55 protein-coding genes, 1 tRNA gene and 1 pseudogene (1 of these 57 cut by a window edge) are annotated in these 55,655 nt (G+C 71.6%); 33 read left to right on the top strand and 24 right to left on the bottom strand.

Annotated elements, in window-relative coordinates; genetic code table 11:
* Positions 1-302: 302 nt before the first annotated feature.
* Positions 303-689, bottom strand: a pseudogene (locus tag ACQP10_RS04350) (DUF2637 domain-containing protein); the annotation flags it as partial.
* 476 nt (positions 690-1,165) lie between these two features.
* Between ACQP10_RS04350 and cysS the strand changes: the two are divergent.
* The 4 genes from cysS (at position 1,166) to ACQP10_RS04370 (ending at position 4,973) form a co-directional block, all read left to right on the top strand.
* Positions 1,166-2,566, top strand: coding sequence for a cysteine--tRNA ligase (gene cysS / locus ACQP10_RS04355; RefSeq protein ID WP_346017654.1), 1,401 nt, complete (start codon positions 1,166-1,168; stop codon positions 2,564-2,566).
* 23 nt (positions 2,567-2,589) lie between these two features.
* Entirely contained in the window at positions 2,590-3,558 is a 969-nt protein-coding gene (rlmB, locus tag ACQP10_RS04360) for a 23S rRNA (guanosine(2251)-2'-O)-methyltransferase RlmB (RefSeq protein ID WP_346017653.1), read from the top strand.
* A gap of 335 nt (positions 3,559-3,893) precedes the next feature.
* Positions 3,894-4,772, top strand: a complete 879-nt coding sequence (locus tag ACQP10_RS04365) for a DMT family transporter (protein WP_433540933.1) — start codon at positions 3,894-3,896, stop codon at positions 4,770-4,772.
* 128 nt (positions 4,773-4,900) lie between these two features.
* A tRNA-Thr gene (locus tag ACQP10_RS04370) sits at positions 4,901-4,973 on the top strand.
* A gap of 61 nt (positions 4,974-5,034) precedes the next feature.
* Here ACQP10_RS04370 and ACQP10_RS04375 read toward each other — a convergent pair.
* Both ACQP10_RS04375 and ACQP10_RS04380 read right to left on the bottom strand, forming a co-directional pair.
* A complete protein-coding gene (locus tag ACQP10_RS04375; RefSeq protein ID WP_433540934.1) occupies positions 5,035-5,607 on the bottom strand; it encodes a site-specific integrase in 573 nt (190 codons plus the stop codon).
* Positions 5,608-5,619: 12 nt separating this feature from the next.
* Positions 5,620-6,063 (bottom strand): hypothetical protein, encoded by a 444-nt coding sequence (locus ACQP10_RS04380; protein ID WP_433540935.1) that lies wholly within the window; start codon positions 6,061-6,063, stop codon positions 5,620-5,622.
* On the opposite strand from ACQP10_RS04380, the gene ACQP10_RS04385 reads away from it, so the two are divergent.
* Positions 6,064-6,375, top strand: coding sequence for an NUDIX domain-containing protein (locus tag ACQP10_RS04385; RefSeq protein WP_433541876.1), 312 nt, complete (start codon positions 6,064-6,066; stop codon positions 6,373-6,375). It begins immediately after the preceding gene.
* A 103-nt stretch (positions 6,376-6,478) separates the two neighbouring features.
* Here ACQP10_RS04385 and ACQP10_RS04390 read toward each other — a convergent pair whose 3' ends face one another.
* Positions 6,479-7,513, bottom strand: a complete 1,035-nt coding sequence (locus ACQP10_RS04390; protein ID WP_433540936.1) for a hypothetical protein — start codon at positions 7,511-7,513, stop codon at positions 6,479-6,481.
* Positions 7,514-7,915: 402 nt separating this feature from the next.
* Here ACQP10_RS04390 and ACQP10_RS04395 point away from each other — a divergent pair, with 402 nt between their 5' ends.
* Entirely contained in the window at positions 7,916-8,164 is a 249-nt protein-coding gene (locus ACQP10_RS04395; protein WP_433540937.1) for a DUF6221 family protein, read from the top strand.
* 569 nt (positions 8,165-8,733) lie between these two features.
* Here ACQP10_RS04395 and ACQP10_RS04400 read toward each other — a convergent pair.
* Positions 8,734-9,279 (bottom strand): SMI1/KNR4 family protein, encoded by a 546-nt coding sequence (locus ACQP10_RS04400; protein ID WP_433540938.1) that lies wholly within the window; start codon positions 9,277-9,279, stop codon positions 8,734-8,736.
* Between the two features lie 330 nt (positions 9,280-9,609).
* Here ACQP10_RS04400 and ACQP10_RS04405 point away from each other — a divergent pair, with 330 nt between their 5' ends.
* Together ACQP10_RS04405 and ACQP10_RS04410 are read left to right on the top strand one after the other, a co-directional pair.
* A complete protein-coding gene (locus tag ACQP10_RS04405; protein WP_433540939.1) occupies positions 9,610-10,161 on the top strand; it encodes a hypothetical protein in 552 nt (183 codons plus the stop codon).
* Positions 10,162-10,583: 422 nt separating this feature from the next.
* Positions 10,584-11,363, top strand: a complete 780-nt coding sequence (locus ACQP10_RS04410; protein ID WP_346017651.1) for a carbon-nitrogen hydrolase family protein — start codon at positions 10,584-10,586, stop codon at positions 11,361-11,363.
* Positions 11,364-11,439: 76 nt separating this feature from the next.
* Here the strand turns inward: ACQP10_RS04410 and ACQP10_RS04415 are convergent, their stop codons facing one another.
* From ACQP10_RS04415 to ACQP10_RS04425, 3 genes are all read right to left on the bottom strand, one after another.
* The gene (locus ACQP10_RS04415; RefSeq protein ID WP_346017650.1) at positions 11,440-11,625 is read right to left on the bottom strand and encodes a tyrosine-type recombinase/integrase; all 186 of its coding nucleotides are present in this window, start codon (positions 11,623-11,625) and stop codon (positions 11,440-11,442) included.
* A 125-nt stretch (positions 11,626-11,750) separates the two neighbouring features.
* Positions 11,751-12,170 carry a replication initiator gene (locus tag ACQP10_RS04420; protein WP_433541877.1) on the bottom strand — a complete coding sequence of 140 codons (420 nt, stop codon included), beginning with the start codon at positions 12,168-12,170 and terminating at the stop codon, positions 11,751-11,753.
* A 570-nt stretch (positions 12,171-12,740) separates the two neighbouring features.
* Positions 12,741-13,202: an SAM-dependent methyltransferase gene (locus ACQP10_RS04425; protein WP_346017649.1), complete on the bottom strand. Its 462-nt coding sequence runs from the start codon at positions 13,200-13,202 to the stop codon at positions 12,741-12,743.
* Positions 13,203-13,341: 139 nt separating this feature from the next.
* Between ACQP10_RS04425 and ACQP10_RS04430 the strand changes: the two genes are divergently transcribed.
* Complete coding sequence (locus ACQP10_RS04430) at positions 13,342-16,074, top strand: ATP-binding protein (protein ID WP_399499073.1); 2,733 nt, start codon at positions 13,342-13,344, stop codon at positions 16,072-16,074.
* Here the strand turns inward: ACQP10_RS04430 and ACQP10_RS04435 are convergent.
* Genes ACQP10_RS04435 through ACQP10_RS04445 form a run of 3 tightly spaced genes read right to left on the bottom strand, consistent with a single transcriptional unit; the run spans position 16,005 to position 18,721 of the window.
* Entirely contained in the window at positions 16,005-17,048 is a 1,044-nt protein-coding gene (locus ACQP10_RS04435; RefSeq protein WP_346017647.1) for an MBL fold metallo-hydrolase, read from the bottom strand. The two genes, ACQP10_RS04430 and ACQP10_RS04435, sit on opposite strands and share 70 nt — an antisense overlap.
* On the bottom strand, positions 17,049-17,471 hold the full coding sequence (locus ACQP10_RS04440; RefSeq protein WP_346017646.1) for an SRPBCC family protein: 423 nt from the start codon (positions 17,469-17,471) through the stop codon (positions 17,049-17,051).
* Entirely contained in the window at positions 17,468-18,721 is a 1,254-nt protein-coding gene (locus ACQP10_RS04445; protein ID WP_399499074.1) for a M24 family metallopeptidase, read from the bottom strand. Before ACQP10_RS04445 ends, ACQP10_RS04440 begins: the two co-directional genes overlap by 4 nt.
* 372 nt (positions 18,722-19,093) lie before the next feature.
* Here ACQP10_RS04445 and ACQP10_RS04450 point away from each other — a divergent pair, with 372 nt between their 5' ends.
* Positions 19,094-19,522, top strand: a complete 429-nt coding sequence (locus ACQP10_RS04450) for a CPCC family cysteine-rich protein (RefSeq protein ID WP_433541878.1) — start codon at positions 19,094-19,096, stop codon at positions 19,520-19,522.
* Between the two features lie 330 nt (positions 19,523-19,852).
* Here the strand turns inward: ACQP10_RS04450 and ACQP10_RS04455 are convergent, their stop codons facing one another.
* Complete coding sequence (locus tag ACQP10_RS04455) at positions 19,853-20,203, bottom strand: hypothetical protein (RefSeq protein WP_346017644.1); 351 nt, start codon at positions 20,201-20,203, stop codon at positions 19,853-19,855.
* Positions 20,200-20,418 carry a hypothetical protein gene (locus ACQP10_RS04460; RefSeq protein WP_346017643.1) on the bottom strand — a complete coding sequence of 73 codons (219 nt, stop codon included), beginning with the start codon at positions 20,416-20,418 and terminating at the stop codon, positions 20,200-20,202. The genes ACQP10_RS04455 and ACQP10_RS04460 overlap by 4 nt, the downstream gene beginning before the upstream one ends.
* Before the next feature lie 150 nt (positions 20,419-20,568).
* Between ACQP10_RS04460 and ACQP10_RS04465 the strand changes: the two genes are divergently transcribed.
* Complete coding sequence (locus ACQP10_RS04465) at positions 20,569-21,309, top strand: helix-turn-helix transcriptional regulator (RefSeq protein ID WP_346017642.1); 741 nt, start codon at positions 20,569-20,571, stop codon at positions 21,307-21,309.
* Positions 21,310-22,112: 803 nt separating this feature from the next.
* Positions 22,113-22,628, top strand: coding sequence for a hypothetical protein (locus ACQP10_RS04470; protein ID WP_346017641.1), 516 nt, complete (start codon positions 22,113-22,115; stop codon positions 22,626-22,628).
* 611 nt (positions 22,629-23,239) lie between these two features.
* Here the strand turns inward: ACQP10_RS04470 and ACQP10_RS04475 are convergent.
* Positions 23,240-23,857: a superoxide dismutase gene (locus ACQP10_RS04475; RefSeq protein ID WP_399499079.1), complete on the bottom strand. Its 618-nt coding sequence runs from the start codon at positions 23,855-23,857 to the stop codon at positions 23,240-23,242.
* Positions 23,858-24,241: 384 nt separating this feature from the next.
* Here ACQP10_RS04475 and ACQP10_RS04480 point away from each other — a divergent pair, with 384 nt between their 5' ends.
* Positions 24,242-24,841, top strand: coding sequence for an SMI1/KNR4 family protein (locus ACQP10_RS04480; RefSeq protein ID WP_389991057.1), 600 nt, complete (start codon positions 24,242-24,244; stop codon positions 24,839-24,841).
* A gap of 80 nt (positions 24,842-24,921) precedes the next feature.
* Here ACQP10_RS04480 and ACQP10_RS04485 read toward each other — a convergent pair whose 3' ends face one another.
* Both ACQP10_RS04485 and ACQP10_RS04490 read right to left on the bottom strand, forming a co-directional pair.
* Positions 24,922-26,256 (bottom strand): hypothetical protein, encoded by a 1,335-nt coding sequence (locus tag ACQP10_RS04485; RefSeq protein WP_433540940.1) that lies wholly within the window; start codon positions 26,254-26,256, stop codon positions 24,922-24,924.
* Positions 26,257-26,333: 77 nt separating this feature from the next.
* Positions 26,334-27,206, bottom strand: a complete 873-nt coding sequence (locus ACQP10_RS04490; RefSeq protein ID WP_346017636.1) for an SDR family oxidoreductase — start codon at positions 27,204-27,206, stop codon at positions 26,334-26,336.
* A 128-nt stretch (positions 27,207-27,334) separates the two neighbouring features.
* Between ACQP10_RS04490 and ACQP10_RS04495 the strand changes: the two genes are divergently transcribed.
* On the top strand, positions 27,335-27,976 hold the full coding sequence (locus tag ACQP10_RS04495; RefSeq protein WP_399499082.1) for a TetR/AcrR family transcriptional regulator: 642 nt from the start codon (positions 27,335-27,337) through the stop codon (positions 27,974-27,976).
* A 161-nt stretch (positions 27,977-28,137) separates the two neighbouring features.
* Positions 28,138-28,794: a maleylpyruvate isomerase N-terminal domain-containing protein gene (locus ACQP10_RS04500; protein ID WP_392572429.1), complete on the top strand. Its 657-nt coding sequence runs from the start codon at positions 28,138-28,140 to the stop codon at positions 28,792-28,794.
* Between the two features lie 245 nt (positions 28,795-29,039).
* Here ACQP10_RS04500 and ACQP10_RS04505 read toward each other — a convergent pair whose 3' ends face one another.
* Positions 29,040-30,017: a DsbA family protein gene (locus tag ACQP10_RS04505; RefSeq protein WP_346017633.1), complete on the bottom strand. Its 978-nt coding sequence runs from the start codon at positions 30,015-30,017 to the stop codon at positions 29,040-29,042.
* A gap of 58 nt (positions 30,018-30,075) precedes the next feature.
* Between ACQP10_RS04505 and ACQP10_RS04510 the strand changes: the two genes are divergently transcribed.
* Entirely contained in the window at positions 30,076-30,633 is a 558-nt protein-coding gene (locus ACQP10_RS04510; RefSeq protein ID WP_346017632.1) for a TetR/AcrR family transcriptional regulator, read from the top strand.
* A gap of 151 nt (positions 30,634-30,784) precedes the next feature.
* On the opposite strand, the gene ACQP10_RS04515 is transcribed toward ACQP10_RS04510, so the two are convergent.
* On the bottom strand, positions 30,785-31,159 hold the full coding sequence (locus ACQP10_RS04515; RefSeq protein WP_346017631.1) for a YybH family protein: 375 nt from the start codon (positions 31,157-31,159) through the stop codon (positions 30,785-30,787).
* 67 nt (positions 31,160-31,226) lie between these two features.
* Here ACQP10_RS04515 and ACQP10_RS04520 point away from each other — a divergent pair, with 67 nt between their 5' ends.
* From ACQP10_RS04520 to ACQP10_RS04530, 3 genes are all read left to right on the top strand, one after another.
* The gene (locus ACQP10_RS04520) at positions 31,227-31,832 is read left to right on the top strand and encodes a CGNR zinc finger domain-containing protein (RefSeq protein ID WP_433540941.1); all 606 of its coding nucleotides are present in this window, start codon (positions 31,227-31,229) and stop codon (positions 31,830-31,832) included.
* Between the two features lie 161 nt (positions 31,833-31,993).
* On the top strand, positions 31,994-35,365 hold the full coding sequence (locus ACQP10_RS04525) for a BTAD domain-containing putative transcriptional regulator (protein WP_433540942.1): 3,372 nt from the start codon (positions 31,994-31,996) through the stop codon (positions 35,363-35,365).
* A gap of 77 nt (positions 35,366-35,442) precedes the next feature.
* Complete coding sequence (locus ACQP10_RS04530) at positions 35,443-36,609, top strand: FAD-dependent monooxygenase (RefSeq protein WP_433540943.1); 1,167 nt, start codon at positions 35,443-35,445, stop codon at positions 36,607-36,609.
* A gap of 93 nt (positions 36,610-36,702) precedes the next feature.
* Here ACQP10_RS04530 and ACQP10_RS04535 read toward each other — a convergent pair whose 3' ends face one another.
* Positions 36,703-37,974: a carboxylate-amine ligase gene (locus ACQP10_RS04535; RefSeq protein ID WP_433540944.1), complete on the bottom strand. Its 1,272-nt coding sequence runs from the start codon at positions 37,972-37,974 to the stop codon at positions 36,703-36,705.
* Between the two features lie 430 nt (positions 37,975-38,404).
* Between ACQP10_RS04535 and ACQP10_RS04540 the strand changes: the two genes are divergently transcribed.
* Entirely contained in the window at positions 38,405-38,800 is a 396-nt protein-coding gene (locus ACQP10_RS04540) for an STAS domain-containing protein (protein ID WP_346017626.1), read from the top strand.
* Between the two features lie 15 nt (positions 38,801-38,815).
* On the opposite strand, the gene ACQP10_RS04545 is transcribed toward ACQP10_RS04540, so the two are convergent.
* Positions 38,816-39,556: a hypothetical protein gene (locus ACQP10_RS04545; RefSeq protein ID WP_433540945.1), complete on the bottom strand. Its 741-nt coding sequence runs from the start codon at positions 39,554-39,556 to the stop codon at positions 38,816-38,818.
* Positions 39,557-39,754: 198 nt separating this feature from the next.
* Positions 39,755-40,429, bottom strand: coding sequence for a hypothetical protein (locus ACQP10_RS04550; RefSeq protein WP_346017624.1), 675 nt, complete (start codon positions 40,427-40,429; stop codon positions 39,755-39,757).
* Positions 40,430-40,800: 371 nt separating this feature from the next.
* On the opposite strand from ACQP10_RS04550, the gene ACQP10_RS04555 reads away from it, so the two are divergent.
* From ACQP10_RS04555 to ACQP10_RS04595, 9 genes are all read left to right on the top strand, one after another.
* Complete coding sequence (locus ACQP10_RS04555; RefSeq protein WP_346017623.1) at positions 40,801-42,627, top strand: glycosyltransferase family 2 protein; 1,827 nt, start codon at positions 40,801-40,803, stop codon at positions 42,625-42,627.
* 70 nt (positions 42,628-42,697) lie between these two features.
* Positions 42,698-43,750, top strand: coding sequence for an energy-coupling factor ABC transporter permease (locus tag ACQP10_RS04560; protein ID WP_179819748.1), 1,053 nt, complete (start codon positions 42,698-42,700; stop codon positions 43,748-43,750).
* The gene (cbiQ, locus tag ACQP10_RS04565) at positions 43,750-44,514 is read left to right on the top strand and encodes a cobalt ECF transporter T component CbiQ (RefSeq protein WP_346017621.1); all 765 of its coding nucleotides are present in this window, start codon (positions 43,750-43,752) and stop codon (positions 44,512-44,514) included. The genes ACQP10_RS04560 and cbiQ overlap by 1 nt, the downstream gene beginning before the upstream one ends.
* Entirely contained in the window at positions 44,511-45,320 is an 810-nt protein-coding gene (locus ACQP10_RS04570) for an energy-coupling factor ABC transporter ATP-binding protein (RefSeq protein ID WP_346017620.1), read from the top strand. The genes cbiQ and ACQP10_RS04570 overlap by 4 nt, the downstream gene beginning before the upstream one ends.
* Before the next feature lie 113 nt (positions 45,321-45,433).
* A complete protein-coding gene (locus ACQP10_RS04575; RefSeq protein WP_179819746.1) occupies positions 45,434-45,781 on the top strand; it encodes an STAS domain-containing protein in 348 nt (115 codons plus the stop codon).
* Between the two features lie 37 nt (positions 45,782-45,818).
* Complete coding sequence (locus tag ACQP10_RS04580) at positions 45,819-46,592, top strand: SDR family NAD(P)-dependent oxidoreductase (protein ID WP_179819745.1); 774 nt, start codon at positions 45,819-45,821, stop codon at positions 46,590-46,592.
* A 9-nt stretch (positions 46,593-46,601) separates the two neighbouring features.
* The gene (locus tag ACQP10_RS04585; protein ID WP_179819744.1) at positions 46,602-47,366 is read left to right on the top strand and encodes a crotonase/enoyl-CoA hydratase family protein; all 765 of its coding nucleotides are present in this window, start codon (positions 46,602-46,604) and stop codon (positions 47,364-47,366) included.
* A gap of 237 nt (positions 47,367-47,603) precedes the next feature.
* Entirely contained in the window at positions 47,604-48,257 is a 654-nt protein-coding gene (locus ACQP10_RS04590) for a rhomboid family intramembrane serine protease (RefSeq protein ID WP_179819743.1), read from the top strand.
* A gap of 146 nt (positions 48,258-48,403) precedes the next feature.
* Positions 48,404-49,009 carry a GntR family transcriptional regulator gene (locus ACQP10_RS04595; protein WP_399499094.1) on the top strand — a complete coding sequence of 202 codons (606 nt, stop codon included), beginning with the start codon at positions 48,404-48,406 and terminating at the stop codon, positions 49,007-49,009.
* 68 nt (positions 49,010-49,077) lie between these two features.
* Here ACQP10_RS04595 and ACQP10_RS04600 read toward each other — a convergent pair whose 3' ends face one another.
* A complete protein-coding gene (locus ACQP10_RS04600) occupies positions 49,078-49,470 on the bottom strand; it encodes a DUF6223 family protein (RefSeq protein ID WP_346017618.1) in 393 nt (130 codons plus the stop codon).
* Positions 49,471-49,717: 247 nt separating this feature from the next.
* Here ACQP10_RS04600 and ACQP10_RS04605 point away from each other — a divergent pair, with 247 nt between their 5' ends.
* The gene (locus ACQP10_RS04605; protein WP_433540946.1) at positions 49,718-50,809 is read left to right on the top strand and encodes a sensor histidine kinase; all 1,092 of its coding nucleotides are present in this window, start codon (positions 49,718-49,720) and stop codon (positions 50,807-50,809) included.
* Positions 50,806-51,468, top strand: a complete 663-nt coding sequence (locus tag ACQP10_RS04610; RefSeq protein ID WP_399499096.1) for a response regulator — start codon at positions 50,806-50,808, stop codon at positions 51,466-51,468. Before ACQP10_RS04605 ends, ACQP10_RS04610 begins: the two co-directional genes overlap by 4 nt.
* Positions 51,469-51,639: 171 nt before the next feature.
* Here the strand turns inward: ACQP10_RS04610 and serC are convergent, their stop codons facing one another.
* Positions 51,640-52,755: a phosphoserine transaminase gene (gene serC / locus ACQP10_RS04615; protein ID WP_346017615.1), complete on the bottom strand. Its 1,116-nt coding sequence runs from the start codon at positions 52,753-52,755 to the stop codon at positions 51,640-51,642.
* Between the two features lie 162 nt (positions 52,756-52,917).
* The gene (locus ACQP10_RS04620; RefSeq protein WP_179819739.1) at positions 52,918-54,024 is read right to left on the bottom strand and encodes a citrate synthase 2; all 1,107 of its coding nucleotides are present in this window, start codon (positions 54,022-54,024) and stop codon (positions 52,918-52,920) included.
* A 170-nt stretch (positions 54,025-54,194) separates the two neighbouring features.
* Here ACQP10_RS04620 and pdxH point away from each other — a divergent pair, with 170 nt between their 5' ends.
* The gene (gene pdxH, locus ACQP10_RS04625; RefSeq protein ID WP_346017614.1) at positions 54,195-54,848 is read left to right on the top strand and encodes a pyridoxamine 5'-phosphate oxidase; all 654 of its coding nucleotides are present in this window, start codon (positions 54,195-54,197) and stop codon (positions 54,846-54,848) included.
* Between the two features lie 58 nt (positions 54,849-54,906).
* On the top strand, positions 54,907-55,655 hold the 5' portion of the coding sequence (locus ACQP10_RS04630) for an MFS transporter (RefSeq protein ID WP_346017613.1). The gene runs 499 nt beyond the window's last position; 749 of the gene's 1,248 nt are visible here — the first part of the coding sequence; its start codon is at positions 54,907-54,909; the stop codon falls past the right edge of the window.

Consider the following 55,655-nt stretch of genomic DNA (forward strand, 5'->3'; position numbering starts at 1 on the left):
GTGCTCGCGGTGGCCGAGGGGTCGTCCGCGATGGGGCCGGAGGCGACACCCGGGGAGGACGTGCCCGCGACGGGGCCGGAGGCGGCGTCCGGGAACGGCACGATGTCACCGCGGTCCCGCCACCCGGCCTCGTCCCCGGTGCCCCCGGCGTACCCGCCGTGGCCGTCCCGGCCCGCCGTACCCGGGCCGGACGCGGTCCGCCGGCCGGCGCCGTGCTTGATCAGCAGGAACCAGAGCCACAGCGCCAGCAGCACCATCACCCACGGGGCGACGGCCACCCCGACGGCCGCCTGCCGTACGTCCACCGGGGCCCGCACCGCCGTGGTCACCTCGGCGGCGGCCGCGGCGGCGAGCAGCAGCGCCAGCACCAGGCCCGCCTGCAGGCGGGCCGGCCAGCGGCCGTTCCACAGCAGCAGTGCGGCGGTCATCGCGATGACGAGCAGCGCGTCGAAGGCCGCGGGGTACAGGTAGGCCAGCCCGGGATCCGCCTCGCCGGTCACGGCGAGCGCGCGCAGATCCTCGAAGGAGAGCACGCACGCGGCGGCGGTGAGGGCGGCCACGCAGATCCCGGCGAGGGCGATTCCGGCGCGGCGTAACACGATCGCCGCCCTGCTCGGCCGGGCGGGTGCGGGCAGGGGCGCAGACGGGCGGGAGACCAGGTCTGCCGCCGCGGGGGGTTTCACGTCCATGGCCCTTCGAGCCTACAGAATCGGTCACGGAATGATCGGTCCGGCGAACCGTACGACAGACCGGCGTGGGTGTCCGGTACGGCGGGCCCGCCGTTCTCCGGACCGATACGGCACGGCGACGATCATGGCGCAGGGGTGGACGTGGTCCGCTGGACGGGCCGGCGACGTCGCGGCGGTGATCGTGGCGCGGGGGTGGACGTGGCCCTCTGGATGGACCGGTGCCGTCGCGGCGGTGGTCATGGCGCAGAGCCGGACGTGGTCCGCCGGACGGGCCGGCGACGTCGCGGTGGTGACCGTGCCGACCGCGGCCGGGTGGTCGGGCGAGGCAGTGTCACCGGCGGGGCGCTCGCCACGAAGCCACGCGTAAATGGGCATTGATGCCATTGGCGGTCAATGGCCGCAAAAGACTCGCCTGAGCGACGTCAACGTCGCGTAACCCGGCTTGTGAGGTGAGGTAAGGCGTTAGCCTTGCCTTCGTGAGCACCCTGCACCTATACGACACCAGCGTACGTACGGTCCGCGAATTCGTTCCGGTCGAACCCGGCCGGGCGTCGATCTACCTGTGTGGCGCCACCGTGCAGGCTCCTCCCCATATCGGGCACATCCGTTCCGGAGTCAACTTCGACGTGCTCCGCCGCTGGATGATCCGGTCGGGCTACGACGTCACCTTCTGCCGGAACGTCACCGACATCGACGACAAGATCATCCGGGTCGCGGCGGCCGAGGGCGTGCCGTGGTTCGTCGTCGCCGAGCGCAACCAGCGCGCCTTCACCTGGGCCTACCAGATCCTCGGCTGCCTGCCGCCGACCGTCGAGCCGCGGGCCACCGGCCACGTGCCCGAGATGATCGAGCTCATGGAGCGGCTGATCGAGCGCGGCCACGCCTACGCCTCCGACGGCGACGTCTACTTCGACGTCCTCTCCTACGCCGACCGGTACGGCTCGCTGTCGAACCAGAAGCTGGAGAACCTCCGCGCCGCGGGCGACACCGACACCGACTCCGCCAAGCGTGACCCGCGCGACTTCGCGCTGTGGAAGGGCGAGAAGCCCGGCGAGCCGAGCTGGCCGACCCCGTGGGGCCGCGGCCGCCCCGGCTGGCACCTGGAGTGCTCGGCCATGGCCACCAAGTACCTCGGGCCGACCTTCGACATCCACGGCGGCGGCGTCGACCTGGTCTTCCCGCACCACGAGAACGAGCTGACGCAGTCGCAGGCGGCCGGGGACGGCTTCGCCCGCTACTGGATGCACAACGGCATGCTCAAGATCGGCGCGGAGAAGATGAGCAAGTCGCTCGGCAACTCCCTGCTGGTGCCCGAGGTGACCAAGAAGATCCGTCCGGTCGAGCTGCGCTACTACCTCGCCGCCCCGCACTACCGCTCCGCGATCGAGTACTCCGAGGAGGCGCTGTTCGAGGCCGCCGCGGCCTACCAGCGCATCGAGGGCTTCGTCACCCGCGCCGCCGAGGTCATCCACGACGTCGACGCGCACGCGCCGCTGCCCGAGTCGTTCGTGGACGCCCTCAACGACGACCTGAACACCTCCCAGGCGCTCGCGGTCGTCCACGAGGTGGTCCGCGAGGGCAACGTGGCGCTGGCGCAGGGCAACAAGGAGCAGGTCGCCAGGCTCCTCGCCGAGACGCAGAACATGCTCGACGTCTTCGGTCTCGACCCGCGCTCGGAGCAGTGGCGCTCCTCCGGCGGCGACACCGGCCTGCGCGCCACCGTCGACGCGCTGGTCGGTGTGGCCCTGGAACAGCGCCAGGCGGCCCGGGCCCGCAAGGACTTCGCGGCGGCCGACGGCATCCGCGACCAGCTCGCCCAGGCCGGGATCACCGTGGAGGACACCCCCCAGGGCCCCCGCTGGGAACTGTCCCGGTAAGCGCAGGCCGTACCCTATACAGCATGGCTGGTGGGGGTAGAGGGTCCGGGCGACCCGCGAAGAAGAAGAGTCCGACCAAGGGCACGGGCGGCAACGTCCGCCGCGGCCTCGAGGGCAAGGGGGCGACCCCGCCGGCGCACATGCGGCACTGGTACAAGGACAAGGCACGTACGCAGCGGGTCGAGCGTGAGGAGCGGACCGGCAAGGCCCCCTCCTCACGCCCCCCGGCTCGCGCCAAGCGCGGCGAGGACGCCCCCGAGTACATCGGCGGGCGCAACCCCGTCGTGGAGGCGCTGCGGGCCGGGGTGCCCGCCAGCACCCTCTACGTCGCCACGCGCATCGACAACGACGACCGGGTCAAGGAGTCGATGCGGATCGCCGCCGACCGCGGCATCGCGATGCTCGAGGTCGGCAGGGAGAAGCTCGACCGCATCACCGAGGGCGGGATTCACCAGGGGCTGGCCCTGCAGATCCCGCCCTACGACTACGCCCACCCCGACGACCTGGTCGCCATCGCCCAGGACGCCGCCGAGGCGCCGCTGATCGTGGCGCTCGACGGCGTCACCGACCCGCGCAACCTCGGCGCCATCGCCCGCTCGGCCACCGCGTTCGGCGCCCACGGCCTGGTCGTCCCCTCCCGCCGCTCGGCCGGAGTGACGGGCGGCGCCTGGAAGACCTCCGCGGGCACGCTGGCCACCCTGACGGTCGCCCGGGCGGCGAACCTGACCGCCACGCTGCGCGAGTATCGCGAGGCCGGGCTCTTCGTCATCGGCCTGGACGGTGAGGGCACCGTCGACCTCGCCGACGCCAACCTCCTCGACGGTCCGCTGGTCGTGGTCGTCGGCTCGGAGGGCAAGGGCCTGTCCCGCCTGGTCCGCGAGGCGTGCGACCTGGTGGTCCGCATCCCGATGAACGCCGCGGCCGAGTCTCTCAACGCGGGCGTCGCCGCCGGTATCGCCCTCTACGAGGTCTCCCGCCACCGCAAGCGGTGACGCGCCGGGTCTCCGGGCACGGGGCGGGAGCCGGGTACGGGTGCCGGGCGCGGTGCCGTACGGCGTGGGCGGGCGGCGGTCGTCCGAAGGAGTCCTCCCTGGTCAGGTAGGGATTCGGCGTCCCGGGTAGGTAGTGGGCGGGAAACCCGCCCGACGGTGACCGCCCGCGGGAGCCGTACGGACCGTCGCCGGGCGGGAGATCTCCCAGAGAGGTGGGAGCGCCGCCTCCGGCGGGCCGCGGGGTCCAGGGGACGAGAACGCTCCCTCGCGGCGCCCGCCCGGCCGGACACACCGGACGGCGGCGGGCCGACCCCGGAGGACGCACGTTGATCTTCTTGATCTCTCTCGTCTCGGCGTGCCTGCTCGGCCTCGGGTTCGTCGCCCAGCAGCACGCGGCGTACCGTGAGCCGCTGGGAGAGATCCTCCACCCGCGCCTGCTGCTGCACCTCATCCGCTCCCGGCTCTGGCTGACCGGGATCGGCCTGATGCTCGCCGGCCAGATCGTCAGCGCGGTGGCGCTGTACGAGGACGACCTGAGCAAGGTGGGGCCGCTCCTGGCGACGAGCCTCCTGTTCGCCCTGACCGCCGCCCACGTGGTCTACAAAGAACATCTGAGCCGGATGGAATGGCTGGGCGCGATACTGGTCAGCGGTGGGGTGGCGCTCTTCCTGGCCTTCGGGCAGCCGCACGGAGGCAGCTCACCCGACCCGGACTCCTCGCGCTGGCTGACGGTGCCCCTCGTGGTCGTGATCGCCGCCGTCCTCGTCCTGATCGGGCGCCGCTGCTCCCTGCAGGTGGAGGCGTCCCTGCTCGCGGGCGCCGCCGGAATGCTGTACGGCGTGCAGGACGTGCTGACCCGCGGTTCGCTGCTCAGACTGCGGGAGGGGACGGAAGTGCTCGCCGTGAGCTGGCAGCCGTACGTCCTGGTCGGCGTAGCCCTGGTCGGGCTGCTGCTCGGCCAGAGCGCCTTCGACGCCGCGCCGCTCCGGGTCTCGCTGCCCGCCACCACCGCCGCCGAACCGATCGTCGGGATCGTGCTGGGCATCGTGATCTTCTCCGAGAAGGTACGGGTCACGTCCGGGGCGCTGGCGGGAGAGGTCATCGGCCTGATCGCGATGGTGACAGGGATCTTCATACTCGGCCGGTCACCGTTCCTGGCCAAGTCGGAACAGGCCGCACCCCCGCGCTCGGAGTCGAAACCGAGAACCCGATGATGCGCTCGTCCCCCTCGTCCCCCTCGTCTCCTTCTCGTCGCTTCGAGGTTCCTCCGGATCGGTGATGTCCGAGCCACCAGGTTGGTGACGTCCAGGCCGGGAGCCGACTAAACTCAGGAGGCGACCATGCCGACGTAGCTCAATCGGCAGAGCATCTGTCTTGTAAACAGAAGGTCAGGGGTTCGATTCCCCTCGTCGGCTCGCAAAGAGAAAGGCCCCTGAACAGGCGATACGCCGTCAGGGGCCTTCCTGTATTCGGCGCTCAGCCGGTGCCCTCGGCGTCTTTGGGAGCCACTTTGGGAGCCACCGGCCTTTGTCCGCCCAGTAGAGCCCCGGAGATCGCCGCCGTCGCCGCGCGCTTCTCGCCTTCCACGAGATGGCCGTAGACGTCCTTGGTGATCGAGGTGCTCGCGTGCCCGAGGATCTCGGAGACGACGTGCAGGGGAGTGCCCTGGGCGAGCATGAGCGAGGCTCCCGAGTGCCGTAGCTCGTGCGGGTGCCAGTGCCCGAGGCCGGCCTTGCGCGCCGGCCCGGAGAACAGGTGCGAGAAGGTGTCCGGGTCCGAGGGGTTGCCGGACGCGGTCAGGAAGATCAGCCCGTGCTCGGTCCACCCCTGCCCGGCCTGGAGGCGCTCGGCGTTGTGCGCGGCCCAGTGCCGCCGGAGCGCGTCGACCAGCTCCGGAGTCAGGCAGAGCGTACGGCGTGACTTCTTGGTCTTGAGCTCTGAGATCACCAGCCGGGTCTTCCGCTCGGCGCCAGGGGCGCGGTTCTTGATGCGCTTGACGACGTGCGTCACCCGCAGGGTCCCGGCGGCCGGGTCGAAGCCGTTCCACATCAGCCCGAGCGCCTAACCGCGGCGCAGTCCGAAGACGAGCGCCAGGAGGACGAGCGTTCCCATCCGGTGGCCGTCGACCTGGTCGAGGGTGAGCGTCCGGCCCTCGTCGGCGTCGATCCGGGGCGGCATGGACAGCGCCGCCACATTCCGCCCGACCAGGCCCTCACGTTCGGCCTGCCCGAGAGCCTTGCGCAGTACGGCCCGCATGTTCCGGACGCTGTTGGGCTTGTACTTCTCCCGTATCTTCTCGGCGACTTCGGCCTGGGTCTTGCCCGAGACCTTCTTGCGGATGCGCTTGCCGTCCGGGCCGTACCCGAGGGAGATCGCGCCGCGCCAGCGGTTACCCTCCTTGTAGATGGCTGCGCCGCAGCCGGGGCACTCTTCTTCGACGCGTAGGGACGCCTGCTCCTGGTCCGCCCTCGCTACAAGGACTACCGCGACATCCCGGGCAGCCATATCGAACCCGGTGAGACCCCGTTCCAGGCGTGCGTGCGCGAAGTCCACGAGAAACTCGGCATCCAACCGCCGATCGGTGGCCTCCTGGTGGTCGACTGGGCGCCCCACCCGCAGGAAGGCGACAAGGTCCTGTTCCTGCTCGACGGCGGAATTCTCAGCCCGAGCGCGCGCGACAACGTCCGGTTCGGCGCCGACGAGCTGGCCGGCTATGACTTCCATCCCGTCGGGGAACTGCCCAACCTCCTGATCGAACGCCTCGCCGGTCGCGTCACAGCCGCCGTGACCGCGCGCAGCCTCGGACGTCCGCCGTAGCTGGAGCACGGCCGGCAGTTGCCGAACTAAATCGGCGCCATCGCGTTGGAGACAAGCTCTTCGTGCACGATGAACGAATAGTCATCGCGTTGCCTGAGCGGCATCACGACCAGCGAGCCCGAACGATTCCATCCCCGTCCGGGAGTACTGCGGTGAGGGTCCCGAGCTGATCGACTGTGCCGGCCGGATAGACCCCGCAACGCCGAGCGCCCCGGGCTGTCTCCAACCAGGCCGGAAGATCGTCCTCGTCCAGCAGATAAGCGTGGTGAAGCTTCCCCGTCTCCCTGTCCTCGATCAGGCACATCGCTCCGATGACAGGGGAGCCCTCATGGAGGAGGCGCCGGATCTGTTCTTCGATCTCTGCCATCCTGTCGTCCTCGGCAGCCACCGGGACATCGGTGAAGACCGTTACCACAGCACGTGGTCTGAGAGCAGAACGGACCCGGGCGATCCCGTCTCCCGGTGTCACCAGGTGCCAGCGCCAGGCGTTGCCAGCCCACATCTCGAGCAACGGCAGCTCCCCGCCTGTCCGGGCCGCCAGCGACTCCACTTCCACCCAGAACCCCTCATCCGCGGGCCGAAACGTCATCGAATCGCCGCGATCAGGGCCGTAGGGCGAGATGAAGCACTCATCCACGAAGAGCCCCAGCTCACGTACCCGGTCTACCGTCTGCGAGCACGGCCGATGGCTGCCGACGTAAAGGTAGTAGTCCCAGCCGACCGCGACTCTGAAGCGATCCTCTGCCTCCAGAACGCACCACAGGCCGTCTTCGCGCAACATCGCCCGCACCAGTTCCAGCCCCGTCGTGAGCGACACCGTAAGACCGTCGTAGAAGTCCTCCGGTGACAAGCCGCCGGACACCGCCGAAACGTGGTCCGGCAGAAGAAACCCCGGGCCGAGGTCGTGCAGCTCGGGAGTGCGTACGGTCAGGTCGGTGACGCCGGACTCCTGAGCGAACAGCTCCACAGCTCTGACATGGGCTGCTTCGACCTGCTCATACCGCTCTCGGGTGAGCCGCCGGCCGTCGAAGACTTCCCCGATGTCGCTGATGGACGTCCAGTCGTCGCCGGTGAACGCTCCCGTCTCATTCCGCAGGCGCGGGTCGTACTTGGTCACTCTGAACTGGTAGTCGAGCATGCTCTATCTCCTCCGACTCATGCAAGGCCGTCGCCACCTCTCAAGAACGCTTCAGTGCACAACGCCGTGGCTGCTGAGGATTGCCGAATTGTTCTTGTATGGATCAAGGCGGCGGCGCGGCGCGCCGCCGCACGGCCCGCCACCCGAACGCCGCCCGAGCGTGCGGCGTGGCGCCGGTCTCGGCCGACGGCGGGACCGCGGACCGCCCGCCGCACCGCACACTCGCCGTACCCACCCCTTGGCCGCCGACTTGGGGCCGCACCGCCGCCTCGCCGGTGCGGATACGGTAAAACGCCGAGGTACCCAGAACACTGATCTCACTAGGATCCACCTTTGGGGTTTGGATGCGACCGCGTCAGGCCGGTGTTTGTGGACATGAGCTGAGGCGGAATAGTGGGTGACGTGGATGAGCTGGTCGCATTCTTATGCGACCGCATCGACGAGGACGAGCAAGAATGGCGCAACCCACCTCGAAAGCTGAGGTCGATAGCCGCGAAGATGCTCAGTGACGTCGGGACGAGACGACAGATAATCGACCGCATCTCCAACGGGGAACAGACCCATGATCACTTATTGACCTTAATGGCACTCGCCATGCGCTACTTCGATCACCCCGACTTTCAACCAAAGTGGTTGAGGTACCCAGACTGATTGCCTCCGGCGGGGGCGCTCCGGCTCCAGGATGATCAGGCGCGTCTTGCCGAAGACCGTAGGGGGCTGAGGTGGAAGTCCGATCATCCCGTCCGCCATCGACCCAGGCGGAGCCCAGCAGACCGACTCCTCCGGCGCAAGCCCATCTGTGACTGTTGGCATCCGATAATGGAGGAACGGCAGCCGGTGAACGTACACGCGAAGATGGGCTTGCGCCTCCGTCGCCGGCCCGCTGCCCTTCGGGTGGGTCGACGGCAGACGGGATGATCGGACGGGCGAGATGCGCGCGTCCGCGCAGGTGATGAGCCCGCTCGGGTTGCAGTATGGGTTGCAGTTCACTGCCGTACCCTGCCGTTCCAGTATGACCAGTCGGGCGTGTTGGTCTAGGTTGAACCGCATTGGACGGGCAAGATCCGAGCTGCTAATGCGGTTTGGCTGTACAGCCATGAATACAGCCAAGAGCGCGAGCGGTGGCGGACATCAGCGAACGACTACGGACGTCCGGCCGCCAGGCCGGAGCCCCGAACCTCGATCGAATCGACTTCTTTTAATCCGCTGCTTTGGGGTGATCACCTTCCCTCTGCCAGCCGTTGCCGGGCCGGCTCCCATGCCCGCATCTCGCTGTCTTCATCAGCGTCTTCTTCGTACCAGCCCCTTCCCGAGAGCCAGATCTCCAGCCAATCGGCCAGGCTCTCTGCATCGACGTGCCATGCGCGGTGCCAGTTGCCGGTGATCCCGTTTGGTTCGAAGAGCAGTACGGTCCCCTCGGGACTGCGGCAGTCCACGGCGGCGTACATGCCGCACCCCCAGTCCAGGATTGGCAGTACGTCCGCCGGCCAGTGCGTGTCACCGCTGGACTCTGGACCTTCTCGCTCCTCCTGGTAGTCGCTCACAGCGGTACGTCCTTCCCCCAGCAGCGGCAAGAACTGGTAATCGGGGCCGAAGCCGCCGTTGGCTACCTCGCGGTAAAGCCGCACGAGCACAGGAGGAAGACGGAAACCCAAGATGCGTTCCGCCTGTGCCACCTCCTCCGCCGTCGCAGGGGGAGGCAGGTGCTCAATGGTCGCATTCGCCTTGACGGACACTCGCCGGAGGAGATCATCGGTGTCTTTCACGACGACGATCCTGTCATTCGCTCACGACAGAGGGGCCGTACCGACCGCGGCGGCCGCTCCCTAGTCGCTACCCGGCGTTGTCCCATGTCGTTTCAGACGGACCGGTCGCGCCCGTTGGTCCAGGTTGAATCGATAGGGGCGGGCAGGATCCGAGCTGCTAATGCGGCCCGATAGTAAATCGACCGTGTGCCCTCAGGAGGGGAATCAAGGGGAACCACGGGAGGTAACGGAGAACGTATCCGCCTCGACACGGGGCGCAGCAGATCAGCGGACGGTGTACCGCAGTCTTCCGAACTGGTGACCCGATGTCGAGGCCGGTACCGTGCCCGGGTGCTCACTATCCGGATGAATGAGGCGGCGGCATCCGCGCTTCAACCGCTGGCAACCGTCGATCCGCCACCGGCCGTTCCTGCTCTCAGCCAGGAGCTCCGTGACAAACTCGCCTCGGGACTCACCTACAACGAGGGCGCCTGGATATTCACCGAGCACGTCGGCCAATGGGTGGGCGTGCCGGCTTCCGCTTCGGCGGCGATCGCCAAGATGGGCTGGCAGGACCTGTCCGGCTACGAATGGTTCGTCAACGCCTTCCATCTGGAGGACTACGCGCCGGTACAGGTCACGGACCTCGATGGGCAGCCGCAGATCAGCCGTGACGATCAAATCCTGTTGCTCCGACTCGGCAGGGTCGTCGCCGACAGCGTGTTCGACCTCATCCAAGCATTGCCGGAGCCGGTTCCCGTCCGATGTGTCATCGGCGGTGCATCCGGCACCTGTGTGGTGTTCCGCTTTCATCAGATCCGCCCCGGGGACGAGTGGATCGACGATGTCCTGAGGAAGTCGGACGACCCGGACATGATGGTCGTCATCGACCGCCATCCCTGAGTGTGCTCGGTTACGTGCTACAGGCAGGTTTCCCAGCGGGGCCGCTGCCGCCGAGTACGGTCCGGTAGAGGTAACAGCACCAATCTGGTTCCGGGAGCCATCTTGGGAGCCACCCGAACGGACGATCATGAACTGAGCCGGACGGGTCTGAACAGCCGAAGTCCCTGCGAGCAGCGTGGCGAACGGCTCTGAACGGTCCCGGACGTCGTTTGGGGACCTTGTAAACAGAAGGTCAGGGGTTCGATTCCCCTCGTCGGCTCGCAAAGAGAAAGGCCCCTGAACAGGCGATACGCCGTCAGGGGCCTTCTGCTTGTTCGGGTGATTCCGTGATCTTGCTAACGCGCTTGCTAACAGTGGCCCTTGGAAAGGACTGTCTACACAGTCAGCGGTGATCACACTTCCTGCTGCTACCGTCCTCGCTCGTGATCGTGCGTACGGCTGTTGCCCAGATTCCCGTCTCCTGGAATGTCCGGGAGAACCTCGCCGAGATCGCCCGGGTGGTGAAGGCCTGCGCAGGCGATGACCTGGTGGTGCTTCCAGAGGGAGCGCTGTCCGGATACGGCACTGATCTGTCTCCGCTCGCGGATCTGGATCCGGGTGAATTGGACAGGGCCATGACCGAGTTGGCCGAGCTGGCTGTACGCGGTGCCGTGCACGTGGTCTGCGGCTCCCTGATGTTCGACGCCGGGCGGTGGTGGAACACCGCGATCCTCTTCGATCCCGAGGGCGGGCGGAGCTTCTACCGGAAGATCAACCTGGCGATGAACGAACGGGGCGTGCTCGCCGCCGGGTCCGAACTTCCCGTACACCGGCTCGCCGTTCCAGGAGGAGCGGTTGATGTGGGGATGCAGATCTGTCGGGAGATCCGCTTCCCCGAGCAGTGGGGATATATGGCCCATTCGGGGGCAGGGGTGTTCGCCTACCTGACGAATGCGGCCAACCCTGATGAGCCCTCCGGGGTCTGGCGTAGCCATCTCATCAGCCGGGCGGCGGAGAACCAGCGGTGGGTGCTGGCCGCCAACGTCGCTGATCCGATCTCACACTGCCCGACAATGATCGTTTCCCCCCGAGGAGAGGTTCTCTCGGAGGTAGCCGGGGGCGAGCCGGCCGTGCTCCGTGCAGCGATCGACACCGACGCCGCTTCCGAGTGGTACCTCGGTCAGCGGCGCCGGGACGTCATCGAAATGCACTACTTGAGCTAGTGAGGTGTCTTCCGCGATGTCTTTCCAGGGGTTAGGAAGCAGCTCCGATGTCGTCTTCACCAAGATGAAAATGCGTTCACGCGTCGGACTCTTTAACCGCGTGGGCGAAGACGTCGGCAGCCGTCGCCGCCTGCTCGTGGATCACGTGGGCGTAGACCCGGAGCGTGATCGCCGGATCGGCGTGCCCGAGCCGGGCCGCCACCACGTGTACGGGGACACCGGCCAGGAGGAGCGTGGTCGCGTGGACATGGCGGGAGGTCATGAAGCCGCGCGTGGGGAAGCGGGGAGCCCGGTCTCGCACTGTTGTGCGCGCTGATCAGCTTCGGCATGAGGGCACTCACCGTGTCGGGATGGATCGGCTCGCCCCATCCGGTGGTGAACACGTAGTCATCGGCCCCCTTCCACCCGTCCCCGACCTTGTCGCGGTCGGCCCGCTGCTGCTCCCGGTGGCGGCGCAGGAAGCCGGCTGTCTCGCCGTCGATGCTCACCACGCGGGACCGGCCACCCTTGGTCGTGCCCTCCACCCGTTTGCCATCGATGACCGCGGTCGTTCCGGTGATCCGGATCTGCGGCACGTCCAGGTCGACGTTCGACCAACGCAGGTTGAAGGCCCGCGGCTTTGGCGATGTTGCGGCGGAGCGCCAGGGTGAAGCGCCGCCACAGCTCCGGTGATAGGGCGTTGAAGAGCACCGAGCCCGCGTAGTCGTAGCAGTCCGGGCACAGCGGCTCCCCGAGGCGCTCGTCGTCGGGAGCGTGGCGGACTCCGTACGCAGGGAGCTTCGGCGCCAGACGAGCTACAACGCCGATCCCGCCGAGATCCAGCGGATCCTGCGAGAGGAAGTGCTGCGTTCGGAGGCTCTGTCCTGAGTGGGCGCGTCCCCGATCACCGATGAGTGAAGCCGCGGACTGTCCTTCGAACCACCGTCGCGGTTCTGCCGTGTGACCGGTGGCAGCTCATCAAGCGCCCGGTGCGACTTCGCTAACGCGGGTGCTGACAACAGGTCTGGACGGACCTGGATGACCGTGGACCGAGGGACCCCGTAGAGCCCGCCCCACCAGGTCCGGAAGGCGGCCGTGGACGGCCCTGGACGGTCGTGATCTAACTCGTGATGAAGGGGTCTGAGGTTCGATTCCCCAAGGCGGCTCCAGGTCAAAGGCCCTCACCGGTTACCGGTGGGGGCCTTTTGCTAACAATCTCGCTCAAAGCTCGACCGCACCGCACAGACGAATCCACAACCTCTCATGATCTTAACCCCGAGCAGGGCCCTGGCCGGTTGCTGCGGACGCGTTCGGGAGAAGACCTCTGAAGGCGGCGGCGAAGGACTGCCACCTGTCTGGCGCCTGTGCCAGTGGATGTGCCGCGTACGGCCAGACCTTCTAGTAATAGGCGCGCATCAGCTCGGTCGCCCAGGCCGGCTGCACGGTCTCGCCCTGCGGACCGAATTCGGCCATGTAGGGCTTGATGTCCAGAACCGGGCTGCCGTCGAGGGCGTCCAAGCCGCGTACGTGGATGTCCACACCGTCCACGGCGAGCAGGCGGCAGCGGGAGACGCCCAGCCGGTTGGGGCGGTTCTTGGCTCGCTGGGCGAAGATGCCGACCTCCGGCCAGTCCGGATTTCCCCGAGGCCGACGGGCAGAGGTGCGCACCGAGGACGGATCGACGAGGTGAAACTGGAACACCACCTCCAGGTGCGAAAAGCCGTCCAGCCCGGCGAGGGCGTCCGGCCCGTAGCGGGTCCCGTCGAGGCGGATCAGTGCCTGTTCGATATTCCAGTCGTCGTCGAATGCCTCGGTGCGCCCGCCGACGACCGTTCCCACCGGCTCCACGACAATGTCCACGATTCTCCTCTCAGTGATCGGGTGTTGGCTGTCCCTGACCATATGGCCCCGCGGCTCCGGCGGGATCAGTCGTGACGACCTGAGTGTCCAGAGACGGCCGGAACGATCCCCAGGTTGGTTAGGTAGGGTCAGGGGCATCATGATCGGGCGAGATGCAGAGATCGCCGCCATCGGCGAGATGATCGCGAAGTCACGCGCAGGTCAGGGTACTGCCATGGCCGTGTACGGCGCGGCCGGCATCGGCAAGTCGGCGCTACTGGCGGAAGCCGCCCGCACGGTTCGAGACGACGACCATGCGGTGCTGCAGGCGACGGGTGTCGAGGCCGAGTCGGAACTGCCCTTCGCCGCTCTGCATCTCCTGCTGCGCCCGGCGCACCATCTCGTCGATAAATTGCCCACCACGCAGCGGGCGGCGCTGCGCGGCGCCTTCGGTGAGGGGGAGAGTGGCGCGCCCGACCGTTTCCTCGTCGGCCTCGCCGTCCTGACCCTACTCGCCGACCTCGCCGAGGAACGCCCGGTGCTGTGCTTGGTCGACGATACCCAGTGGCTGGACCGCGCGTCGCTGGACGCGCTGGTGTTCGCAGCACGCAGGCTGGCGGCGGAGCGGATCGCCATGATTTTCGCCGGTCGTGACGGCGCGGAGCCAGCTGTCTACGGCATCCCTGAGTTGCGGCTATCCGGTTTGGACAGGGCGGACTGCGATCGGCTCCTCGTGGAGCGCGTGGCGGGGCTCACGCCCGAGGCGCGCGATCGTGTGATCGAGGAGGCGGCGGGCAATCCGCTGGCTCTGCTGCACTTCGCCGGGACCTTGACCCCCGAGCAGCGGGCTGGGCACTTGCTGCCGGGGCCGCTGCACTCGTCAGGGCCATCCGTCCTGGCCGGCCGGCTGGAGTATGCGCTGCGCGCCGAGATCCGGCGGCTTCCCGAGCGCACCCGTCTGCTGCTCCTGGTGGCTGCGGCTGACGGCTCGGGCAGCCTGCGGCTCGTCCTGAAGGCGGCGCAGGCACTCGGAGCCGAAGCGGACGATCTGGCACCCGCCGAGCAGGCCACCCTGGTGGAGGTCTTCGACGACCAGCTGAGCTTCTGCCATCCTCTGGTCAAGTCCGCCGCCTACCACGAGGCGCCACTGGCCCGGCGGGTGGCCGCTCACCGCGCGCTGGCCGGCGTCCTCGATGGCCAGGACCACGCCGACCGCATGGCCTGGCACCTGTCGGCCGCCGTGCTGGAGCCCGACGAGGAGACCTCGGCCGTCTTGGCGGCCGCCGGCGAGCGTGCCAAGGCGCGCGGCAGTAACGCCTCCGCCGCCACCGCCTACGAACGCGCGGCGCAGCTCACCATCGACAGGGAGCGGCGCGCCAGATGGCTGGCGGCAGCCGCAGAGGCAGCGTTCGGCGCCGGACAGTTGTACCGCGCCGGCTCCGCCGCCGGCCGTGGTCACCGCCTGACCACAGATCCGGTACTGCTGGCCCGGCTGGCCACGGTACGCGCCGCGGTCGAAGCTGAACAGGGAGATCCGGGGCCGGCAGCGAACACACTGATCGTCGCTGCTGCGGGCATCGCTCAGGCAGCGCCTGCCGAGGCAGCCCCCATGCTGGCCACGGCCGCCGCCGAGGCATGGTTCGCCGGTGACCACGCCGCGCTCCGCCAGGTGGCAGAACTACTGGAGTCCCTCGAGACCCGCCCGATTCCCGTGGCAGCGGCGGTGCGTGGCATGGAGCGGGTGGCCGCCGGCGACCCGGCCACCGGCCTGCCGCTCCTGCGCGCGGCGATCCCCGCGAGTGGCGGCATCGACCCGGCCGACCGCGTCACCGCGACCTACGCGGTATTCAGTGCCCTGATGACCGGTGATGACGACGCGGCCTGCGCGCTGGCCGCCGCCCGAGTGGCGGCCAGCCGCGAGCACGGGCTTATCGGCGCCCTGCCGCACGCCCTGCAGTTGCTCACCCAGGCGCAGATCCTGCGCGGCAGGCACGCCGAGGCGGCCGAATCGGGCGCAGAGGCCTGGCAGGTCGCCCACGACACCGGGCAGGCCGGACGCCTGCGTCACCTCCATGGAATCCTGGCGCGCCTGGCCGCCATCCGCGGCGAGGACGACCACTGCCGGGATCTCGCCCGCCAAGCCGAGGGCACCGCTCAGGAACGCCACGGCTCCGGCTGGGGCGGCAGCGCGCTGACCCTGCTCGACCTGATCCAAGCCCGCTATGAGGCGGTGGTCGAACGCATGGCGCGCGTCCTGGACGGCCCGCTGGGCCACACCGTGATTGTCACCTTCGCCATTGCCGACTACGTCGAGGCGTGCGCTCGCCTGAACCAGCCCGACCGGGCGTCCGCCGCATTCACCCGCTTCGACGCCTGGGCGACGGCCAGCGGACAGCCGTGGGCGGCGGCGGTCGCCCAGCGCTGCCGGGCCATGCTCGCACCGCGCGATGAGGTCGAGGAGCATTACGGCACGGCACTCACCCTGCATGCCCGGGGAGGGCGGCCCTTCGAACAGGCCAGAACCCAGCTGCTGTACGGCGAGTGGTTGCGGCGGGCGCGGCGCCGTGCCGACGCCGGCGTGCAGTTGCGCGCCGCGCTGGACGCCTTCACCACCTTGGGCGCTGTGCCCTGGGCCGAGCGGACCCGCGCCGAGCTGGCCGCGGCGGGCGCTTACGCTGCCGTATCGCAGCCTCGTGCCGCGGCCGTACTCACTCCACAGGAGCTCCAGGTGGTCCGGCTGGCCGCGACCGGAGCCACGAATCGGCAGATCGGCGCCCACCTCTTTCTCAGCCCCAGAACGGTGGGCTTCCACCTGTACAAGGCTTACCCCAAGCTGGGCGTCTCCTCGCGCGCCGAGCTGGCGGGCATCGACTTCGACGTGTACAGCCGATAGGTGGCCAGGATGTTGAGCCGGTGCAGGTTCCGGCACAGCTCCAGCATGGCGCCAGTGGCCTTCTCCATCGGCAGCCCGTAGGAGGCCAGGGCGGATTCCAGCGACGGCTCCAGCCGATCGGCCGCCCACGGGTTGGCGCAGGACGCGATGGTCTCCTCAAGGGTACGGCCGGCCGCCACGGCTTCGGTGACGTCGCCGTCGAGTCGTTCCAGGTACGCGAGGAGCGCGTCGATGGCCGGGTGCGCTTCCCCCATGGGGCCGTGGCCGGGCACGATGGTTCGCAGCTCGGGGAGGTTCTGCTTCATCGCGTGCAGTGTGGCGATGTACGGGCGCGGCCCGCCCTGCAGCAGCATGTGGGCGATCCCGGCGTGGCACAGCAGGTTGCCGGTCCAAGCGACCTGCGCGTCGGGGACGTGGATCACGGTGTCGCCGGGGCCGTTCCCAGGTCCGAAGTGCCACAGGTGGACGATCCGCCTGCCCAGGTCGATCTCAGCATGGGTGTCGAACACCACGTCTGGCAGACGCCATGTGGTGACGGCGTCCAGCAGCGCCTCGTCGCCGTACATGTTGCCCGACCTGACCTGCTTCTCGTAGCTGAGATCGGCCATGTTCTCCCGATTGAGCCGGGAGGAGACGATGACGGTATCGGCGGGGAAGGCGAGATTCCCGAAGGTGTGGTCGCCGTGGTAGGTGGTGTTGGCCAGGTACCGGATCGGCCGGTCGGTCAGCTCGGCGACCAGGCGCTGGAGCTGGTGGGAGACGTCGGGGGTGATCCCGGCGTCCACGACGAGCGCGGCGTCCCTGCCGACGATCAGACCGTTGTTGTCCTTGGGCGGGAGGGTGGCCATGAGCGCGTGGACGCCGTCGGCCAGGGCTCGGGGGACCAGGCGTAGGCCGGTGGGAGAGAGGTTGGGACCTGCGTACCCGTCGGGGCGTTCGGCGATCTCTCGTTCGGGGATGCGTGAGGTGGTCATTCAGACCTCCACCAGCGTGCCGAGCCGGTCGAAGAGCTGCGACACCTGCTTGCCGAGCTGGGCGCGGACCAGGTGTTCCGCGAGCTTGGGCACGCCGTCGAGCTCCAGGTGGAACTCGACACGGCAGCCGGATTCCTCCTCCGCCACGGTGTAGCGCTGGGTGACGCCCGGGCGGCCGCCGGGCGCGGTCTGCAGGACGATTCGCCGATCGGGGACATACTCGGTGACGATGAGGGCGATCTCGGTACGGGTGCCCATCACCTTGCGCACCTGGGTGACCGTGGCGCCCTGCCGTACCGGACCGTCGACGCGAGCGGACAGGACGTCGGCCTGCCAGGCGGGGTAGCCCTCGAGGTCGGCGAGGACGGCGAAGACCCTCTCGGCAGAGACGAGATAGGCGGCGGCATGCTCGACAGTGATCACGAGGCGCTCCTCAGTAACTGCGCGGTGAAGGGGTTGAGCTCGACGGGGTCGTCGTCGCCGATGACGACGGTGCCGCCGAGGTTGGCCAGCCGGCCGCCGACGACCGCGTTGGGTTCGAAGGCGAAGGTCATGCCGGGGGCAAGCGGCAGCTCGCCGCCCATGGTCGGAACATCGAACAGCCTGCCGTACCGGCCTGCCTCGGGCAGCCGGCGCAGACCCGCGCCGAAGCCGCAGACCGGGCCCATCGGGTTCAGCAGGTGCACCAGCGGGTGGACGTTCCAGGCGTCGGCCTCCCGCAGTGGCGCTTCCATGGCCTCGACCAGGTCGCCGAAGGTGTTGCCCGGCCGGGCCGCGGCCAGGCCCGCCTCGTAACTGGCGCGGGCGATCTCTGCGGCGGCGAGGATGTCGGGGTGCGGCTCGCCGACGGCGATGGCGACCTGGTGCTGGGTTTCCTTCATGCCGAACCGGCAGAACACCTCGGCCATGATGACGTCGCCGTCTTGCAGGATCCTCGGCTCCTGCGGCCGGTACGACCAGACCGGGGGTCCCCAGGACACGAACCCGGGTCCGGTGGACAGCAGCATGCCGGGGGCGGCAACGCCCCGGCGGAAGGCGGTGGCCATCCCGGCGGCGTACACATCCGCCTCACTCACGCCGGGCGCCGCCGTCTCCAGCATCGCCCGCGCCATGGCGTCCCCCGCCGCCGCCGAGTAGGCGATGACGTCCAGCTCCTCCTTCGACTGGCAGGTGGTGGCGAACAGATATCCCAGACCGACCGGGACGAAACGTACGCCGGGGAGCTCGGCCAGCACCTCGCTCCACAGGCGGTAGGGCATGATCGGATTGATGTGGAACGGCGGGTAGGGGTCCAGGCCGAGCACGCCGACGGCGCCGGTCTCGATCCGGTGCTCGCGCAGAACCTCCACCACTCCGGCGGCGTGCCGGGCGACGCGGATGTTGCGCGGGGCGATCCACAGGTCGTCGCCGCGGCGCGTGGCCTCGATGTGGTCGGCGATCGGGAGTGTGGACCAGGTGAGCTGAACGGGGTCGGCGTCCCCACAGAAGATCACGATCGAGCCGGGACGGTCGTTGGTGAAGTAGGCGTCGGGCGCGAACGGAGCCAGGTCGACGCATTCGTGCTCGCCGTAGGCGATGAGGGCGTCGAGCCCCTCGGCCGCCATGATGTCGCGGGCCAGGCCCCAGCGGCGATCGCGTTCTGCCAGGCTGTAACGGGGGATGTGGTTGATCACATCGGGAACGCTAGGGAAAGACGGTGCCGGGGCGCTTCTGTCACGCTGCTGTACTTGGAGCGGTCTTCAAGGCATCCGTTTAGGTAACCCGCAGCGCCGGGGCCACCGTATTGCGGCTGATCCGTACTTCGGCCTCATCAAGGACAACGGTGGGGGACGGGCCGCCGACCTGTATGCGGTCCAGGTCGACCGGGGAACCGGCCCGATCAGGAGCACGAGGCAGACCACGTCGTCACGGACGTGTTCCAGGCGATGGAGATCCTGCACGGTGAACGTTGACCGAACTGCCGTGGGGTGATCCGCGAAGAAGTCCGTCCAGCGCGGATCCATGGGCAGACGGACAGGAGCGTTACCGTGTGGGGGGTGACGTTCATGAACGTCATCCAGCGAAAGGGAAACGACCTGTATCCGTGTCCGTGCTGCGGTTTCCTCACGCTTGAGGAGCGGGGCATGCACGAGATCTGCCCAGTGTGCTTCTGGGCAGGACGACGGGCAGGACGAGCACCCAATCACGTGATCTTGCTAACGTGGACGCTGACAACAGGTCTGGACGGACTTGGACGACCGTGGACTGAGAGGTCCCGTGGAGCCCGCGACACCAGGTCCGGAAGACGGCTGTGGACGGTTCTGGACGGTCGTGTTCCAACTTGTAAACAGAAGGTCAGGGGTTCGATCCCTCTCGTCGGCTCGCAGCTCAAAGGCCACTTCCGATCACCGGAAGTGGCCTTTTTGATCTCCGTACAGCAGCTTCGTACAACAACGGGGTCTGGCGATCCGCTGAGACCCCGGCTGTTCTTGTGACGGCGTTGCGGGTGGTCGCCGCCGGGTACGAGGATGCCTGCATGGTCAGGGAGCGACAGATCTTGGCGGGTTCGGGGGTGCTGTACCCGTCCGCGGACTTTCCCCCGGAGCGAGTAGGCGCTCAAATTCGGCAGGCGCTTCGGCTCGCTGACGTACAGAAGCCGCGGGTCCGTCTGAACGCCGCCGCGGTGGGCGACGGTTGAGTCCGATGGTGCGGGAGGGTACCGCCAGCAGGCTCTACCTGCTCGGCGCTGGCTACCGTCGTAGGTAAGCACTGAGACCCTCCATCGCTTGGAGGGCCTCATGGCCTCGTGTGCACAGTGCTGGTGATCAGCTTCCGCAGTCCAGGCTTCGGTTCGACCGATCGAGCGCCTTGCGGGTCTCCGGTGAGGGGATCTGGGTGTAGACGTTCATGGTCATCGAGACCTGCGAGTGCCGCAGGATGCGCATCGCGACCCGGGGGTGGACGTCGAGGGCGGTCGGGAGCGATGTGCAGGCGTGCCGGGTGTCGTGGACGTGGCAGCCGGTCACCCGCCGCGCCAGGCCCGCCGTACGGCTCGGCGGCACCTCGCCCAGGCTCATGCACCGGTCCTCCTGGCGCATCCCGATCAGGACGAGCGCGTAACCGACGAGGACGGTGGCCCCGAGTACGAGGGCGACGATGAGGGGGAGCGCGCTCACGTCCAGGTCACCCCCGCCTCGGCGAGACCGCGCGGGTGGCCGGCCGGGCGCCGGACCTCACCGCGCCGCCTGCTCGGCTTGCGGTGGCGCTGAGCCGTACGGCGCAGCCGGCGCGCCGAGGTGTGGCATTTGCGGCAGAGCGTCTGCCCTTCCTCCACGGCCGCGCCGCAGGCGCAGACCGGTCTCTCGTCCAGCGGGTTCACCAGGTCGATCATGGTCGTTGCTCCTTTCGCCGAGTCGGTGTCGTGCGGTGTGACACGAGAATCCGGTGAAAGGGCGGGACGAGATCACTACAGGACGGGACATGTTCAGGACGTCCGGTCTACGATTGCCAGGTCCCTGGACGTCCCCTCTGGGCAGGTGAAATGCCGAACGAGCGACTGCGTGCGGCCCTGTTGGAGCGCGGGGCGACGGTGGCCGGCCTGGCCGAGGCGATTGCGGTCGATCCGAAAACGGTGGAGCGGTGGATCACCAAAGATCGCACCCCGTACCGCAGGCACCGCTACGCGGTGGCGTCGTTCCTGCGTATGGACGAGGCGTACCTCTGGCCGGAGGCACTGACCCCGCAGCAGGCCGCCGCCGTGTCCGAAAGTGAGATCGTCACCGTCTACCCGCACCGCTGGGCCGTCCCCCGGGACGCCTGGGGACGTCTGTTCTCCGACGCCGAACAGGAGATCGGCGTGCTGGTCTACAGCGGGATCTTCATCGCCCAGGACACCGGCATCATGCGTCTGTTCGCCGAGAAGGCCAGGGCCGGTGTGCGGGTGCGCATCCTGCTCGGAGACCCGGACGCGCTAGAGGCCGCCCAGCATGGGGCGGACGAAGGGGCCGGTGACGGCATGGTCGCGCAGACCAGGATGGCCCTGACGCTGTACCGGCCGCTCCGGCAGGTCCGCGGCCTGGAGATACGGCTGCATCACACGATCCTGTACAACTCCATCTACCGTGGCGACGACCAGCTGCTGGTCAACGCCCACATCTACGGCAAGTTCGCCACCGATGCCCCGGTCATGCATCTACGCAAGGTCGCCGGCGGGGGCATGGTCTCGACCTATCTCGACAGCTTCGAGGCCGTCTGGGCCGACGCCACCCCGCTGGAGTCCTGACCGTGGCCCGCCCCCGGCGGCTTGAGGTGGAGCCGTACCGTGTCCTCGTAGTCGTCCAGGGCCGAGTCCGCAATGTGGCCGGGGAGTATGGACGGCTACCGGTCAGTCAAGCTGCCGCACATCCTTCTCCCGCCGGTAAGTCGGCCCCGGTGTCCCTGCAGCCGGTCACCCAACGACGGGGCCGTCCTTCACATCCTGGCGAGTTCGCTTCCGCACCAGATATACGACTCCGGCAACGAGCTTGAGCAGAATGCTCAGCGAGAGGAACACCCACATCCCTGTCAGCCAGGCATCCGGCATGGGCCCGCGAAACCCGGAGAGCCCGAACACCGTACCGGCCCCCATCCACCCGCAGAAGACGAAGGTGCACGCAGACCCAAGCCGATACAAAAAAGATCGCTGTACATCCATGCCGCCGACCCTCCCGCCTCATCACCCACGCAACCGACGCCTCCGGCTCCGGGATGATCGGTCGGGGGTGGTGCGCGCCGAGCGCGCCCGTTGCCTGCTGGCGCCGAGGCAGGCCACCATACGTGATGCGCTGGGAGACAGGAAGAGCTGAAAGCGATGGTCGGACTCGGCGCTCCTGACGATGCCGAGGATGAGGTGCTGAAGCCCACGGGCGCCGCGCTGCGTGACCACCCCGGTAGAGCGGGGGCTCACTCGGTATCCGCAATCGGATACGAAGGGTGCGTTCACCTCAAGCGAGTCGTGCCTATTCGTAATGTCAGTCGCATGCCCTAGCGTGTCCATCTGCCACAAGGCGGCCATGTCGCCGTGGACCCCGGGACAGGAGCGCTTACGTGGGTGTCTTCTATGAGTACTACCGCGCCGCGGACCGTGCTGCGGCGACCGTCCGACCCGAGCATTTCCGTGAGGTCGCCGATGCCTCGCTTGGTGTTCCGGAGTTCGATGTGGTGGTGACCAAAGGGATCGACCCCGATGTGGTCCTGGGTCAGCTCGTCGCGTTCGCCGGCCACGTCGACTATCGCCTGGGGCTGGTCGAGGCTGTGGTGCTGTATCCACCGCCGGAGGGTGCGCCGCGAAGCGAGGAGGAGTGGGATGCCCTACCCGAAGGCTCCCCGTACCTCGAAGGTCCCGGCATCATGGAGCTGTCGGCGAAGGCCCGTGACATGCTCGCCGATGTGGACGACGCCCGCCTGCCGATACTGGCGGGGCAGTGGGCGGCCATCGAGGAGTTCTCCCACTTCACCGATGATGACGACGGGTACATGCTGTCGCTCACGAAGGATCTTGTCGGTCTGGCACGTCGCGCGAGAGAGCATGATCAGCTGCTCTACTGCTGGTTCTCCTTGTGACATGCCTGGCAGCCGTGCCCGCTGCGTGCCCCAGGCGACGGGCGGTGTCCAGGCTGAGCGCGCCGATGATCGCCTCGTGCAGGTGGTTGCCCGGCGGAGCGGCCGGGGTGGGCCGGCCGTAGCACACGCCGGTCAGCCGGTCGCCGTCGTGGGCGGTCCAGGCGGTGAAGCCGGGCCGGGTGAGTGACCGGGCGAGCCGGGTGGGGTGAGCGCGCAGCCGCTCGGGCGTCTCAGACCAGGGCGGCGCGCCGTAACAGCGCTCGTACAGGGCGACGACGTCGGCCGACAGCCGTATGGCGCCGGCGACGTCGTGGCGGTGGCACCGGCGGGGCATCGGCGTCCTCGCTGCGGGGACCGGCCGGTCCGTGTCGTGGTCACACCGGGGAGCCGGACGGGCAGAGGGACTCGGGTGAAGTGGTCCGGGCGGAAGGGTCCGGGTGGAGGGGCTCGGGCGTATGAGCTCGGATGGAGGGGTCCGGGTGAAGGGGGCCGGGCGGGAGGGCTCGAACGGAAGGAGAGAGTTCGGTGCCCGCACGCCGGGTGGACCATCGCGCAAGGAAGGCCGGCGTACGGGCACCGGGTTCACGGGGCCCGGGATTCGGACGGCGTCGTCAGGAGACGGCGGGGGCGGCGTTCCTGGCAGCGGTGTAGCGGGCGATGACGTCGTTCCAGTTGATCAGGTCCCAGAGCTTCTCGACGTAGTCGGGGCGCACGTTGCGGTACTGCAGGTAGTAGGCGTGCTCCCAGGCGTCGAAGACCAGCAGCGGGGTGGTGTTCATCCCGACGTTGCCGTGGTGGTCGTAGACCTGCTCGACGATCAGACGGCGCCCCAGCGGTTCCCAGGCGAGCACACCCCAGCCGGAACCCTGCACGGTCGTCGTCGCCGTGGTGAGCTGCTTGGCGAACGCCTCGAAGGAGCCGAAGTGCTCGGCGATGGCGTCGCCGAGCTCTCCGTCGGGACGGTCGCCGCCGTCCGGGGACAGGTTCTGCCAGAAGATCGAGTGCAGCACGTGGCCGGACAGGTTGAAGGCGTAGGTCTTCTCCAGGCCGACCAGGCCGCCGAACTCGCCCTTGTCGCGGGCCTCGGCCAGGCGCTCCAGGGTGTCGTTGGCGCCCTTGACGTAGGCGGCGTGGTGCCTGGCGTGGTGGAGCTCCAGGATCTCCCCGGTGATGGCCGGCTCCAGCGCGGCGTAGTCATAGGGCATGTCCGGCAGGGTGTAGTTCCCCATCGGCGTTCTCCTCGCGATCGACGTAGTTGCAACTTACTTGCAATAGCACTATCTAAGCAATAACGCTCGATCTCGGGGAGGCCGCTCCGGCCTTCCACGTCACTCGTCCGCGCCTTCGAGCCCCGATCCGGCATGGGCCGACGACGCGGGATCGCGGGATCGCGGGATCGCGGGATCACTGCCGTGTCAGCCCTCACGATCGTCTTACGGTGTCTCCGCGCGGGGCCGAGGCGGTGATCGACGGTCCTCAACGGGAGCCGGAACCAGGCTGTCCCTTCCGGGGCACCGGAGACGAACCGGTCGATGCGGACGCGGACGGCCGCCGACCGGGCGGTGCCGTACATCGGCTGAGCTCCTTGATCGACTTGCCGTACGGTGTGCTTCGTGAGCACCCTCCATGTTCCCGGCGACACGCGTCATCCCTGGCCCGGCCTGCTGCGACGCGCGGGCCGGGCAGCCGTCGAGCGCGCGTCGTGGGATGTTCCCGAGCCCCCTGACCCTCGAAGCTGGCTGGGCGCACCCGGGGTCGTCGAGTCCGAGCTCGTGGAGCATGAGCGGCGTCTCGGCGTCAGGCTGCCGCCGAGCTACCGCGGGTTCCTCCGGGTCACCGACGGCTGGGACGGGAAGGGTATCGCCTGTGGCCCGCTACTGCCGGTCGGCCGGATCGGCTGGGTCCGCGACCTCGATCCGCAGCTGGTCGACATCTGGTCATCCCAGGACGACGACCTGCGCCCGTCCGACGAGGACTACTTCGTCTACGGAGAGGGTCAGGACACGATCCATGTCCGGGGAGAGTACGTGCCGGACACACTCATGATCGGTGAATACGACGACGGCGTATATCTCCTCAACCCGCATATCAGGACTCCGGACGGCGAGTGGGAGGCCTGGTACATGGCCCCCTGGCTCGCCGGGGCCGAACGCTGCCGCTCGTTCTGGGACCTCATGAACAGCCGGCTGCGGGAGTACGCGCGGCCTTCATAGAAGTTCACAGGGCCCTGCTCTGAGGATCCGGCGCAGGGCCGAGAGCTCCGGCTTCTAGCGTGACCCGCCGAGCGCGGTGGTCAGTTCGGGCAGGCGTCGCGGCAGCCGCCGAAGCGGCCGATGTCCGGCCGGGTGAAGCGGGTCTCCCGCGTCCCCCGCGCCGCCTCGGTCATGGTCTCCTTCCAGATCGAGCCGGGAACCGACGCGCCGTCCACCCTCGGGTAGTGGTGACCGCCGATGGTGACGTCCGTCAGCGGGTACCGGTACCCGCCGCGAGGGTCGCCGAGGCTGACGGCCGAGGCCAGGCCGGGGGTGTAACCGGCGTACCAGGCGGCGGTGAACGCGTCGGTCGTGCCGGGCATGCCCGCCGCCTGGCGGCCGATGCCGAGCGCGCTCTCCGTCAGGGCTTCGGACAGCACTCCGGTGACCGCGTCGGCGACCGCCGGGTCCAGGACCTGCCGGCAGCGCGGCGGGAAGAGACGCGGGGCGGCCGAGCCGTCGCGGATCTCCGTGATCACCGTCGGCTCACAGAAGCGGCCGCGGGCGGCGAGGCTCGCGTACGAATTGGCCACCGAGACGGGGTCGGCCTCGTTGACGCCCAGCGTGAACGTCTCCAGTTCCCGGAGCGGCGTCCCGTCGCCGCGCCTGAGCCCGAGCGACTCGGCCGTCCTGACGGTCTCGCACAGGCCGGTCTTCTCCGTAAGACGCATGTGGAAGGTGTTCACCGCGCCGTGGGTACCCGATCGCAGGGTGACGAACCGCTCCCCGCCCTTCTCCAGGTCGAAGATGACATGGGAGGGCTCGCCGACGGACTGGCCCGCGCAGTTCCTGAACGCCGCGTGGTCCGGGGCCCGGTAGACGTCCGAGACGGGGAAGCCGTCGTCGTACCGCAGGCCGGCGGCGAGCGCGGCGGCCAGGGTGTACGGCATCGCCGTGGTGCCCTGCTGGAGGGCCGCCCCGTCACCGGCGCCGCGGCTGGTGGCCATGGCCCTGATGGCGCCCTCGCCGGGGACGATCATGACCTGGGTGGCGACCGGCGCGTCGTCGCGGTGGACGTGGGCGTCGATGGCCCGCTGCGCGGCCCGCTGGAGCCGCTGGTCGATCGTCGTCCGGATCGTCAGGCCGTCGCGGGTGAGCAGCCGCGGGTCCTCGGCGAGCAGCCGCTCCCTGACATACCGGCAGAGGTACGGATATCCGCTGCCGGCGCAGTCGCCGGAGAACTCCTCGATGACGGCGCCCTCGACGTCCAGCAGGACGCTCTTCCCGGCCGCGGGGGGAGCCGAGGCCGGGACGGTGGAATCCGCGGCCACGCGTTCCGCGCCGTCACCGCCGTCCGCCGGGGCCCGTGACAACAGGAGGACCGCGACCAGCGCGCCCACCGCGGCGACGCCCATGAGCACCAGCAATGCCTTCATCGTCGCCCCTCGGTACGCCTCACCCCATATGTGGATCATCCAGGAGCGACGCGGCACAGGCAACCGGCTGGAACCGGTCAGGCGTCGTGGTCCGCGCCGTACCCGTCCGGGGCCGGGACGGCGTGTTCGGCGGCGCGGCTGACCTCCTCCCAGGCGGCCCAGGTGTCCATGCGCCGCCGGGAGACGTCGAGGGCCAGGTCGTAGACCATGCTGCCGAGCAGGAGCCGCAGCGGGGGGTTCGGGCTGTCGACGAGCTTCAGCACGGCCTCGGCGGCCAGGCGGGGTTCGCTGTCCACGGAGCCCTCGGCCCACTGCTTCTCCAGCTCGGCGCGCAACGGGGCGTAGGCGGGGAGAGGGGTGGTCGAGGTCATGCGGGTGTAGAGGTCGGTCCAGTAGCCGCCGGGCTGGACGATGGTGAGCTTCACACCGAACGCCGCGGCTTCCATCGCGAGCGCCTCGCTCATGCCCTCCAGCGCGAACTTGCTCGCGCTGTACATCCCGGTGCTGGGGAAGCCGCCGAGGGCGGCGATGCTGGAGATCTGCAGGATGTGTCCCGATCCCTGCGCACGCAGGTGCGGCAGGACGGCCTGGCTCACCCACAGCGCGCCGAAGAAGTTGACCTCCATCTGAGCGCGCGCCTCGGCCTCGGTGAACTCCTCGACCATTCCCGAGGACATGGCGCCCGCGTTGTTGACGACGATGTCGATCCGGCCGAAGTGCTCGTGGGCGGCCGTCACCGCGGCGAAGACGGCGTCACGATCGGTGACGTCGAGGGGCATGGTCAGCAGGCGGCCCTCGTGCTCGCTCACGAGGTCGCGCAACGGGCCGACGTCCCGGGAGGTGGCGGCCACCCGGTCGCCGCGCTCCAGCGCCGCCTCGGTGAAGGCGCGGCCCAGGCCGCGGCCGGCGCCGGTGACGAACCAGGTCCTGGGGGTGTGCGGGGTTTCCAAAGGGGGCCTCCACTGACCGAAATTGTGACGAGACGGTTCGTCTCGCCGAGATGCCCTTCACCATGTCCCATCGATCGTCCTATGTCAAGACGGACCGTCTCGTCTCATGTCTGTGCTACGGTGACGTCATGACTGATCAGCGCCGTCCGTCCGCCGGCGTGGCCCGGCGCAGCGAGACCTCCCGGCGAGCCGTTCTCACCGCCGCCTTCGAGCTCGCGGCCGAGGTCGGGTACGCCAAGCTCAGCATCGAGGGCATCGCGGCGCGGGCCGGAGTCGGCAAGCAGACCATCTACCGCTGGTGGCCGTCCAAGGGCGCCGTCCTCTTCGACGCCTTCCTGATGTTCACGACGGGTGAACCCGGCGAGGGAGGCGGCGGGGAAGGTGGCGGGGAGTCCGTCGAGGAGGCCGCCCTCCCCGACACCGGGGACGTCGAGGCCGATCTGAAGACGGTCATGTTCGCGACCGTGGACGAGCTGAACGACCCCCGTTACGACCGGACGATGCGCGCGCTCAGCATCGAGATCGCCCACGACGCCGACCTCGCCGCCCTCTACGCGGAACGGCTCAACCGGCCGATGCGGGAGCTCAAGAAGAGGCGTCTTCGCGCGGCCCAGGAGGCCGGGCAGCTCGCCGCGGACCTCGACCTGGACGTCGCGGTCGATCTCCTGTGGAGTCCGCTGCTCGTCCGCTGGCTGCACCGCGAAGGCCCGCTCACCCACGAGTACGCCGCCGCGCTCGTCGAGACCGCCCTCGGCGGAATGCGCCCCTGAACGACCTCCCTCTCCCGCCCCGCGCGGGCGACGGCCGCGACGGCCCGGCTTCCGCGGTACGGTGGCCGGTTTCCGCGGTCGCGGTGGTCGACCTCGCGGTCGCGATGGTCTGCTTCGACGATGCGACGGTCGGGTTTCCACGGGGCGGTATGGTCCGTGGCATGTCGCAGTCCCGTGAAGCCGCGCCGCCCCGGTCCCCTGTCACCGCCGACGACCTCGACGAGGCCGTACGGCTCGCCATGGACGTCGTCCGCCGGGTGCCCGCGACCGCTTGGGACGACATGGCGGGCTCGCTGGAGTGGAGCCGCTGGGAGACCGTCGAGCACCTCGGCGACGACCTCTTCGCCTACGCCGCACAGCTCGGCCTCCGCACGCCGCCCGGCGACCGCGAGGTGCCCTTCCGCCTGGAGCGGCGCAGGCCCGGGGGCCCGCGGAACACGATCCACGCCGATCGCGCGGCGGGGCCGGACGGATTGCTGCAGGTGCTGGAGACGAGCGGCGCGCTGCTGTCCGCCATGGTGCGCACGACACCGCCGGAGCTCCGCGCCCACCACGTCTTCGGGGCATCCGACCCCGAGGGCTTCGCCGCGATGGGAATCGTCGAGGCGCTGGTGCACACCCACGACCTGGCCGGAGGACTCGGGCTCGGCTGGGCGCCGCCCGCCGGACTGTGTGAGCGGGTCCTGGCCAGGCTGTTCCCGGACGCCCCGAGGGACACCGGCCCCTGGCCCACCCTGCTGTGGGCCACCGGGCGCGGCGAGCTCCCCGGCCGTCCCCGCCTGACCTCCTGGCGCTGGTACGGCGAGCCGCGACCGTAGCCCGCCGGGCACCCCGCCCGTCCGGCGACGGCACAGCCGATCACCCGTGAGGGGAGCACGGCCGGGCGGCCGGGCGCGGCTCAGCCGTACTCCGGGAGCATGGCCGGCGTCACCGGGGCCGGGCGAGTCAGAAGCAGGGCTCGGCCGTACCCCGGGGGCATGACAGGTGTAACCGGGGTACGGCCGGGTCAGAAGCAGGACTCGGCCGTACCCCGGCCGATGACCGGCGTCATCAGGGGCAGGGATCAGTCGTACTCCGGGGACATGGCGGCGGCCATGCTCAGGTGCGGGGCGGCCTCCTCGGCGAGGCCCTGCCGCTGGAGGGTGCGGCCGAGCAGGTGCCGGGCGTAGGAGTCGTCCGGAGTGTCGCCCACCAGCCGCTCCAGCGTGGCGCGGGCCCGGCCGAGCTGCGCCGAGGCGAAGTAGGCGCGGGCGGCGAGCATCAGCACGTTGCGGTCGTCGCCGTACGCGTCGAGCAGGGGCCGCAGCAGGACCAGCGACCCGAGCGGGTCGCGCCGGTCGAGGAGGGCCTCGGCGTGGCGCAGCCGCTCCACCTCGTCGGGCAGCTCGCGGCGGTGACCGCCCCGGGCGATGAACTCCCGGATCACCTCGGCCGGCTGGGCGCCGGCCAGCGCGCGGTCGCCGACGACGATCGTCGGAGAGGTCGCCACCCCGCGTGCCTTGCCGACGAGGAGCAGTTCCCGCACCTCGTCCTCGCCCGCGCCGGTCTCCAGCAGCGCGGCGCCGTCGGCGAAGCCGGCCTCGGCCGCGACGGCGGCGAGCGTCCGGCGGTCGCCGATGTCGGCCCCGTCGACGAAGTGGGCCCGCATCACCCGCTCGGCCACGGCGTTCTGCAGCTCCGCGCCGCCGTGCTCGTGGGCGAGGAACAGCAGGCGGTGCGCGTCGTGGCTGCTCGCCCGCCAGGCCGCTCCCCAGCGCGGGCCGATCCCCTCCGCGGCGGCGATGTCGGAGACCCGCGTCCGGTTCTCCCCGGGGGACAGGCCGGGCGCGCAGACGCGCAGCGCGTTGTCCACCGCGGGGTCGGCGAGCGCCTCCTCAATGGGGGTGGACCGCGCCGGCGAGGTGGGGTCGATCCGGAACGGCCGCCACACGACCTCGACGGGAACACCGTCGAAGGCCGGGTCGGCCAGTGCCGCCTCCAGCCGCCGCTTGCCGATGTAAGCCCATCCGCAGACCACGTCCGCCCAGATCTCGATTCGCATACCCGGCAACTTATACGACATGTGTTGATTATGCAACGCCTGTTGTATAGTCCGGGGCATGAAGGCGGACGATCCCCGAGTACGGCGCACCCGGGCGCGGCTGCGCACCGCGGTCCTCACCCTGGCCGCGGAGAAGGACGTGGGCGCCATCACGGTGTCGGAGGTGGCCAGGTGTGCCGGGGTGAACCGGGCGACGGTCTACCTGCACTTCCCCGACGTGGACGCGCTCGTGACCGACGCCATGGAGGAGGCGGTGGCCCAGGTGGCCCGGGCCGCCGCGCTGTGCCCGCGCGACGCGCCCCGCGACCGGACCCCCGAGCCGTTGACCGTCCTGTTCGGGCACGTGGCCGCCGCGGCCCCGCTGTACCGGCGGATGCTGGGCCCCCAGGGCAGCGCGCTGTTCGTCGTGCGCATGCGTGAACGGCTGACCGCCGAGCTGGCCGGGCGCTTCACCGGCGGGCACCGCGCCGGAGGGCTCGACGACGTCCCGGCGGAGACGCACGCCGCCTACCTGGCCGGCGCCCTCACCGGTGTGATCGCGCACTGGGTCACCGGCGACCCCCCGGCGCCCGCGGAGGAGGTCGCGCTGGCGTTCTGGCGCCTCTTCCGCACCTGACAGCCGCCCGAACCCGGTCCCCCGCCCCCGTACGGCGTCCCGGCGGGCTCGTGCACCGGCCGCGGGGCCCGCCGGGGCCGGCCGTCGAGCCCGCCGGCCCGGGGCGGCGGCCACCCGGCGTCGGGTCCGCCCGGCCGGCCCGGCGACCCCGTCAGCGGGCCGGCGCGGGAGTGATCTGGAAGAGGGCCGCCTTCCAGGCCCCGTCCGAGCCCCTGGTCAGCGCGGTGGTGGCGAAGACCGCCATGGTCTGCGGGTCGGTGCCGTTCACCAGCATGTCGATCTCGACCCTGCTGGTGTGCACGACGCTGCCGGAGTCGAGCGTGATCACCCGGTGGTCCGACTGGTCGGTGCGGGTGTAGGGGTTCCGGTTCTCGGCGAACCCCTTCAGGATCGCGTCGCGGTCGGTCACCACGCCCCACGGTGACACGCTGACCGGGGCGTCGGTGAGGAAGCCGTCGTAGAAGTCGGCGTCGCCGTTCCGGTTGGCCTCCCACGCCCGGTCCATCAGATCGATGATCTCCTGCATGACTCGCCTTTCGTTCACACCGGATGCTGACACCGGTTTAACTGGTGTCAGAGGCTAGACTGGTGGGGTGAACAACGCAAACGGCATTCTTCTGACGCCTCGGGACGGTCAGACCTTCCGGTTCGACGCGGGGGCGCCGTGCCTGGAGTTCCTGCTCACCGGCGCGCTTCCGGAGTGGGAGCAGTTGCACGCGCCGGAGGACCTGGCGGCCTGGATCCCGCTGTCCCGGCTCGGCCTTCCGGACGAGGTCGTGGTCGGCGAGGCCGACCTGGCCGGGGCCAAACGACTGCGCGCCGCGATCCAGGCCCTGGCCGAGCGTGCGACGGGGGTGGGGGACCCCGCCGCCCCGCAGGACGCGCTCGCCGTCCTGAACGAGTTCGCCGCCGCCCCGCCTCCCGTGCCCGTGGTCACGCCGTCCTTCCAGCGGGGCTGGGCGACGCCGGTGACCGGCGCGCAGTTCCTGTCCGCGGTCGCCAGGGACGCCGTCGAGCTGTTCGGCGGGCCGATGGCCTCCCGGGTGCGCGTGTGCGGCGGGGAGCGGTGCCTCCTCATCTTCCTGGACACCTCCCGGCCCGGCGCCCGCCGTTGGTGCTCGATGGACCGCTGCGGCAACCGGTACAAGCTCCGCACCCGCCGCGACCGCGCTCCGCGGCCCGCGGATGCCGGTCACTGACGACGAACGACATGATCCCGCCCGCACGGGGCACCCTGCCGGTGGTCCACCCGGCGCGCCCCGGGCGGCCCGCGCTTCATGGCCGCTTCCCGCCCGTGCCGGAAAGGCGTGTCCGTCCCTGCCCGGCGGGCGCATGCCGGGCATGGGGGACAATCGGCACCGTGCAGTTCGGCGTTCTCGGGTCCCTGGAGGTGCGGTCCGCCGCCGGTGAGGAGATCCCGGTGGGCGGCCCCCGGCCGCGTGCCCTGCTGGTGATGCTGCTGCTGAACGCGGGCCGGGTGGTCGGCGTGACGGAGCTGATCGACGGCCAGTACGGCGACGACCCCCCGGCCGGCGCCGCGAACGCGCTGCAGGCCCAGGTGTCCCGGCTGCGCCGGAACCTTCCCGCCGGTGTCGTGGAGTTCCACGGGGCCGGGTACCGGCTCGCGGTCGATCCCGGTGACGTCGACGTCCACCGGTTCGAGCGGCTCGCCCGCGAGGGGCGGCGTCTGCTGGTCGAAGGCCACCATGAGGCCGCGGCGGGCACGCTGCGCGAGGCGCTCGGCCTGTGGCGGGGACCCGCCCTGGCCGATCTGCCGCCCGGGTCGTTCCGGCGGGAGCGGGAGGCGCGCCTGGAGGAGCTGCGGCTCGCCGCCGCGGAGGACCTCGTCGAGGCCGAGCTCGCCCTCCCCGAGGGGACCTCGGTGGCCGAGCTGAGGCGGCTGGCGGACGCGCACCCCCTGCGGGAGCGGCTCAGGGGCCAGCTCATGCGCGCCCTGCACGCGGCCGGGCGGCAGGCCGAGGCGCTGGAGGTCTTCGAGGAGACCCGGCGGACGCTCGCCGAGGAGCTCGGTGCCGACCCCTCACCGGAGCTGGCCGCCGTCCACCTGGCGGTGCTGCGCGCCGCCGAGCCCGCGCCGCCGCGGCGGCGGCTCGCGGCCCAGCTCACCAGCTTCGTGGGACGCGAGCGGGAACTGGAGCGGATCGGCGCGTTGCGCGACTCCCGGCTCGTCACGATCACCGGACCGGGCGGCACCGGCAAGACCCGGCTGGCGATCGAGGCGGCCGGGCGGGACCGGCGCGAGGCGTGCTTCGTCGACCTGACCTCCGCCGCCGACGACGACCAGGTGCCCCGGGCGGTGCTCGGCGCGCTCGGACTGCGCGAGACCGGGTTCCAGTCACTCCGCACGGCCGACCCCGCCGACCGCCTGGTGGCGGCGCTCGCCGACCGGGAGTCGCTGCTCGTCCTCGACAACTGCGAGCACGTGATCGCGGGTACCGCCGCGCTGGCCCGCGGGCTGCTGGCCGAGTGCCCGGGGCTCCGCGTCCTGGCCACCAGCCGCGAGCCCTTCGGCATCACCGGCGAGACGCTGGTGCCGCTGGCGCCGCTGCCCACCCCGCCCCCGGATCTCCCGCCGCGGGACGCGGCCGCCTACCCCGCCGTCCGCCTGTTCGCCGACCGGGCCGCCGCCGTACGGCCCGGCTTCGAGGTGGGTCCGGACAACGCGGCGGCGGTCGTCCGGATCTGCGCGGCGCTGGACGGGCTGCCGCTGGCCATCGAGCTGGCGGCGGCACGGCTGCGGTCGTTCACCGCGGAGGAGATCGCCGGGCGGCTGGCCGAGCACGGCCGGTTCCGGCTGCTGTCGCGCGGCGACCGTACGGCGGCGGCCCGGCACCGGACCCTGCGCGCGGTGGTGGAGTGGAGCTGGGACCTCCTCACCCCGGAAGAGCGGGCGCTGGCCCGGCGGCTCGCCGTGTTCACCGGCGGGGCGTCACTGGAGGCGGTCGAGGAGGTCTGCGGCGTGGACGACGCCGCCGGGCTGCTGGCCGACCTGGTGGACAGGTCGCTGGTCGAGGCGGACGGCGACCGCTACCGGATGCTCAACACGATCCTGCTGTTCTGCGCCGAGAAGCTGGCCGAGTCCGGGGAGGAGGAGCGCCTGCGCGCCGCCCACGCCCGCCACTTCCTCGGCCTCGCCGAACGCGCCGCCCCCCACCTGCTCCGGGCCGGGCAGCTGCGGTGGCTGGAGCGGCTGTCGGCCGAGCACGGCAACCTGATGGCCGCGCTGCGCTGGGCCGTACGCGGGGACCGGGGTACGGCGATGCGGCTGGTCGCCGCGCTGGCGATCTACTGGTGGCTGAGCGGGCGACGCGCCCAGGCGGGGGAGGCCGCCGCAGAGCTCCTCGACGCGGCCGGCGGGCCGCCCGAGGGGCTGGAGGAGGAGTACGTCGTGTGCGTGGCGCACGCCGTGCCGCGGGCGCCGGCCGGGCACTGGGAACGGGCCGGGGAGATCATGCGGTCGCTGGACCGGCCGACGCGCCACCCGTTCACCGTGGCGCTGTGGGGCATGTTCGCCGGGCCGCCGTCGGGGCCGATCGGGCCCGAGGCGGAGCGGCTGCTCGGCTCCGACCCGTGGAACCGGGCGCTGGGACGGCTAAGCCGGGGGCTGCTGGCGGTGTTCGGCGGCGAGATCGCCCGGGGAGAGCGGGAGTTCGCGGAGGCGCTGACGGGGTTCCGCGACCTCGGTGAGCGCTGGGGGACGGCCCAGGCCCTCGACGGGCTGGCCCTCATCGCGGGGCTGCGCGGCGAGTGGGCGCGGGCCCGGGAGCCGTGGGGGGAGGCGCTGCGGCTCATGGAGGAGCTCGGCGCCCTGGAGGAGAGCGCCGACCTGCTGGCGCACCGGGCCGAGGCGCTGGTGCGTCAGGGCGATCCGGCCGCCGCCGTCGCCGACTACCGGCGGGCCGGGGAGCTCGCCCGCAAGGCGGGCTGGCCGGACGCTCCCGCCGAGGTCCGCCTGGGCCTGGGCCGGATCGCGTGGTACCGGGGCGACCTCGCCGAGGCCCGCCGGCTGTTCGGCGCCGCGTTGCGCGCCGCGGAGGACGGGCCCTTCGCGGCGGGGACGCGGACGCGGGCGCTCACCGCGCTCGGGCGGCTGGCCGAGGCCGAGGGCGACCCCGCCGGGGCCCGGCTCCGGCACCGGCGGGCGCTGGCCGCGGCCCGCAGGACGCCGCTGACGTCGGACCTCGCCGCCGCCGCCGAGGGGTGGGCGGGCGCCGTACTGCTGGAACACGGGGGAGACCCGGCGACGACCGCGAAGGGTCCCGCGACCGCGGAGCCCGCGCCGGGTACGGCGGGCACCGGGCGTCCCGGGCGACCCGGGACGGCCATGGCGGGCACCGGGCGGCCCACGTCGGGTACGGCGCGGGCCGGGGAGAGCGCGCGGGCGGCGGGGGAGCGGGCGGCCCTGCTGCTGGGGGCGGCGGTGGCGCTGCGCGGCACGGCCGTGGCCGGGGACCGCGACGTCGCGCGGACCGCCGCGGACGCCCGGGACCTCGCCGGCGTGGAGGCGTTCGCGGCGGCGTTCGCCCGCGGGGCCGCCATGCGCCGCGACGAGGCGCGGGCGGTGCTCGACGCCGAGGCGCGCGGAGCCGAGGACGCGGAGGTGCGCGGAGCCGAGGACACCGAGGCGCGCGGAGCCGAGGACGCGGAGCGGCGGGACGCGGAGGCGGAGGCGGAGCAGGGGGAGTGGCCGACGGCGGCTGACGGCGGCTGACAGCGGCCGGCGGCGGGGGAGCGCGGGTGTCAGCCGGTGGTCGGCGGGCTGTCAGCGCCCCCGGCGAAGGTCGGGGCATGAAGAACACCACGGTCCTCATCTCCGGCGCGAGCATCGCCGGCCCCGCGCTCGCCTACTGGCTGATCCGCTACGGCTACGCCGTCACCGTCGTCGAGCGGGCGCCCTCGCTGCGCCCCGGCGGCCAGGCCGTCGACTTCAAGGGCGAGGCCCAGCTCTCCGTGCTGAGGCGGATGGGCATCCTGGAGGAGGTGCGGCGCCACCAGACCGGCGGGACGGACCAGGACATCGTCGACGCCGAGGGCCGGCGGCTGGCGGTCCTGCCGGGCGAGTTCACCGGCGGCGACGTCGAGATCCTGCGCGGCGACCTGTCGGCCCTGCTGTACGAGAGGACGGCGGGCCGCTGCGAGTACGTCTTCGGCGACTCGATCACCTCGCTCACCGAGACGGCGGACGGCGTGCACGTCACCTTCGAACGCGGCGCGCCGCGCACCTTCGACCTGGTGGTCGGCGCGGACGGCATCCACTCCAACGTGCGGCGGCTGGCCTTCGGCCCCGAGTCCGACTACGTGCGCTTCCTCGGGTACCACTACGCGCTGGCCGACCTCGGCGCCGGCCTCGGCACCGGGATGTACAACGAGCCCGGCCGGATGGTCTCGCTCGGCGGCCCCAGCTCGCCCGTCTTCTTCGTCTTCGCCTCCCCGCCGATCGACTACGACCGCTACGACGTCGAGGCGCAGCGGCGGATCCTGGCCGACGCCTACCGGGGCGCGGGCTGGCGGGTGCCCGAGATCCTCACCCGTCTGCCGCACGCCCGCGAGCTCTATCTCGACTCGATCAGCCGGGTCCACATCGACCGGTACGCCAGTGGGCGGGTGGTGCTGCTCGGCGACGCCGCCTACGGCAACACCCTCGGCGGCTTCGGCACCGGCCTGGCCGTCGTGGGCGCGTACGTGCTGGCCGGGGAGCTGGCGCTGGCCGGCGGCGACCACCGGGCGGGGTTCCGCGGGTACGAGGAGTTGCTCCGCGGCTACGCCAAGGTGACCGGGAAGGGCGACGCCGGAGGTTTCCTCGCCCCGGCGACCCGCGTGAGGATCAGGATGCGGAACTGGATGTTCCAGCGCAGGTTCCTGCTCACGCTCATGCTGAAGCTGACCGACCGGTTCGCCACGGACATCGAGCTGAAGGACTATCCGTCGCTCGTCGCGGCCTCCGCCGCGAGGTGACACCGGGACCGTGCCCCCGCGCCCGCCGAGGCCGCCGCCGGAACGGTGGCCACCGCCGGGAGCGGAGGACGCGGTCGGGAACGGAGGACGCCGTCAGGAGCGGAGGGTGCCGGGGGAGGCGGAGGGGCGGTCGGCGGCCAGGCGCGGCCGCGGGGGACGGCCGGCGAGGAAGCCGGGGACGTCCAGGGTCTGCCGGACGATCAGTTCGGCCACGTCCGCCACCCGCCGGCGGCGGTGGTAGGCGGCGCGCTGGCGGGCCGCGCCGGAGCCGAGGCGCCGGATCCGCTCCAGCCCGGCCGTCACCAGGCCGAGGTCGCCGCTCTCCTCCAGGCCGGGACGGGCGCGGTCCAGCAGCCGGCCCGCCGTCACCCAGGCCGGCACCCGGCGGCCGGAGGGGAGTTCCACCCCGTCGCCCTCGATGCCGTCGCGGGCCGCCCGCCAGTACGCGGCGAGCAGCAGCGTCTGGTCGACCGGGGGCGGCGGGACGCCGCGCCGCACGTCGGCGAGGAGGACGGCGACCAGCCCGCGGATCAGCCCGGCCAGCACCGTCGCCTCCTCCACGGTGGCGCAGGTGTCGGCGGTGCGGAACTCCAGGGTCGGCAGGTGGTGGGAGGGCCTGATCAGCCAGTGGACCATCCCGTGGTCCAGGATCGTCCCGCCGGCGCGCAGGGTCTCGACGAGGGCGTCGTAGTGCGCGGCGGACTCGAAGACGGGCGGCGGCCCGACGCTCGGCCACCGGGACCACAGCATCGCCCGCCAGCTCGCGTACCCGGTGTCGGCGCCGTCGCAGACGGGGGAGTTGCCGGACAGGGCGAGGAGGGTCGGCAGCCAGGGCCGCACGTGGTTCATCACCTGGACGGCCTCCTCCCGGTCGGGGACCCCGACGTGCACGTGGCAGCCGCACACCACCTGGCCCCGCAGCAGCGCCCGGTAGTGCCCGTGGATGCGGTGGTAGCGGGAGGAGTCGGTCAGCGGCGGCATGCCGCCGTCCCCGGCCAGGCACGTGCCGCACGCGGCCGGCGCGGCCCCGGACGCGGTGGCGGCCTCGGCCGCGGCGCCGCGCAGCCGCAGCAGGTCGTCCGCGAGGTCGCGCAGCCCGGTGTGGACGCCGCTGTTGATCTCGATCTGCATCCTGGTCAGCTCCGGCACGATCCGGCCGCGGGCCGGGCCGGTCACGCGGCCGAGCACCTCCGCCGCCAGGGGCAGCGCCAGGCCGGTCCGTGGATCGACCAGCAGGAGCTCTTCCTCCATGCCCAGGGTGAGCTCGGAGACGGCGACCTTCCGGGGGACGGTGGCCGTCGGCGTGCCCGGCTCCCGCGCGGCCTTGGACGGGGCTTCCTGAGGCGGGTCATGGCGATCGGGCACGGCGGATCGGCGCTCCTTCCTCGGATCGGGCCGGGAGGCGCCAGGCGAGACACGCGTGCCCGGACATCCATCCCTAAAACAGGATTTATGACCATTTTCAGGGTATTTCTCCCGGTTTTGGGAATGCCATTGGGTGACGGCTGAAAGGCTTGCGTCTCGCGGAACCGGTGTGACAGGGCGGTGATCGGGTAGGGAGGCGTGGTTGTCTCCACTCCGGCGGGATCCGGCGTGGAGCGGGACCGGTCGCCGGCGACGGCTGGCCATCGCGTGCGGGTGAGGGGGTCCACGAGCGGATAACACCGTTTTTTTCGGCGTTCGTCCAGCGGTCCGGCCGGTCATGAGGGTGACATCCCCGTGTTCTGCCGCGTCCGGCGCCGGACGTGTCCATCACCTGTCGCGGTTCACGGAATACGGATATGAGGAAATGATCATGGTGTCCCAGCCGCAAAGCGCCACCGCGCTCACCATCTCGTCCCAGCCGCGTGACGGAGCGGTCGTCCTCCGCGCCCACGGGGAACTCGACATGGGCTCCGCGCCGGTGCTGCGTGAGCGACTGCGGCAGGCCACGGAGCGGCCCGCCGCCCCGGCGCTGGTCGTGGACCTGGCCGAGGTCTCCTTCTGCGACTCGGTGGGGATGAGCGAGCTGGTCCTGGCGCTGCACCGCAGCGAGGCCGAGGGCCTGCGGCTGGCACTCAGCGGCGTCCACGGGAGCCTGGAGCGGCTGCTGTGGGCCACGGGGCTGCACAACGTCTTCGACATCCACCCCACCTGCGACGACGCCCTCCGTGCGGTCACCGCTCCCGGAAGGCTGAAGCGCCGCCCGTGACGCCGGGTCCCCGGGTCACGCCGGGGAGACGTCGATGTTCCCCGTGCCGCTGAGGACCCGCACCAGCCGCGGCGAGGCCGGGTCGTCGGTGATGGCGACCCGGGTGAGCCCCGTGGCGGTGCCGGTGACGACCCGGTAGGTCCCGGGCGGCAGCCGTACCACGCCGTCGCCGGTGCCGGTCCGCACGTCCACCGCGTCGGGCGGACCGGCGAACCCCAGCCGTACCGCGCCGGCGCCGGTCGTGGCGGCCACCTGCCGGCCCGTCAGGCCGTCGGCCACGACGTCACCCGCCCCCGAACTCGCCTCCACCGGGCCCGACAGGCCGTGCAGCCCGATCGACCCGGCCCCGCTGTCGGCCCTGACCCGCAGGCCGCGCGGGATCTCCACCCGGTAGTCCACGACGCACGTCCGGCCGATCCCGTCGGACACCGGCGGGCACGTGTGGTCGAGCGTCAGCGTGCCGTCCAGCACGGGGTGCCGGGTGACCGGCCTGCGGTCCGTCCACCGGAGGCTCTCGGTGACGTGGGCGCCGGACCGGGACGTCTCCGTCACCTCGATGGTCCCGCCGGTCGCGACCCGCAGGCCGGTCAGCGGGCCGTTGACGTCGTAGGAGACGGTCTCGTGCCGCTCGGGACCCGCGGGACCGCCGGGCGGCGCGGCGGGTTTGCCGAGGTCTCCCGGCGCCCCCGCGTTCCCGGCCTCGCAGCCGGAGACCACAAGGCCGGTCGCGAGCAGCACCGCCGCGATGACTGTCATCACTCGCCTCACTTGCCTCCACTGCCTCCACGCGGGGCCTCTCCGCCCAGGCGGGAGGGGACGCGGAACGGGGCCGCCTGGCCGTACGGCCGCCACCTCCGGGGAAGGCCCGGAGCACCCCGAAGGTACTCCGGGCCGCCCGGCCGGGGACGCGGTTCGGCGCCGAACCGCGGAACGTTTTACCCGGCCGGGGGGCCGTCAGAAGATCCGGCACACCTCCCCGGCCATGGCCGCCTGCCACGGGACGGTCGCCGACGACTCCTCGCCGCCCTCCATGGCGTCCGGGGCGAACCCGGCCAGCGGGACCTCGACGACCCGCTGGCCCGCGCCCTGCCGGACGCGGACCGGGATGGGCCAGTCCTTCCGCGGCACGGCGTCGCAGTCGGTCACCCGGTAGCGCAGCTCGTAGCTCACCCGCTCCCTGGGCTTGAGCGTCTGGGGGCTGTCGTCCGCGGACATCAGCCGCAGCCCCGGGCCGTTGCGGCCGATCCCGACGAGGGTCACGGGTCCCTTGTTGAGGTTCTGCACGTCCACCCTGATGACGAACTCCCGTGCCCCGCCGCTGACCTGGCTGGAGCTCGCCGTCGACCGCAGCCGGAATCGCAGGGGCGCGGTCTCGTCGGCGGGCGTCTCCGGCCCGATGGCCGGGACCGTGACGGCCGGGGCGGAGACGGCCGCCGGGACGACGGCCGGCGCGGCGGCCGAGGCGGGGACGGGGAGGCAGAGGGCGGGCGACATCGCGCAGGCCGCCAGGACGAGGGCGCGGGCGGAGACGGCGGGGCGGTCCTCCGGGCGGCGGTCACCGCCCGGCGCCGGGCTCGTGCCCTGGACGTGCGTTCCGGTCATGCCGTGGATGTTCGGTGTCACGTTCATGCCGTGGAGATTGGCTGGTGGGGCGGCAAAACAAACTCACGCCGTGATCAGGGTAGTTCCATGTCGTCCCGTCGCCGGGGACCGTTCCGGCGGCAAGTCGTACGAAACGGGCGTTCCTCACCCCTCGGCGGCGCGGCGGCCCGAAGAGCGGCGGACCAACACCGCGGATCCGCCGCGCGCGGGGGGCTCCGCGGCACATACTGTATCGCCAAGAAAACGGAAAGTAACCGACGAGGGGCGCGGCGGTGACGGGGACGATCCTTCAGCGAGTCCGGACCGGCCATGGCGGGGAGGCGGCGGGTGCGGGCGCCTCCGGAGGGGCCGGGCGCAGGGGGGCGGCCCGCGCGGGGGCTCCGTCCCGGGTGGACGTGTTGCGCGACATCGACGTCAGCGTCGTCGTGCCGGTCCACAACTGCCGCCCCTACCTCGACCGGTGCCTGACGTCCATCCTGGTCCAGCGGGTCTCCCGGGAGATCGTCGTGGTGGACGACGGCTCCACCGACGGCGGCGCCGACCTGCTCGACCTCTACGCCGCCTGTCATCCCGGCGTGGTGCGGGTCTTCCGGCAGGGGCCCTCCGGCGGCGCGGGCCGTCCCCGCAACGTCGGGCTCTCCCACGCCCGCGGCAGATACGTGTTCTTCTGCGACGCCGACGACCACCTCGGCCCCGAGGCGCTGGAGCGGATGCTCGCCATGGCCGACCGCAACGGCTCCGACATCGTCCTCGGAAAGATCGTCGGGCACGGCCGCCGGGCGCCGGTCTCGATGTTCCACGAGAACGCCGACCGGGTACCGCTCGGTGACAGCGCGGTCTACAACAGCCTGAGCTGCTTCAAGCTGTTCCGCCGGGAGATGCTGGAGCGCCACGCGATCCGCTTCGACGAGAGCCTGCTGGTGGGCGAGGACGTGGTCTTCACCACCCACGCCTACTGCCACGCCGAGGTGATCTCGGTGGTCGCCGACTACGACTGCTACCACCTGGTCGACCGGCCCGACGGCAGCAGCATCATGCAGCGGCCGGGCAGTCGCGACCCGGTCGCCTGGCTGCGGATGATCAGGAAGCCGATCGAGGTGATGACCTCCCACGTGCGACCCGGGGCGCTCCGCGACCACCTGCTGCGGCGGCACTTCCGGATGGACGCCTTCGGCAGCCTGGGCAGGCCGTTCCTGGAGGCGGGTCCCGACCAGCGGGAGGAGATCGCCGCCGAGGTGGCCGACCTGTGCGACCGCTGGCTGACCGACGGGGTCCGCGACCGGCTGCGGGCCATCGACCGCAGCCGGCTCGCCGCGCTCCGGGACATCGACCGCCTCGTCCGGCTGGCGCACGTCGAGTCGGCCGTGGTCCGCCGCGAGCTCACCGGCCTGTGCTGGGACGCCGGGGGACGGCTGGCCGTCTCCGGCCGGGTCGCGCTCAGCGCGCCGGTCGGGGGCGACGGCCCCGAGCCGGACGTGGGCGGTCTCATGCTGGTCCTGCGGCGGCGTCACGAGGGCCCGGAGCGGCCCCGCGACGTCGTGGTCCCGGTCGACGGCGGGCCCGAGGGCTTCACCGGGGCGGTCGACGTCGCGGCGCTGTCCTCCGGCGTCTGGGACGTCCACGTGCGGATCGAGTGCGAGGGGGTCGCCCGGCTGGCCCGGCTCGGCGCCGACCGCGACGGGCGGATCGTCCCGCCGGTGCCCCGGGTGGCGGGCGGCGTCGTGGCGTTGCCGTACTTCACCCGGCCGCACGGCAACCTCAGCGTCGACGTCGGCGGCCACGTGGTCAGCGTCCCGGGCAACGTGCGCCTGACGCGGACCCGCTGGATGTTCGGCCACCGGCTGGCGATCGACGGGGAGGTCACCGTGGGCGCGGCCCGGCCGGCGGCGCGCGCCGTACGGCATCTGGTCTGGCGGGAGCGGTGCTCGGGGCGGGAGCGCCGCGAGCCGGTCGTCGCCGGGGAGGGCGGCGCGTTCGCGGTCAGGCAGGCGGCGAACCGGCTCGGGCCCGGCACCTGGGACGCCTACCTGGAGCTCGATCTCGGCGGTCCGCCCGCGCTCTTCCGGATCGAGGCGCCGGCGGAGGCGATCGCGCCGCCGCGCACCTGGTGGCACGGCCTGGTCCGGCGGAACGTCCGCCCCTACGCCACGGCGGGCAAGGGGCGGCTGAGCACGGCGGTGCGGACCCTCACCCCCGGGGCGTTCGTCCGGAGACTGCTCCGCTAATGCCACTTCATTGCAACTACAAGTCAATGGCCTAAAGTATGGGGGCGATGCCGCATTTGGGAGGTTCGCCGTGCACGTACCCGATGGATTCTTCACCCCAGCCGTCTCGTTGTCGGCCGGGGTCGTCGCCGCCGCGGGCGTGGCGGTGGCGCTGCGCGGCGCCCGCCGCGAGCTCGACGACCGGACGGCCCCGATGGCGGGCCTGGTCGCCGCCTTCGTCTTCGCGGTCCAGATGCTGAACTTCCCGGTGGCGGCGGGCACCAGCGGCCACCTCCTCGGCGGCGCGCTCGCCGCGATCCTCGTGGGACCGTACACGGCGGTGTTGTGCATAGCCGTGGTCCTCCTGGTGCAGGGCTTCTTCTTCGCCGACGGCGGCCTGACCGCGCTGGGCGTCAACATCACGCTCATGGGCATCGTCTCGGTCCTCGTCGCCTGGGGCGTCTTCCGGCTCATCACCCGGAGCGCGCGCGGCCGCGGGGCCGTCGTCGCCGCCTCCTTCGCCGCCGCGCTGCTCTCGGTGCCCGCCACGGCGCTGACGTTCACCCTGCTGTTCTGGCTCGGCGGCACCGCGCCCGTCTCGGTCGGCACGGTCGCCGCGGCCATGGGCGGCGTGCACACGCTCATCGGCATCGGCGAGGGCCTGATCACCGCGGTCACCGTCAGCACCGTCCTGGCCGTCCGCCCCGACCTGGTGTACGGCGCGCGCGGCCTGGCCGCCCCGCTGGTCCTGCGCGGCCCCGGCGGTGAGGAGCGTGAGGCCGGGGCCGCCGGGGACGCCGGGGACGCCGGGGACACGGTGGCCGTCCCCGCGCAGGCGACTTCACGCCGCCGTCTCGGCTGGTTCGCCCCGGCCGCCATCGCGCTGACCGCGGTGCTGGCCGGCGGGGTCAGCTTCTACGCCTCCGCCTCGCCCGACGGCCTGGAGCGGGTCGCCGAGGACAAGGGCTTCGCCGACCGCGCCACCGACCACGCGCTGGGCGACCAGCCGCTGGCCGACTACGGCGAGCAGGGCGGCCTCCCGGTCGGGGTGGCGGGCCTGATCGGCGCCGGGGTGACGCTGGCGGTCGGCGGCGGGCTGTTCGCCGCGGTGCGGCGCCGTACGCGGGAGGGGGTCGCGGCCTGATGGGCGCCGGGCACCACCACCGTCTCCATCTGCCGGGAGACTCACTCGTCCACCGGCTGCCGCCGCAGTGCAAGCTGGCGGCGGTGGTGTGCTTCGCGCTGGTGGTGGTCGCCACCCCGCGCGAGTGGTTCGGCCTGTTCGCCGGCTACGGCGCGCTGCTGGCCGCGGTGGCGGTGATCGCGCGGATCCCGCCGGGTTTCCTGCTGCGGCGGATGGCGGTCGAGGTGCCGTTCGTGGTGTTCGCCGTGGCGCTGCCGTTCGTCGGGTCCGGCGAGCGGACGCCGTTCCTGGGGCTGTCGCTCAGCGTGGCCGGCCTGTGGGCGGCGTGGAACATCCTGGTCAAGGCCACCCTGGGGGTGCTGGCGAGCGTCCTGCTCGCGGCCACCACCGAACCCCGGATGATCCTGCTGGGCGCGCAGCGGCTCAGGCTGCCGTCGCTGCTGGTGCAGATCGCCATGTTCATGCTCCGCTACCTGGACGTGATCCTCGCCGAGATGCGGCGCATGCGGGTGGCCAGGGAATCCCGGGGTTTCGCCGCGCGGGACGTCCGGCACATCCCGGTGATCGCCAGGTCGGCGGGCGCGCTGTTCATCCGGTCCTACGAGCGGGGCGAGCGGGTGCACCTGGCGATGCTCAGCCGCGGCTACACCGGGTCGATGCCGGTGCTCGCCGACCCGTCCGCCTCGTCACGGCAGTGGCTGGCCGCCGGTATGTTGCCTGGCGTGGCGCTCGTGGCGCTGCTGGGAGTCTGGGGGTTGGCTTGAGCGCTGGGACGGGCGCCGGCACGGGTACGGTGCCGTCGCTGGAGGTGAGCCGGCTGGCGTACGCCTATCCGGACGGCACGCAGGCCCTGTTCGGCGTGGACCTCCGCCTGGAGCGGGGGGAGCGGGTGGCGCTGCTCGGCCCGAACGGCGCGGGCAAGACCACGCTGGTGATGCACCTCAACGGCATCCTGACCGCCGGCCACGGCACGGTGACCGTGGCCGGGCTGCCGGTGGGCAGGGACTCGCTCATGGAGATCCGCAGGCGGGTCGGGCTGGTCTTCCAGGACCCCGACGACCAGCTCTTCATGCCCACCGTCCGCGAGGACGTCGCGTTCGGCCCGGCCAACATGGGCGTCCGGGGCGCCGAGCTGGAGCGACGGGTCGTCACCGCGCTGGAGCGCGTGGGCATGCTGCAGGCCGCCGACCGGCCGCCGCACCACCTGTCCTTCGGCCAGCGCCGCCGGGTCGCGGTGGCGACCGTGCTGGCCATGGAACCGGAGATCCTGGTGCTGGACGAGCCGTCGTCGAACCTCGACCCGGCCTCCCGCCGCGAGCTGGCCGAGATCCTGCGGGGCCTGGACGTGACCGTGCTGATGGTCACGCACGACCTGCCGTACGCGCTGGAGCTGTGCGAGCGCTCGCTCATCCTCTCCGGGGGCGTGATCGTCGCCGACGGGCCGACGCGGGAGATCCTCGCCGATCCGGAGCTGCTCGCCGCCCACCGCCTGGAGCTGCCGTACGGCTTCGCGATCCCGGGCGGCGCGGGCGCGGGACGGGCGGGCGCGGGAGGTGCTGGTGATATGTGACGGTTGTAGGGAAAACTCCTGATCCGGCGGGATGATCCGCGCGGTCGCGGGACCTCACGGGCGGTGATGCCGAAGTAAAGTGGGGCTGCCTCATGGGTCCCGGAGGAGGAGTTATGAAGCTGCGGTTGGCTCGCCGCGCCGTTGGTGACGCCGTGGTGGTGGCCGTCGAGGGAGAACTCGACCTGTTCACCGCTCCCTTCCTGCGGGACGAGATCCGTGACGCCATCAAGCTCGACGGCCCCCGGCTCGTCCTCGACCTCACCGACCTGTCGTTCATGGACTCCAGCGGCCTGTCCGTGCTGATCGAGGCGTGGCGGCTGGCCACCGCCCAGAGCGGCGGGGTCCGCCTGGCCGCGCCGCAGACCCCGGTGGCCCGGATCCTGCGCACCACCGGCCTCGACCGGCGCATCAAGGTCTACCCCGACGTGGCCGACGCCGTAGGAGAGATTTGGCCACCCTGAGTAGAACTTCATTCGGTCCGCGCGTTAAAGTCCGCTCATGGACCTGAACGGAGCAGCAGCAATCATCTCGGGCGGTGCCAGCGGTCTCGGCGAGGCCACGGCCCGCGAGCTCGCCGCGCACGGCGCCACCGTCGTCATCGCCGACCTCAACGAGGAGCGCGGCAAGGCCATCGCCGACGAGCTCGGCGGCGTGTTCGTCAAGACCGACGTGTCCGACGAGGAGCAGGTGCAGGCCGCCGTGGACGCCGCCGTGGCGACGGGCAAGCCGTTGCGCGTCGTGGTGAACAGCGCCGGCATCGGCTGGGCCACCCGTACGGTCAACCGCGACGGCTCCCCGCACGACCTGGCCTCCTACCGCAAGGTCATCGACGTCAACCTGATCGGCACCTTCAACCTCATGCGCATCGGCGCGGCGGCCATCGCCAAGACGGAGCCGGCCGACGAGGACGGCCAGCGCGGCGTGGTCGTCAACACCGCCTCGGTGGCGGCGCTGGAGGGCCAGACCGGCCAGGTGGCCTACTCGGCGTCCAAGGGCGGCATCGTCGGCATGACGGTCCCGGCCGCGCGCGACCTGGCCGCCATCGGCGTCCGCGTCAACACGATCTGCCCCGGCATCATCGACACCCCCATCTACGGCTTCTCGGGCAACGCCGAGGAGTTCAAGGCCAAGCTGGTGGCGCCGGTGGTCTTCCCCAAGCGCATGGGCCGGCCCGCGGAGTTCGCCCACCTGGTGCGCGCGCTGATCGAGAATGACTACATGAACGCCGAGGTCATCCGCTTCGACGGCGGTATCCGCTTCCAGCCCAAGTAGGAGTGACCGGTGTCTGACGAGGTTCTGGTCGACGTCGAGGACGGCGTCGCCGTCATCACGATCAACCGCCCCCAGGCCAGGAACGCCGTCAACGGCGCCGTGGCCCGGGGCATCGCCGCGGCCCTGGACGAGCTGGAGGAACGCAAGGACGTCGCCGCCTACGTCCTCACCGGCGCCGGCGGCACGTTCTGCGCCGGAATGGACCTCAAGGGCTTCCTGGCCGGTGACGTCCCGGTCGTGGCGGGCCGGGGGTTCGGCGGTCTCGTGGAGGCGCCCCCGAAGAAGCCGATCATCGCCGCGGTCGAGGGCTACGCCCTGGCCGGCGGGTTCGAGCTGGCGCTGGCCTGCGACATCGTCATCGCCTCCGAGGAGGCGAAGTTCGGGCTGCCGGAGCCCAGGCGCGGCCTGGTCGCCGGGGCCGGAGGGGTCATGCGGCTGCCCCGGCGCATCCCGTACCACCTCGCGATGGAGATCGCCCTCACCGGCGACCACTTCCCGGCCGCCCGGCTGCGGGAGGCCGGCCTGGTCAACCACGTCACGCCCGCGGGCGAGGCGCTGGCCAGGGCGGTCGAACTGGCCCGGCGGATCGCGGCGAACGCCCCGCTGGCGCTGGCCGCGACCAAGCGGGTGATCGTCGAGTCGGCCGACTGGAGCGCCGAGGAGATGTTCGAGCGGCAGCAGGAGATCATCAACCCGGTGTTCGGCTCCAAGGACGCCATGGAGGGCGCGGCGGCCTTCGCCGAGAAGCGCGCCCCCCGGTGGCGGGGCGAGTAGCGCTCCGCGTCGCACGTCCTCGGGGGCGTCTCCGGGGCATTCTGGGCCCTTTTCCGGGGCGTCCCGGGTCCGTCTCCCGGTCGTCCTGGGCCCGTTTCCCGCCCGCCATGCCCGCCGGTGGGAAACGGGCCCGGGCAATGAGCGCGTTTCCGTCGTGAAGTGCATACCGTGAAGGTGTGGACAAGCCGGGCGGGGGCACGTGATGTCCACGCGAGGCTCCGACGGCCAGGAGAGTGCATGAACGACCACCCGACCGGGATGTACCCGACCGGCCCGTCCTCCCCGTCCTCCTCCGCCCGGTTCCGCCGCAGGGCCGGTGACCTGGCCGCGGGCGCCGCGGGCGCGGCGGTGGTCAACATCCTCCTCGTCGCGGTCATGTGGGTGAGCGAGATCGCCGACTACGTGCTGCCCGCCGACTTCGACGCCTACGGCATCCGCTCCTGGGATCCCGATGGGCTGCCGGGCATCCTCCTGGCCCCGTTCCTGCACGCGGGCTTCGGCCACCTGATGGCCAACTCGCTGCCCCTGCTGGTCCTCGGCTTCCTCGCCGCGCTGCGCGGCATCGGCCGCTTCCTGGCCGCCAGCCTGATCATCATCGTGGTCAGCGGCCTGGGCGTGTGGTTCACCAGCCCGCCGACGTACGTCACGGTCGGCGCGAGCGGGCTGGTGTTCGGCTACTTCGGCTTCGTCCTGGCCCGGGGCCTGTTCGACCGCCGCGCCCTGGACATCGTGATCGGCATCGGCGTGGCGGTGGCGTACTACTCGATCATCTGGGGCGTGTTGCCCGGCCAGGTCGGCATCTCCTGGCAGGGGCACCTGTTCGGGCTGATCGGCGGGATCGTGGCGGCGTGGGTCCTGCGTCGCAGGCGCCGCGCCCTGCCCGCCTACTGAAGACGCCCCGGGCTCCCGGGTCGCCGGACGCGGCACGGGAGCCGGGACCGTACGGCGGGCCGGGCCGTACGGCGGGCACCGGGCCGGATCCGCCCCCTGGCTAGAGTGGTCCGGACGAGCACCGACCTCGGGGGAGCGGAACATCCGTGGACGACACCACACCCGACGATCGCGCCGCGGACGCCCCCGGAGGGCACCGCCCGGCGCCCCGCGTGCTGGTGAGGCGCACGCTGCCCACCGAACCCGCGGTGCGCGGCTCGGCGTCGCTCTTCATGACCGAGGCGGGCGCCCAGGGCGTCCGTCCGGGCCGCCAGATGCTCCATGTCGGCCCGGAACCGGCCGCCGGGCACATCGCCGAGGCCCTGCGCGTCGAGCCCGGCACGGAGGTTCTGGCGCGCCGCAAGCTGCTGCTGGCCGACGACGTGCCGGTGCGGATCGCCACGAGCTTCTTCCGCCTCGACGTCTTCGGCGGCACCCCGATCTGCGCGCCCGGCTTCGTCACGCCGACCCTGCAGGCCGGGATCGAGGCGCTCGGGCACCGCTTCGGCCACGCCGAGGAGTATCTCGTCGTCCGCCCGGCCACCGCCTCCGAGACGGGGACGCTCCGGCTCGACCCCGGCGAGTGGGTGGTGCGGATCGTACGCGCCGCCTACGGTGACGACGGCACGCCGGTGCACGTCCTGGAGACGATCTGCGCGGCCTCCCGCCACATTTTCCCCATCGCCCAGGTCACCGGCGCCGACGAGTTCTGAGCCGGTCAGACGGTGCGGCGTCCGGGCCGGGCGGGCGGCACGGCGTCCGGGCCGGTCAGACGGTGCGGTCAGGCGGTGCGGCGGGAGCGGGCCAGGGCACGCCAGCCGAGGATCATGGCGGCCACCCCCAGCGCCAGGGCCAGGTAACCCCCGACGATCCCGCCGCCGGTGCCGGGACCGCCCTCGGAGTTGACCACGACCAGGCCGCCGATGACCGTGCCGGCCAGCCCTGACGCCATGGCGGTGACGGCCCTCTGCCGGCCGGTACGGCCGGCGGCGCGCAGGGCCAGCCAGCCGACGACCACGCCGGCCAGTACCAGCGCGATGCTGATCAGGGCCCAGATACGCCCGGTGGTGAAGTAGCCGACGCCGACCGGCTCGGCCAGGACATGCGCGGCAGACCCGGGACCTCCGCTCAGGGCGGTTCCGGCGGTGGCGAGCAGGTGACGGACGGACGACATGAAGTGCTCCTCACAGGATCGGACGTCGCCGATCATGCCCGCCGGACCCGCCGCCGGTCGTCCGGCGGACGCGGACAATCCGCGCTGCCGCCGTCGCCGCAGCCGACTGCCGCGGACGCCGCGGGAGCAGTGGAGGTACCGCGGGCGCGGTAGCCGGACGGTCATCCGTACGCAGGAGTCGCCCGCGCGGACATCGGGCTAGGGTGCGCGCATGAGCGCAGGACGGTCCGTTACCCGGGCAGATGTCATGGACTGGGCGATCGCCGTCGGCATGGCGGCGGCGCTGCTGGTCACCGGGCTGGCCGGGCGGCACCCCGCCACGGGCCCCGGCCTGCTCGGCTACGCGCTGCTGGCGGCCGGCGGGCTGGCGCTGGCCGCGCGCCGCCGGGCTCCGGTCCCCGTGCTGGCCGTCACCGGGCTGTGCGTGGTGGGTTACCAGGCGGCCGGGTTCGACGTGCCGGCCGTTCCGTACCTGTTCGCGGTGTACGCCGCCGTGCGGGCGGGGCACCGTACCGTCACGGTGGCGGCGAGCGTGGCCGTGCTGGCCCTGCTGCCCCTCGCGGCCCTGGCCTCGGGCCTGCACGACACGGGCGAGGCGTTCGCGCAGGCCCGGGGAGCCCTGGAGATGGCCTGGCTGATCGCGGCCGGCGCCGCGGGTGAGGCGCTGCGGCAGGCCGAGCGGCGGGCGGAGGAGGCCGAGCGCACCCGGGAGGAGACCGCGCGGCGCCGCGCCGACGAGGAGCGGCTGCACATCGCGCGGGAGCTGCACGACTCGCTCACCCACCAGATCTCCGTCATCAAGGTGCAGGCCGAGGCCGCCGTCCACGTGGCCCGCAGGCGGGGTGAGCAGGTGCCGGAGGCGCTGCTGGCGATCCGGGAGGCCGGTCGCGAGGCGGCCCGGGAACTGCGCGCGACCCTGGAGGTGCTGCGCGACGACGCCAAGAGCCCGCCGCACGGGCTCGACGACGTCCCGGAGCTGGTGGAGCGCGCCCGGACGACCGGCCTGGACGCGAAGCTGACGGTCGAGGGACGACGGCATGACGTGTCGGCCGCGGTGGACCGGACCGCCTACCGGATCGTCCAGGAGTCGCTGACCAACGTCGCCCGTCACGCCGCCGCCGCGACGGCGTCGGTCCGCATCGACTACCGTCCCGGCACCCTGGCCATACGGGTCGACGACGACGGCAGGGCCACGCCGGAGGACGCCCCGGCGCCCGGCGTCGGGCTGCTCGGGATGCGCGAGCGGGTCACCGCCCTCGGCGGCCGCCTCCGCGCGGAGCCGCGCGGCGAGGGCGGCTTCACCGTGCAGGCCGAAATCCCCGTGGACGGGACGTCATGATCCGTGTTCTGCTGGCCGACGACCAGCCGCTCATCCGCAGCGGGTTCCGCGCGCTCCTCGACCTGGAGGACGACATCGAGGTGGTGGCCGAGGCCGGTGACGGGGGCGAGGCCCTGGCGCTGGCCAGGCGGCACCTGCCCGACATCGCGCTCGTCGACGTCCGGATGCCGGTCATGGACGGCATCGAGGCGACCCGGCGCATCGCCGCGGACCCGGCCCTGACCGGGGTGCACGTCGTCATCCTGACCAACTACGGCCTCGACGAGCACGTCTTCGACGCGTTGCGCGCCGGCGCGGCCGGATTCCTCGTCAAGGACATCCAGCCGGAGGACTTCCTCCACGCCGTACGCGTCGCCGCGCGCGGCGACGCCCTGCTCGCTCCGTCGATCACCCGCAGGCTGATCGACCGGTACGTCTCCCAGCCCCTCCGCACCGACGCCGGCACGGCGCTGAAGGAGCTGACCAACCGCGAGCGCGAGGCCGTCGCCCTGGTCGCGCGGGGCCTGTCCAACGACGAGATCGCCGACCACATGGTGATCAGCTCGACGACCGCGAAGACCCACGTCAACCGCGCCATGGCGAAGCTCCACGCCCGCGATCGCGCCCAGCTCGTGGTCCTCGCCTACGAGTCCGGCCTGGTGGTCCCGCGCGAATCCTGACGGCTTCGCTCCGGCACCGGGAGAAGCGGGCCGGAACGGGTGCGGTCCCGCGCGGCTCCTCCCGCCACCCGCGCCGAGCCCACCGGGCCCGGGACGCCGGCCGCGACCGCTCGGAGGACGGTCGCGGCGCGCGGCGGTGACCCGGCCGGGCCGCGGGAGGCCGGGTACGGCTTACGGCTTGAGCCGCTCGACCACGTGGTCGATGCAGACGGTCAGGGCCTCGACGTCGTCGGGGTCGATGGCCGGGAACATCGCGATGCGCAGCTGGTTGCGGCCGAGCTTGCGGTAGGGCTCGGTGTCGACGATGCCGTTGGCGCGCAGCACCTTGGCCACCTGCGCGGCGTCCACCTCGTCGGCGAAGTCGATGGTGCCGACCACGTTGGAGCGGAACTCCGGACCCGCGAACGGGGTGGTGTAGGAGGTCTTCTCCGCCCAGGTGTACAGGCGGCGGGCCGACTCGGCCGAGCGGGCGGTGGTCCAGGCCAGGCCGCCGTTGCCGTTCATCCACTCGATCTGCTCGGCGAGCAGGAACAGCGTGGCGACCGCCGGGGTGTTGTAGGTCTGGTCCTTGACGGAGTTGTCGATCGCCGTCGGCAGGCTGTAGAAGTCGGGCACGTAACGGCCGCTCGCCGCGATCTCCTCGACCCGCGCGAGCGCGGCCGGGGACATCAGGGCGATCCACAGGCCGCCGTCGGAGGCGAAGCTCTTCTGCGGCGCGAAGTAGTAGACGTCGAACTCGCCCGCCTCGACGGGCAGGCCGCCGGCGCCGGAGGTGGCGTCCACCAGGACCAGCGAGCCCTCCGCGCCCACCCGCCGGATCGGCATGGCGACGCCGGTGGAGGTCTCGTTGTGGGTGAGGGCGTAGACGTCCACGCCCTCCTCGGTGCGGGCCTGCGGATGGCTGCCGGGCTCGGACTTGATCACCGTCGGGTCGCCCAGCCAGGGCGCCCTGGCGGTGACGGCGGCGAACTTGGAGGAGAACTCGCCGAAGTGCAGGTGCTGCGACCTGTCCCGGACGAGTCCGAAGGCGGCGATGTCCCAGAACGCGGTGGTGCCGCCGTTGCCGAGGACGACCTGGTACCCCTCGGGCAGGGAGAACAGCTCCGAAAGGCCCGCGCGCACCCGCCCGACGAGCGACTTGACCGGCTTCTGGCGGTGGGAGGTGCCCATCAGGGCCGATCCGGAGGCGGCCAGAGCGGACAGCTGCTCGGGGCGCACCTTGGAGGGCCCGCAGCCGAAGCGGCCGTCGGCGGGCTTGATGTCAGTGGGAATCACGATGTCAGCCACCCCGTCAGCCTACTGAGCCGGACCGCCTGACTCGTACGAGGTCCGCATGATGAGACATTCGTGTCTGACAAACGGAACGGCCGCCGCGCGAGGGGATCGCGCGGCGGCCACGGGGGAGGGCCGGCCGGACCGGGCCGGGGAGCCGGGTCCGGCCGTGGCGGCTCAGACGGAGGCGATGACCTCGGCGGCGCCGGGGACGTCGTTGATCGAACGCTGCGCCGGGCCCACGTAGTCGGCGCTGGGGCGGACGAGCCTGCCCGTGCGCTTCTGCTCCAGGATGTGGGCGGCCCAGCCCGCGGTGCGGGCGCAGGTGAACATGGAGGTGAACATGTTGGAGGGGACCTCGGCGAAGTCGAGGATGACCGCGGCCCAGTACTCGACGTTGGTGGCGAGCACCCGGTCGGGCTTGCGGGCGTGCAGCTCCTCCAGCGCGGCCTTCTCCAGCGCGGCGGCGACCTCGTAGCGCGGCGCGTTCAGCTCCTTGGCCGTACGGCGCAGCACGCGGGCGCGGGGGTCCTCGGCGCGGTAGACGCGGTGGCCGAAGCCCATGAGGCGCTGGCCCTTGTCGAGCTCGGACTGCACGTACTTCTTGGCGTCGCCGACCCGCTCGACACCCTCGATCATGTGCAGCACGCGCGCCGGGGCGCCACCGTGCAGCGGGCCGGACATGGCGCCGACGGCGCCGCTCAGCGCCGCCGAGACGTCGGCGCCGGTGGAGGCGATGACGCGGGCGGTGAAGGTGGAGGCGTTCATGCCGTGCTCGGCCGCCGAGACCCAGTAGGCGTCGATGGCCTTGACGTGGTTCGGGTCGGGCTCGCCCCGCCAGCGGGTCATGAACCGCTCGACGATGCTGTCGCACTCGTCGACCCGCTTCTGCGGGACCATCGGCTGGCCGAGGCCGCGCGCCGACTGGGCGACGAAGCTGAGGGCGGTCACGCTGGCGCGCGCGAGGTTGTCGCGCGCCTCGGCGTCGTCGATGTCGAGCAGCGGCTTGAAGCCGTACGCGGGGGCCAGCATGGCCAGTGCGCTCTGCACGTCGACGCGGATGTCACCGGAGTGGACAGGAATGGGGTACGGCTCAGCCGGGGGCAGGCCCGGCTGGAACTTGTTGTCGACCAGCAGGCCCCACACGTGTCCAAAGGAGACGCGACCGACCAGCTCTTCGATGTCGACGCCCCGGTAGCGAAGGGCGCCCCCTTCTTTGTCCGGTTCCGCGATCTCCGTCTCGAAAGCTACGACGCCTTCGAGCCCGGGTTTGAAGTCGGACATTCTCGGCCGCCTCCCTTTCTTGAAGTCAAAGCCTTGATGTCGAGATACCGGCGGGTCATATTCAACCCTGTGGGGGAGAGTGGTGTGGCCCCGGACCCACCGGAACGCGATCGTCCCAGGTAGGGGGCGCGCGCATGCTCTTGCTGTCAACCACGGGAGAATACCGAACCGTGGATGCCACATCGCGCCCGCCGTCGCTCGCGGGCCTTCGCCGTACCTACGAGGGCGCTCCCCTGACGGAGGGCGACCTCGCGCCCGACCCCGTGACGCAGTTCACCATCTGGTTCGGCGAGGCCCTGGACGCCGGGCTCCCCGAACCCAACGCCATGATCCTCGCCACCTGCTCGGCGGGCGGGCTGCCGACGGCCCGCACCGTGCTGCTGAAGGGCTACGACGAGCACGGGTTCGTCTTCTACACCAACTACGAGTCCCGCAAGGGCCGCGACCTGCGGGAGAACCCGCGGGCCAGCCTGCTGTTCCCCTGGCACCCCATCCGCCGCCAGGTGCGGGTGGAGGGCACGGTGACGCGGCTGTCGCGCGAGGAGTCGGCCGCCTACTTCCGCTCCCGTCCCTACGGCTCGCGCATCGGCGCCTGGGCGTCGCGGCAGTCGGCCGTGGTGGGCTCACGGCAGGAGCTCGACGCCCGCTACGCCGAGCTGGCCGCGCGCTGGCCGGAGGACCCGCCGGTGCCCGACTTCTGGGGCGGGTTCCGGGTCGCGCCGGTGGAGATGGAGTTCTGGCAGGGCCAGATCTCCCGGATGCACGACCGCCTGCGGTACCGGCGCGCGGGTGGCGGATGGGTCGTGGAACGCCTGGCCCCCTGACGCATTACTCCCTCGTTACTGATATATCCGCATGTATCAGTCTTGACGAGGGGGAACCGTGGCGTTCGGGGACATGGTGCGGCGGCTCGCGGTGGACACCCGTCCGCTCGCCATTCCGGACTTCCGGCGGCTCTGGGCCGGCCAGGGCGTGTCGTTCATCGGCTTCCAGCTCACCGCGGTGGCCGTCAGCGCCCAGATCTACGACATCACCTCCTCCTCGTTCTGGGTCGGCATGCTCGGCCCGGCCAACCTCATCCCCCTGATCGTCTTCGGGCTGTGGGGCGGCGCCGTCGCCGACGCCGTGGACCGGCGCAGGCTGCTGCTGACCGGATCGGTCATCACCTGGGCCGCGACGCTCGCCCTGCTGGCCCAGGCCGCCCTCGGCACCGCGAACGTCGGGCTGCTGCTGGCGACCACGGCCGTGCACGCCACCGGTTTCGCCATCACCGGCCCGACCCGCGCCGCGATCATCCCCAGGCTGGTCCCGGCCGAGATGGTCCCGGCCGCCAACACGCTCAACTACCTCGCCGGCGGCCTCGGCAGCGTCGTGGGCCCGCTGGCCGCCGGGGTCGTGCTCGCCCAGGGCGGTCTCGCCGCCGCCTACCTGGCAGACGCCGTGCTGTTCAGCGCCGGCTTCTACGCCGCGCTGCGGCTGCCGCGCCTGGCGCCGCTCGGCGAGGTGGCCCGCCCCGGCCTCCGGTCGGTCCTGGACGGCCTGCGCTACATCTCCGGCCACCCCATCGTGATGATGTCGTTCGTCGTGGACATCATCGCCATGGCCTTCGCCCTGCCCCGGGCACTGTTCCC

The sequence above is a fragment of the Streptosporangium sandarakinum genome, from assembly GCF_050942225.1.
In the GTDB taxonomy this organism is placed as follows: domain Bacteria; phylum Actinomycetota; class Actinomycetes; order Streptosporangiales; family Streptosporangiaceae; genus Streptosporangium; species Streptosporangium nondiastaticum.

Excerpts from the sequence above, each read along its gene's own strand:
- ACQP10_RS04475 (WP_399499079.1), bottom strand. The coding sequence starts at position 23,857 with ATGGGGAACTACACCCTGCCGGACATGCCCTATGACTACGCCGCGCTG.
- ACQP10_RS04590 (WP_179819743.1), top strand. The coding sequence starts at position 47,604 with ATGAACGACCACCCGACCGGGATGTACCCGACCGGCCCGTCCTCCCCG.
- ACQP10_RS04485 (WP_433540940.1), bottom strand. The coding sequence starts at position 26,256 with ATGAAGGCATTGCTGGTGCTCATGGGCGTCGCCGCGGTGGGCGCGCTG.
- ACQP10_RS04435 (WP_346017647.1), bottom strand. The coding sequence starts at position 17,048 with ATGACCACCTCACGCATCCCCGAACGAGAGATCGCCGAACGCCCCGAC.
- ACQP10_RS04550 (WP_346017624.1), bottom strand. The coding sequence starts at position 40,429 with ATGAACGTGACACCGAACATCCACGGCATGACCGGAACGCACGTCCAG.
- cbiQ (WP_346017621.1), top strand. The coding sequence starts at position 43,750 with ATGGGCGCCGGGCACCACCACCGTCTCCATCTGCCGGGAGACTCACTC.
- ACQP10_RS04540 (WP_346017626.1), top strand. The coding sequence starts at position 38,405 with ATGGTGTCCCAGCCGCAAAGCGCCACCGCGCTCACCATCTCGTCCCAG.
- ACQP10_RS04450 (WP_433541878.1), top strand. The coding sequence starts at position 19,094 with ATGAACGTCATCCAGCGAAAGGGAAACGACCTGTATCCGTGTCCGTGC.
- ACQP10_RS04575 (WP_179819746.1), top strand. The coding sequence starts at position 45,434 with ATGAAGCTGCGGTTGGCTCGCCGCGCCGTTGGTGACGCCGTGGTGGTG.
- ACQP10_RS04500 (WP_392572429.1), top strand. The coding sequence starts at position 28,138 with ATGTCGCAGTCCCGTGAAGCCGCGCCGCCCCGGTCCCCTGTCACCGCC.
- ACQP10_RS04530 (WP_433540943.1), top strand. The coding sequence starts at position 35,443 with ATGAAGAACACCACGGTCCTCATCTCCGGCGCGAGCATCGCCGGCCCC.
- ACQP10_RS04415 (WP_346017650.1), bottom strand. The coding sequence starts at position 11,625 with ATGACCTCCCGCCATGTCCACGCGACCACGCTCCTCCTGGCCGGTGTC.
- ACQP10_RS04495 (WP_399499082.1), top strand. The coding sequence starts at position 27,335 with ATGACTGATCAGCGCCGTCCGTCCGCCGGCGTGGCCCGGCGCAGCGAG.
- ACQP10_RS04380 (WP_433540935.1), bottom strand. The coding sequence starts at position 6,063 with ATGGCTGCCCGGGATGTCGCGGTAGTCCTTGTAGCGAGGGCGGACCAG.
- ACQP10_RS04610 (WP_399499096.1), top strand. The coding sequence starts at position 50,806 with ATGATCCGTGTTCTGCTGGCCGACGACCAGCCGCTCATCCGCAGCGGG.
- ACQP10_RS04600 (WP_346017618.1), bottom strand. The coding sequence starts at position 49,470 with ATGTCGTCCGTCCGTCACCTGCTCGCCACCGCCGGAACCGCCCTGAGC.
- ACQP10_RS04465 (WP_346017642.1), top strand. The coding sequence starts at position 20,569 with ATGCCGAACGAGCGACTGCGTGCGGCCCTGTTGGAGCGCGGGGCGACG.
- ACQP10_RS04375 (WP_433540934.1), bottom strand. The coding sequence starts at position 5,607 with ATGTGGAACGGCTTCGACCCGGCCGCCGGGACCCTGCGGGTGACGCAC.
- ACQP10_RS04430 (WP_399499073.1), top strand. The coding sequence starts at position 13,342 with ATGATCGGGCGAGATGCAGAGATCGCCGCCATCGGCGAGATGATCGCG.
- rlmB (WP_346017653.1), top strand. The coding sequence starts at position 2,590 with ATGGCTGGTGGGGGTAGAGGGTCCGGGCGACCCGCGAAGAAGAAGAGT.
- ACQP10_RS04510 (WP_346017632.1), top strand. The coding sequence starts at position 30,076 with ATGAAGGCGGACGATCCCCGAGTACGGCGCACCCGGGCGCGGCTGCGC.
- ACQP10_RS04390 (WP_433540936.1), bottom strand. The coding sequence starts at position 7,513 with ATGCTCGACTACCAGTTCAGAGTGACCAAGTACGACCCGCGCCTGCGG.
- ACQP10_RS04515 (WP_346017631.1), bottom strand. The coding sequence starts at position 31,159 with ATGCAGGAGATCATCGATCTGATGGACCGGGCGTGGGAGGCCAACCGG.
- ACQP10_RS04580 (WP_179819745.1), top strand. The coding sequence starts at position 45,819 with ATGGACCTGAACGGAGCAGCAGCAATCATCTCGGGCGGTGCCAGCGGT.
- ACQP10_RS04620 (WP_179819739.1), bottom strand. The coding sequence starts at position 54,024 with ATGTCCGACTTCAAACCCGGGCTCGAAGGCGTCGTAGCTTTCGAGACG.
- ACQP10_RS04460 (WP_346017643.1), bottom strand. The coding sequence starts at position 20,418 with ATGATCGACCTGGTGAACCCGCTGGACGAGAGACCGGTCTGCGCCTGC.
- ACQP10_RS04545 (WP_433540945.1), bottom strand. The coding sequence starts at position 39,556 with ATGACAGTCATCGCGGCGGTGCTGCTCGCGACCGGCCTTGTGGTCTCC.
- ACQP10_RS04505 (WP_346017633.1), bottom strand. The coding sequence starts at position 30,017 with ATGCGAATCGAGATCTGGGCGGACGTGGTCTGCGGATGGGCTTACATC.
- ACQP10_RS04605 (WP_433540946.1), top strand. The coding sequence starts at position 49,718 with ATGGACTGGGCGATCGCCGTCGGCATGGCGGCGGCGCTGCTGGTCACC.